The sequence below is a fragment of the Enterobacter cloacae complex sp. 397G4 genome, from assembly GCF_050031515.1.
GTDB classification, from domain to species: domain Bacteria; phylum Pseudomonadota; class Gammaproteobacteria; order Enterobacterales; family Enterobacteriaceae; genus Enterobacter; species Enterobacter hormaechei_C.
Map to the genome: position 1 here is coordinate 1 of NZ_JBLGWE010000003.1, position 54285 is coordinate 54285.

Annotated in this window: 61 protein-coding genes and 9 pseudogenes (1 of these 70 only partly in view); 34 read left to right on the forward strand and 36 right to left on the reverse strand. The window is 52.0% G+C overall.

Going from position 1 to position 54285, the window contains the following annotated elements:
* Nucleotides 1-1011 (forward strand): RepB family plasmid replication initiator protein, encoded by a 1011-nt coding sequence (locus ACQG1Y_RS25265; RefSeq protein WP_043523099.1) that lies wholly within the window; start codon nt 1-3, stop codon nt 1009-1011.
* 676 nt (nt 1012-1687) lie between these two features.
* Here ACQG1Y_RS25265 and ACQG1Y_RS25270 read toward each other — a convergent pair.
* Nucleotides 1688-2428, reverse strand: a complete 741-nt coding sequence (locus ACQG1Y_RS25270; RefSeq protein ID WP_043523101.1) for a tyrosine-type recombinase/integrase — start codon at nt 2426-2428, stop codon at nt 1688-1690.
* A gap of 926 nt (nt 2429-3354) precedes the next feature.
* Here ACQG1Y_RS25270 and ACQG1Y_RS25275 point away from each other — a divergent pair.
* On the forward strand, nt 3355-3576 hold the full coding sequence (locus ACQG1Y_RS25275) for a hypothetical protein (RefSeq protein ID WP_330166228.1): 222 nt from the start codon (nt 3355-3357) through the stop codon (nt 3574-3576).
* Between the two features lie 21 nt (nt 3577-3597).
* On the opposite strand, the gene ACQG1Y_RS25280 is transcribed toward ACQG1Y_RS25275, so the two are convergent.
* The 7 genes and pseudogenes from ACQG1Y_RS25280 to ACQG1Y_RS25310 all read right to left on the reverse strand — a co-directional run.
* Nucleotides 3598-4548: a Csu type fimbrial protein gene (locus tag ACQG1Y_RS25280; RefSeq protein WP_043519756.1), complete on the reverse strand. Its 951-nt coding sequence runs from the start codon at nt 4546-4548 to the stop codon at nt 3598-3600.
* Nucleotides 4539-6887: a fimbria/pilus outer membrane usher protein gene (locus ACQG1Y_RS25285; protein WP_414250536.1), complete on the reverse strand. Its 2349-nt coding sequence runs from the start codon at nt 6885-6887 to the stop codon at nt 4539-4541. Before ACQG1Y_RS25285 ends, ACQG1Y_RS25280 begins: the two co-directional genes overlap by 10 nt.
* Complete coding sequence (locus tag ACQG1Y_RS25290) at nt 6853-7566, reverse strand: fimbrial biogenesis chaperone (protein ID WP_072042520.1); 714 nt, start codon at nt 7564-7566, stop codon at nt 6853-6855. Before ACQG1Y_RS25290 ends, ACQG1Y_RS25285 begins: the two co-directional genes overlap by 35 nt.
* 16 nt (nt 7567-7582) lie before the next feature.
* Nucleotides 7583-8089 carry a Csu type fimbrial protein gene (locus ACQG1Y_RS25295; protein ID WP_072042519.1) on the reverse strand — a complete coding sequence of 169 codons (507 nt, stop codon included), beginning with the start codon at nt 8087-8089 and terminating at the stop codon, nt 7583-7585.
* Between the two features lie 290 nt (nt 8090-8379).
* Nucleotides 8380-9236: pseudogene (locus ACQG1Y_RS25300) on the reverse strand (IS3 family transposase); the annotation flags it as partial.
* Between the two features lie 55 nt (nt 9237-9291).
* Complete coding sequence (locus tag ACQG1Y_RS25305) at nt 9292-10260, reverse strand: IS5 family transposase (RefSeq protein ID WP_238901975.1); 969 nt, start codon at nt 10258-10260, stop codon at nt 9292-9294.
* 83 nt (nt 10261-10343) lie between these two features.
* Nucleotides 10344-10457 (reverse strand): annotated as a pseudogene (locus tag ACQG1Y_RS25310) (transposase); the annotation flags it as partial.
* Between the two features lie 190 nt (nt 10458-10647).
* Between ACQG1Y_RS25310 and ACQG1Y_RS25315 the strand changes: the two are divergent.
* Nucleotides 10648-11110, forward strand: a pseudogene (locus ACQG1Y_RS25315) (DDE-type integrase/transposase/recombinase); the annotation flags it as partial.
* Nucleotides 11111-11121: 11 nt separating this feature from the next.
* Here the strand turns inward: ACQG1Y_RS25315 and ACQG1Y_RS25320 are convergent.
* From ACQG1Y_RS25320 to ACQG1Y_RS25330, 3 genes and pseudogenes are all read right to left on the reverse strand, one after another.
* Entirely contained in the window at nt 11122-12537 is a 1416-nt protein-coding gene (locus ACQG1Y_RS25320) for an HNH endonuclease signature motif containing protein (protein WP_052469716.1), read from the reverse strand.
* Nucleotides 12538-12692: 155 nt separating this feature from the next.
* Nucleotides 12693-12854, reverse strand: a pseudogene (locus ACQG1Y_RS25325) (IS3 family transposase); the annotation flags it as partial.
* Between the two features lie 235 nt (nt 12855-13089).
* A complete protein-coding gene (locus tag ACQG1Y_RS25330) occupies nt 13090-13467 on the reverse strand; it encodes a hypothetical protein (protein ID WP_199033615.1) in 378 nt (125 codons plus the stop codon).
* A 674-nt stretch (nt 13468-14141) separates the two neighbouring features.
* Here ACQG1Y_RS25330 and ACQG1Y_RS25335 point away from each other — a divergent pair.
* The 21 genes and pseudogenes from ACQG1Y_RS25335 (at nt 14142) to ACQG1Y_RS25435 (ending at nt 25872) form a co-directional block, all read left to right on the forward strand.
* Nucleotides 14142-14519, forward strand: coding sequence for a hypothetical protein (locus ACQG1Y_RS25335; RefSeq protein WP_043519751.1), 378 nt, complete (start codon nt 14142-14144; stop codon nt 14517-14519).
* A 98-nt stretch (nt 14520-14617) separates the two neighbouring features.
* Nucleotides 14618-15037, forward strand: a complete 420-nt coding sequence (locus ACQG1Y_RS25340) for a hypothetical protein (protein WP_043519750.1) — start codon at nt 14618-14620, stop codon at nt 15035-15037.
* 55 nt (nt 15038-15092) lie between these two features.
* Entirely contained in the window at nt 15093-15452 is a 360-nt protein-coding gene (locus ACQG1Y_RS25345; protein ID WP_043519748.1) for a hypothetical protein, read from the forward strand.
* A 118-nt stretch (nt 15453-15570) separates the two neighbouring features.
* Complete coding sequence (locus ACQG1Y_RS25350) at nt 15571-15879, forward strand: hypothetical protein (RefSeq protein WP_043519747.1); 309 nt, start codon at nt 15571-15573, stop codon at nt 15877-15879.
* 159 nt (nt 15880-16038) lie between these two features.
* Entirely contained in the window at nt 16039-16212 is a 174-nt protein-coding gene (locus ACQG1Y_RS25355) for a hypothetical protein (RefSeq protein ID WP_165572498.1), read from the forward strand.
* Between the two features lie 169 nt (nt 16213-16381).
* Nucleotides 16382-16699 (forward strand): hypothetical protein, encoded by a 318-nt coding sequence (locus ACQG1Y_RS25360; protein ID WP_043519745.1) that lies wholly within the window; start codon nt 16382-16384, stop codon nt 16697-16699.
* 304 nt (nt 16700-17003) lie between these two features.
* Nucleotides 17004-17735, forward strand: a complete 732-nt coding sequence (locus ACQG1Y_RS25365) for a hypothetical protein (RefSeq protein ID WP_043519744.1) — start codon at nt 17004-17006, stop codon at nt 17733-17735.
* A gap of 28 nt (nt 17736-17763) precedes the next feature.
* Complete coding sequence (locus ACQG1Y_RS25370; protein WP_052469715.1) at nt 17764-18198, forward strand: hypothetical protein; 435 nt, start codon at nt 17764-17766, stop codon at nt 18196-18198.
* A gap of 110 nt (nt 18199-18308) precedes the next feature.
* Nucleotides 18309-18752 carry a type II RES/Xre toxin-antitoxin system antitoxin gene (gene parS / locus ACQG1Y_RS25375; protein WP_043519743.1) on the forward strand — a complete coding sequence of 148 codons (444 nt, stop codon included), beginning with the start codon at nt 18309-18311 and terminating at the stop codon, nt 18750-18752.
* A gap of 43 nt (nt 18753-18795) precedes the next feature.
* Nucleotides 18796-19032: an RES family NAD+ phosphorylase gene (locus ACQG1Y_RS25380; RefSeq protein WP_131672593.1), complete on the forward strand. Its 237-nt coding sequence runs from the start codon at nt 18796-18798 to the stop codon at nt 19030-19032.
* A gap of 18 nt (nt 19033-19050) precedes the next feature.
* A complete protein-coding gene (locus tag ACQG1Y_RS25385) occupies nt 19051-19722 on the forward strand; it encodes a hypothetical protein (RefSeq protein ID WP_199033616.1) in 672 nt (223 codons plus the stop codon).
* A 7-nt stretch (nt 19723-19729) separates the two neighbouring features.
* Nucleotides 19730-20068, forward strand: coding sequence for a hypothetical protein (locus ACQG1Y_RS25390; RefSeq protein WP_043519741.1), 339 nt, complete (start codon nt 19730-19732; stop codon nt 20066-20068).
* Nucleotides 20069-20193: 125 nt separating this feature from the next.
* Nucleotides 20194-20406, forward strand: coding sequence for a DUF1778 domain-containing protein (locus ACQG1Y_RS25395; protein ID WP_077257239.1), 213 nt, complete (start codon nt 20194-20196; stop codon nt 20404-20406).
* Nucleotides 20394-20828: a GCN5 family acetyltransferase gene (locus tag ACQG1Y_RS25400; RefSeq protein ID WP_043519740.1), complete on the forward strand. Its 435-nt coding sequence runs from the start codon at nt 20394-20396 to the stop codon at nt 20826-20828. The genes ACQG1Y_RS25395 and ACQG1Y_RS25400 overlap by 13 nt, the downstream gene beginning before the upstream one ends.
* 74 nt (nt 20829-20902) lie before the next feature.
* Nucleotides 20903-21328: pseudogene (locus ACQG1Y_RS25405) on the forward strand (ISNCY family transposase); the annotation flags it as partial.
* A 153-nt stretch (nt 21329-21481) separates the two neighbouring features.
* On the forward strand, nt 21482-21805 hold the full coding sequence (locus tag ACQG1Y_RS25410) for a hypothetical protein (protein WP_426737399.1): 324 nt from the start codon (nt 21482-21484) through the stop codon (nt 21803-21805).
* Nucleotides 21806-21895: 90 nt separating this feature from the next.
* The gene (locus ACQG1Y_RS25415; protein WP_230794138.1) at nt 21896-23428 is read left to right on the forward strand and encodes an HNH endonuclease; all 1533 of its coding nucleotides are present in this window, start codon (nt 21896-21898) and stop codon (nt 23426-23428) included.
* Nucleotides 23406-23789 carry a hypothetical protein gene (locus tag ACQG1Y_RS25420; RefSeq protein ID WP_199033617.1) on the forward strand — a complete coding sequence of 128 codons (384 nt, stop codon included), beginning with the start codon at nt 23406-23408 and terminating at the stop codon, nt 23787-23789. Before ACQG1Y_RS25415 ends, ACQG1Y_RS25420 begins: the two co-directional genes overlap by 23 nt.
* 400 nt (nt 23790-24189) lie before the next feature.
* The gene (locus ACQG1Y_RS25425; RefSeq protein WP_043519737.1) at nt 24190-24825 is read left to right on the forward strand and encodes a hypothetical protein; all 636 of its coding nucleotides are present in this window, start codon (nt 24190-24192) and stop codon (nt 24823-24825) included.
* Nucleotides 24825-25034 (forward strand): helix-turn-helix domain-containing protein, encoded by a 210-nt coding sequence (locus tag ACQG1Y_RS25430; protein WP_052469709.1) that lies wholly within the window; start codon nt 24825-24827, stop codon nt 25032-25034. The genes ACQG1Y_RS25425 and ACQG1Y_RS25430 overlap by 1 nt, the downstream gene beginning before the upstream one ends.
* Nucleotides 25035-25230: 196 nt before the next feature.
* Nucleotides 25231-25872: a hypothetical protein gene (locus ACQG1Y_RS25435; RefSeq protein WP_227502974.1), complete on the forward strand. Its 642-nt coding sequence runs from the start codon at nt 25231-25233 to the stop codon at nt 25870-25872.
* A gap of 474 nt (nt 25873-26346) precedes the next feature.
* On the opposite strand, the pseudogene ACQG1Y_RS25440 reads toward ACQG1Y_RS25435, so the two are convergent.
* Nucleotides 26347-27446 (reverse strand): annotated as a pseudogene (locus ACQG1Y_RS25440) (IS3 family transposase).
* A gap of 220 nt (nt 27447-27666) precedes the next feature.
* Between ACQG1Y_RS25440 and ACQG1Y_RS25445 the strand changes: the two are divergent.
* Nucleotides 27667-27924: a hypothetical protein gene (locus ACQG1Y_RS25445; RefSeq protein WP_043519733.1), complete on the forward strand. Its 258-nt coding sequence runs from the start codon at nt 27667-27669 to the stop codon at nt 27922-27924.
* Between the two features lie 57 nt (nt 27925-27981).
* Here the strand turns inward: ACQG1Y_RS25445 and ACQG1Y_RS25450 are convergent, their stop codons facing one another.
* Nucleotides 27982-28758, reverse strand: a complete 777-nt coding sequence (locus tag ACQG1Y_RS25450) for a site-specific integrase (protein ID WP_199033618.1) — start codon at nt 28756-28758, stop codon at nt 27982-27984.
* An 80-nt stretch (nt 28759-28838) separates the two neighbouring features.
* Between ACQG1Y_RS25450 and ACQG1Y_RS25455 the strand changes: the two genes are divergently transcribed.
* Nucleotides 28839-29959, forward strand: a protein-coding gene (locus tag ACQG1Y_RS25455) for an IS3-like element ISSen4 family transposase (protein ID WP_087451024.1) whose coding sequence is annotated in 2 segments (ribosomal slippage) — nt 28839-29097 and nt 29097-29959 — 1122 coding nt in all. Because the reading frame shifts where the segments join, the coding sequence is not laid out codon by codon here.
* On the opposite strand, the gene ACQG1Y_RS25460 is transcribed toward ACQG1Y_RS25455, so the two are convergent.
* Nucleotides 29952-30227, reverse strand: coding sequence for a hypothetical protein (locus tag ACQG1Y_RS25460; RefSeq protein ID WP_426737405.1), 276 nt, complete (start codon nt 30225-30227; stop codon nt 29952-29954). The two genes, ACQG1Y_RS25455 and ACQG1Y_RS25460, sit on opposite strands and share 8 nt — an antisense overlap.
* Nucleotides 30228-30300: 73 nt before the next feature.
* Nucleotides 30301-31305, reverse strand: coding sequence for a DUF4238 domain-containing protein (locus tag ACQG1Y_RS25465; RefSeq protein WP_088401879.1), 1005 nt, complete (start codon nt 31303-31305; stop codon nt 30301-30303).
* Between the two features lie 438 nt (nt 31306-31743).
* On the opposite strand from ACQG1Y_RS25465, the gene ACQG1Y_RS25470 reads away from it, so the two are divergent.
* Nucleotides 31744-31941, forward strand: coding sequence for a hypothetical protein (locus ACQG1Y_RS25470; protein WP_062913617.1), 198 nt, complete (start codon nt 31744-31746; stop codon nt 31939-31941).
* Nucleotides 31942-32141: 200 nt separating this feature from the next.
* Here the strand turns inward: ACQG1Y_RS25470 and ACQG1Y_RS25475 are convergent, their stop codons facing one another.
* The 7 genes from ACQG1Y_RS25475 to msrB form a co-directional block, all read right to left on the reverse strand.
* Nucleotides 32142-32465 (reverse strand): hypothetical protein, encoded by a 324-nt coding sequence (locus tag ACQG1Y_RS25475; protein WP_019725650.1) that lies wholly within the window; start codon nt 32463-32465, stop codon nt 32142-32144.
* A 72-nt stretch (nt 32466-32537) separates the two neighbouring features.
* Complete coding sequence (locus ACQG1Y_RS25480) at nt 32538-33533, reverse strand: hypothetical protein (RefSeq protein WP_064291672.1); 996 nt, start codon at nt 33531-33533, stop codon at nt 32538-32540.
* A 296-nt stretch (nt 33534-33829) separates the two neighbouring features.
* On the reverse strand, nt 33830-34504 hold the full coding sequence (locus ACQG1Y_RS25485; protein ID WP_199033626.1) for an SOS response-associated peptidase: 675 nt from the start codon (nt 34502-34504) through the stop codon (nt 33830-33832).
* 384 nt (nt 34505-34888) lie between these two features.
* Nucleotides 34889-35893 (reverse strand): IS110-like element IS4321 family transposase, encoded by a 1005-nt coding sequence (locus ACQG1Y_RS25490; protein WP_000427623.1) that lies wholly within the window; start codon nt 35891-35893, stop codon nt 34889-34891.
* A gap of 64 nt (nt 35894-35957) precedes the next feature.
* On the reverse strand, nt 35958-36650 hold the full coding sequence (locus tag ACQG1Y_RS25495) for a glutathione S-transferase family protein (RefSeq protein WP_426737411.1): 693 nt from the start codon (nt 36648-36650) through the stop codon (nt 35958-35960).
* 132 nt (nt 36651-36782) lie between these two features.
* The gene (gene msrA / locus ACQG1Y_RS25500) at nt 36783-37322 is read right to left on the reverse strand and encodes a peptide-methionine (S)-S-oxide reductase MsrA (protein ID WP_004099036.1); all 540 of its coding nucleotides are present in this window, start codon (nt 37320-37322) and stop codon (nt 36783-36785) included.
* Nucleotide 37323: 1 nt separating this feature from the next.
* Complete coding sequence (msrB, locus tag ACQG1Y_RS25505) at nt 37324-37767, reverse strand: peptide-methionine (R)-S-oxide reductase MsrB (protein WP_004099035.1); 444 nt, start codon at nt 37765-37767, stop codon at nt 37324-37326.
* A 124-nt stretch (nt 37768-37891) separates the two neighbouring features.
* On the opposite strand from msrB, the gene ACQG1Y_RS25510 reads away from it, so the two are divergent.
* Nucleotides 37892-38923, forward strand: a complete 1032-nt coding sequence (locus ACQG1Y_RS25510; RefSeq protein WP_032425611.1) for an IS630-like element ISEc33 family transposase — start codon at nt 37892-37894, stop codon at nt 38921-38923.
* Nucleotides 38924-39061: 138 nt separating this feature from the next.
* On the opposite strand, the gene ACQG1Y_RS25515 is transcribed toward ACQG1Y_RS25510, so the two are convergent.
* The 9 genes from ACQG1Y_RS25515 to ACQG1Y_RS25555 form a co-directional block, all read right to left on the reverse strand.
* Nucleotides 39062-40030: a magnesium and cobalt transport protein CorA gene (locus ACQG1Y_RS25515; RefSeq protein WP_032640602.1), complete on the reverse strand. Its 969-nt coding sequence runs from the start codon at nt 40028-40030 to the stop codon at nt 39062-39064.
* Between the two features lie 280 nt (nt 40031-40310).
* A complete protein-coding gene (locus ACQG1Y_RS25520) occupies nt 40311-41315 on the reverse strand; it encodes an IS110-like element IS4321 family transposase (protein ID WP_000427623.1) in 1005 nt (334 codons plus the stop codon).
* A 78-nt stretch (nt 41316-41393) separates the two neighbouring features.
* A complete protein-coding gene (locus ACQG1Y_RS25525) occupies nt 41394-41951 on the reverse strand; it encodes a recombinase family protein (RefSeq protein ID WP_003100847.1) in 558 nt (185 codons plus the stop codon).
* Nucleotides 41945-42316 (reverse strand): hypothetical protein, encoded by a 372-nt coding sequence (locus ACQG1Y_RS25530; protein WP_003100853.1) that lies wholly within the window; start codon nt 42314-42316, stop codon nt 41945-41947. The genes ACQG1Y_RS25525 and ACQG1Y_RS25530 overlap by 7 nt, the downstream gene beginning before the upstream one ends.
* Nucleotides 42313-42813 (reverse strand): hypothetical protein, encoded by a 501-nt coding sequence (locus tag ACQG1Y_RS25535; RefSeq protein WP_003100856.1) that lies wholly within the window; start codon nt 42811-42813, stop codon nt 42313-42315. Before ACQG1Y_RS25535 ends, ACQG1Y_RS25530 begins: the two co-directional genes overlap by 4 nt.
* Nucleotides 42810-43136: a hypothetical protein gene (locus tag ACQG1Y_RS25540; protein WP_003100858.1), complete on the reverse strand. Its 327-nt coding sequence runs from the start codon at nt 43134-43136 to the stop codon at nt 42810-42812. Before ACQG1Y_RS25540 ends, ACQG1Y_RS25535 begins: the two co-directional genes overlap by 4 nt.
* A gap of 254 nt (nt 43137-43390) precedes the next feature.
* Nucleotides 43391-43747 (reverse strand): cupin domain-containing protein, encoded by a 357-nt coding sequence (locus ACQG1Y_RS25545; protein WP_000215515.1) that lies wholly within the window; start codon nt 43745-43747, stop codon nt 43391-43393.
* A complete protein-coding gene (locus ACQG1Y_RS25550) occupies nt 43737-44138 on the reverse strand; it encodes a HepT-like ribonuclease domain-containing protein (protein WP_001293886.1) in 402 nt (133 codons plus the stop codon). Before ACQG1Y_RS25550 ends, ACQG1Y_RS25545 begins: the two co-directional genes overlap by 11 nt.
* Nucleotides 44135-44425, reverse strand: a complete 291-nt coding sequence (locus ACQG1Y_RS25555; RefSeq protein ID WP_001247892.1) for a nucleotidyltransferase family protein — start codon at nt 44423-44425, stop codon at nt 44135-44137. The genes ACQG1Y_RS25550 and ACQG1Y_RS25555 overlap by 4 nt, the downstream gene beginning before the upstream one ends.
* A gap of 158 nt (nt 44426-44583) precedes the next feature.
* On the opposite strand from ACQG1Y_RS25555, the pseudogene ACQG1Y_RS25560 reads away from it, so the two are divergent.
* Nucleotides 44584-45402, forward strand: a pseudogene (locus ACQG1Y_RS25560) (DUF4158 domain-containing protein); the annotation flags it as partial.
* A gap of 19 nt (nt 45403-45421) precedes the next feature.
* Here ACQG1Y_RS25560 and ACQG1Y_RS25565 read toward each other — a convergent pair.
* A complete protein-coding gene (locus ACQG1Y_RS25565; RefSeq protein ID WP_001067855.1) occupies nt 45422-46126 on the reverse strand; it encodes an IS6-like element IS26 family transposase in 705 nt (234 codons plus the stop codon).
* Between the two features lie 235 nt (nt 46127-46361).
* Here ACQG1Y_RS25565 and nhaA point away from each other — a divergent pair, with 235 nt between their 5' ends.
* On the forward strand, nt 46362-47513 hold the full coding sequence (gene nhaA, locus ACQG1Y_RS25570) for a Na+/H+ antiporter NhaA (RefSeq protein ID WP_001000602.1): 1152 nt from the start codon (nt 46362-46364) through the stop codon (nt 47511-47513).
* 192 nt (nt 47514-47705) lie between these two features.
* Nucleotides 47706-48410 carry an IS6-like element IS26 family transposase gene (locus ACQG1Y_RS25575; RefSeq protein ID WP_045347821.1) on the forward strand — a complete coding sequence of 235 codons (705 nt, stop codon included), beginning with the start codon at nt 47706-47708 and terminating at the stop codon, nt 48408-48410.
* A 58-nt stretch (nt 48411-48468) separates the two neighbouring features.
* On the opposite strand, the pseudogene ACQG1Y_RS25580 reads toward ACQG1Y_RS25575, so the two are convergent.
* Nucleotides 48469-48585: pseudogene (locus ACQG1Y_RS25580) on the reverse strand (DUF4158 domain-containing protein); the annotation flags it as partial.
* 94 nt (nt 48586-48679) lie between these two features.
* On the opposite strand from ACQG1Y_RS25580, the gene ACQG1Y_RS25585 reads away from it, so the two are divergent.
* The 3 genes and pseudogenes from ACQG1Y_RS25585 (at nt 48680) to mrkJ (ending at nt 50884) form a co-directional block, all read left to right on the forward strand.
* Nucleotides 48680-49285 carry a recombinase family protein gene (locus ACQG1Y_RS25585; RefSeq protein WP_000509966.1) on the forward strand — a complete coding sequence of 202 codons (606 nt, stop codon included), beginning with the start codon at nt 48680-48682 and terminating at the stop codon, nt 49283-49285.
* A 3-nt stretch (nt 49286-49288) separates the two neighbouring features.
* Nucleotides 49289-49834, forward strand: a pseudogene (locus ACQG1Y_RS25590) (IS5 family transposase); the annotation flags it as partial.
* A 333-nt stretch (nt 49835-50167) separates the two neighbouring features.
* A complete protein-coding gene (mrkJ, locus tag ACQG1Y_RS25595) occupies nt 50168-50884 on the forward strand; it encodes a cyclic-di-GMP phosphodiesterase MrkJ (protein WP_004149658.1) in 717 nt (238 codons plus the stop codon).
* Between the two features lie 34 nt (nt 50885-50918).
* Here the strand turns inward: mrkJ and mrkF are convergent, their stop codons facing one another.
* The 3 genes in view from mrkF to mrkC are tightly spaced (at most 13 nt apart) and all read right to left on the reverse strand, a layout consistent with a single transcriptional unit that may run on beyond the window.
* Nucleotides 50919-51554, reverse strand: coding sequence for a type 3 fimbria minor subunit MrkF (mrkF, locus tag ACQG1Y_RS25600; RefSeq protein WP_002916122.1), 636 nt, complete (start codon nt 51552-51554; stop codon nt 50919-50921).
* 13 nt (nt 51555-51567) lie between these two features.
* On the reverse strand, nt 51568-52563 hold the full coding sequence (mrkD, locus tag ACQG1Y_RS25605; protein ID WP_426737428.1) for a type 3 fimbria adhesin subunit MrkD: 996 nt from the start codon (nt 52561-52563) through the stop codon (nt 51568-51570).
* Nucleotides 52554-54285, reverse strand: the 3' portion of a protein-coding gene (mrkC, locus tag ACQG1Y_RS25610; RefSeq protein WP_000813718.1) for a type 3 fimbria usher protein MrkC. Its footprint extends 755 nt past the window's final position; the window shows 1732 of its 2487 coding nt (coding positions 756-2487); its start codon lies beyond the right edge, outside the window; it ends in the stop codon at nt 52554-52556. Before mrkC ends, mrkD begins: the two co-directional genes overlap by 10 nt.

Genomic DNA, 54285 nt, shown 5'->3' on the forward strand with positions numbered 1-54285 from the left:
ATGACGAGCGAAAATAACAGCTTACTTCTGAACCTTCAGGAAGTTGATAAGACAACCGGCGAAGTTGTTAAGCTGGATGTCAACAGTACCAGTACCGTGCAGCCAGTAGCGCTCATGAGACTCGGTCTCTTCGTCCCAACTCTGAAATCAACAGGGAAGAGCAAGGCGAACCGGAAAAACGTTACAGACGCGACTGAGGAGCTTGTACAGCTGTCCATTGCCAAAAGCGAAGGGTACACTGACGTTAAGATCACCGGTTCGCGTCTTGATATGGACACGGATTTTAAAGTCTGGCTGGGGATAATTCGCTCCATGTCGGAGTATGGGGTAAAAAGTGACACCCTGGAACTGTCGTTCGTCGAATTCGTTAAGATGTGCGGATTTGACTCCCGTCGTTCAAACAAAAAAATGCGCGATCGCATCAGTAATTCCCTGTTTAAACTCGCCTCGGTTACGCTGAAGTTCCAGAGCGAGACCAAAGGATGGACCACCCATCTGGTGCAGTCAGCCTATTATGACATCAACGAGGATATCGTTGAGATCAAGGCTGAACCTAAGCTGTTTGAGCTTTACCACATGGACAGAAGGGTACTGCTGCGGCTGAAAGCCATTGACGCCCTGCAGCGCAAGGAATCAGCCCAGGCGCTTTATACCTACATCGAAAGTCTTCCCCAGAATCCTGCGCCTATTTCCATGAAACGGATGCGTGACCGGCTGAATCTCACCTCAAATGTCTATACGCAGAACCACACGGTGCGTAAGGCGATGGAGCAGCTGCGGGATATTGGTTATCTGGATTACACCGAGTTTAAACGTGGCCGAGCCACCTATTTCAGCGTGCATTATCGCAACCCTAAACTCATCAGTGGTCCTGTGAAGGTTCCGCGCAAAGAGGAAGAAGAGAAGGCGCCAGAGCAAAACTATGACGAAGTCATTAAGGCGCTGAAGGCTGCTGGCATCGATCCTCTTAAACTGGCTGAAGCCCTCTCAGCGATGAAGTCAGAAAATTGACTGTGATATGCATAACATGACTGCCGTATGCCGTAAAGGACATTCCATTGACTGTGATATGCATCACGCATACCGCAGTCAATATTTATTCTCTATCATGTCTGCCCGGATCGAATAATATTGACTGTAATATGTGATTTCGGGTCGTGATACGCAGATATTGACTACGGTATGCGGGTTTAACGGTGGTATTCCCTGGTCTGTTCACTGCTCCCCGGGTGATAACATGTCACAGTCAATTTTTCAGTAAAGCTCTATACCCCTTACGAAAATCTCAATCGAATGCTGAGACAGTCATGTTACCTGACGGTATCCGTTCCCCTGTGTACTGCAGGTTTAGCCCGGCAGGATGAGACTTCAGCTATCTGTATAACCCGGCGCCAGCTTCATACTGCTAAATGCAATCAGGAAACGGGAGCCGGATGGCACAAAGGAGTGGGCCACAGATGGTGAATAGCTTTCGCTATTAATGGGATGATCCGCTGGGCATTCAAGAAAAACACACCGTGAGAAGAACGGCCAGAATGCCTGCATTGCGCCCTGTCTTTTATGCAGCATGCAGATGCCTGCAGGATTGCAGGTTAGAGGGCTGGAGCACGATAGTTCAGTCAGCCGGCGGATGCCCTGGTGTGGTGGTTCAGGGGAGGGGTACTTAATGTGGCCTGGCCTGTGAATCTCAGCCGGCCGGCGGCAGGGAGCGAAGGATCTCCGCGGCATCGCGACCGTCACCGGTAAAGGGAACGGCCAGGGTGGCAGCCATGTCCAGCGCAAATACCCGGGTATAGACTTCCATCGAGCGCGGATCCTTATGCCCTGCCAGTGCCTGGATGACCTTCCTGGGCTGCCGGTGATAAAGCATGTGCATAATATAGCTGTGGCGGAAAGTATGCGGCGTCACGGGGATCGAAAAATGCACGCCGTCAGCTTCGGCCCGCTTCACCGCCTGCTTCAGCCAGTTGCGCATTGTCTCATCCGTGACCGGCCATAACGGCTCACGCCGGCGGGGGCGGGTGGTCACCATCCAGCTTTCCATCTGACGCACAAAACTGGCATCCGTCAGCGGTACCAGACGCACTTCATCTTTTGGCGGCCGGCCACGACGTGCCCGCACTTTTTCCGACAGCACCCGAACAAAAGGCCGCAGGCCATCCAGATCGAATGACTCCGGGGTCAGCGTCCGGGCTTCTCCGATACGGATGCCGGTGTTCCACATGGTGGCGAACAGCATGTGATGCCGCTGGTCGGGCATATACCAGAGAAGGGCACTCACTTCCGGCGCCAGCAGATAGGCCGGAGTGGCACCGGTGGAGGTGGCCATGCGTCGTAATGCCACGGCGGTCGCAAAATCAACGCCCGGGGCGATCGGCAATAACGAAACGCGTTCTGGTGAATTCTGCAGGGGAATGATGTTGTTCATCGGCTATTTTTCACGTAGCGCATGCACTGGTTATGGATACAGTTATTCTGACCTGAAAGGCCCGATCCTGCCATCACAATAAATCGCAGCGCGCGGATCCTTTTGTTGTCTTATCCCGCATTATTGCGGGTAAAACCAAATACGTAAAGGATCCTTTTTGAGCACAGATCCACGCTGAAACCAGTCATGACGCGGGCTGAGGGCCGTTTTACGGTTTTTGGGAGAAATGGGGTAATGCCAAAACATGATCTCCTCCTGAAAAGAGTATCAGGCTAAACTGAAGTCTCCGGTCTTTCTTTCATCAAACAAGGAGGCCAGCTCATCATGAAAAAGACCCGCTATGCCGAAGAACAGATTGTGTTTGCGCTGAAACAGGCATAAACCGGCTCACAAATGGGGCAAACCTCCAGAAGCACAGGGATTTCTGAGGCTACTTTTTATATCTATGGACTACCTCCATTTTGCAGGTACTGAATGTGGTTGTGGGTTGTTGTTTGCATCTATCTGTCGTCAGCAATACTAACATCTGTAGCAGATTAATGAGAAATTCAACTGCCACATATGTTCTCGTCAGAATATTAGAACCAGGGATTACTATCTCTGCTATATTTTATGAATGCCAAATTAACTTAATAATTTAACTATAAATCAGAGAGCCGTTGTGAAATCAAGATACAATAAACCAACAAAAAAGTAACTATGTGAAATTAATTCATTTGTCATAAAAATATATGTCGGGTACGATTTAATAGTCTCTTAAGTTTCCTGTTTGTTAATTTATTGCCGTGTCTAATCATGATGTTTTATCATGTTAATGCCTTTTGGCAGGGCTGTTTTAAAACAGCCTTTTTTCTTTGGTTTATGCTGCATTCTTTAACCAGTATTTGTTATTTGAACGCATCAGTTCATGTTAAAAGGTTATAAAATTGAAAAGAATATTATTCGCTGCCATCATAGGTTGTTCACTGTCTGCCTGTTCTTCACCTGCTGAAAGAATGGCTCAATGCGAGGCACAAGGAGTATCTCACGATGCTTGTTATATCGCTGAACAAAATCGTAAATCTAATATCAACGCCGCTGCTGAAAAACAGGCATTAGAGAATGCTGCTAATGCAGTTCAACATGCACAAGCAGTTAACAGAGAGTAGAAGATACAATTCCCGTGATCTTTAATAGCTCAGGGTAACCACCACTGTGTCGGTATAGGTTCCTGCCGCAGGCCAGTTTTGCGCAGGAATATTACCGTAAACCGTGAGTAACTGATCGTTACCGGTGGTTGATGTCTGGTTCTGCACCCTGTCGCTGTCATTCCAGGGTGTCGTATGGCCCGCATCCTGATAAAGATTGTAGCTGACGCAACTGGAACCCTGGCACACCTGTCTGCTTGTGCCGTTATTATGCATACCTTCACCAAGCGCGACGGTAAAATTAGTATTCACCGGGCATCGGATGGCGATATTAGCGGTGGCATCACCACGTAACTGACTGCTGGTAGCCGGGCTTTTGCTCCCAAAATCAAGTGGATCCACACTGACCAGTTCACAGCCATTTTTGACGGTCGCCTGGGCCTCAATGCTTGATGACAGAATGGTACCGCTCATGGTTGAGCAGGATGGCAGAGCATTGTTATCGGCGTTATCGCTGTATTTCACCGTTGCAGGTGTGCCGGCGTCGTAATAGTCGCCGGCCTGAAGTCCGCTTTGTCCAGACGGTATTTTAGCAACGAGGTTGATGTAAAACGTGTAGTTGGTTTGCCCTCCATCCAGAAAGATGTTCCGTTCAGCAAACGCACCACTGTTTGCGCCAATATCGGTACTCAGATCGTCAGCTGAGTAGACGAGATAAGCCAGCGGGGCCCCTGATGGCACCGTATTCATCTGGGGGGGGGCGGTATTCGTCAGATTCATACACAGGCGTACATACCTCGGTGTTGAATCGTAATTATTACACTGGAATTCGAGCGCCTGGTTGGTCTGAGCCATCTCTCCCGCTGTTACCGTACCGAAACTAAATTTCGCCGGGCTTATGGACCGACACTCTGCGGCATAAGCGCGGGGAGAATAGTGAGATACCAGCAAGAATCCCGCACAGGCAAACAGAATGACACGCACTACTGGCATAGAACTTTCCTTTTGATAATAGTCTGACTGCCGACAGCCTCGGGTAAACGGATCTGGCACTGTCCGCTGTCCCAGCTCACAATGGCTTTCCCCTTTTGCGGTGGATCTTCCAGATAGATATTGCCGTCATAACCGACAATCGTCTCGGTTGTTCCCCGGCGCGGCGTATGGCTCTCGCTATCCTTGATCTGTACCTGGGCCGAGAAGGGCACCGGTTTGCCCTGGGCATCATGGGCCAGCAGCAGTATCGCCTTCGTCTGATATACCTCAAAGGTTGTCAACGCCCCCCCTTTTCTGCGGGGGATGGCAATCTGACTGGTGTAAGGAGCCCGGTAATCCGGCGGCAGATTTAAAGCATCTATATCAACATTGTTCTTTTGATACGCGAGCAGGTTGGTCAGGAACAACCGACCATTACTGTCTGTTTTACCCACCAGTCTGTGTTCCAGGCGGACAGGAATATCTGCCACCCCTTCGGTATCTACCATCAGGAAAGCCTCGCCAAGATCGCGGGTCGCATAAAGCCCACCCATAAACAGGCCTACCGCACCGGACATTGATGCGTAGTAGTCAGTCTCCTGACCGTAATTATTGATGCCAGCTTCCATATCGCTCCAGGTATTCCTGCGCTGAACGCTGGCATGCTGGTTATCATTTTGCCCATTACGCACAGAAGCATTCCATCCCCATCCCGGACGGTTTGACTCCAGGCTACGGCTGAGGCTGACCTGCTCGCTATTGCTGTGATTATCATGGTTATGCTGCAGCGTCAGATAATCCCGACTGGTAAACAAAGGAATGGTGAGATTGACGTAAAAGGTTTTATCACGCTCTTCTTCCAGTGACTGGGTAAAACTTGTGCCTAAGATCACGCGTTCTGAAAATGACTTTGACCATGAAACGCCCACATAGCGGGAGCGCTGATCGGTATATTGCTGGTTGATCCAGCTTGCGCCGAGCGTGCCAAGGGAAGGAAATGCCCAGCTGAGAAAGGCGCTGTCTTGTCGCGTGGCCAGTGTCGTATCCGCCAGAGCAGTAATATCGCGAAAAGTTCTCTCCCGCTGGGTATGATTGAGTGAAACATTGAAATAACGATCGTTCCATTGCCATCCTGCTCCCCACTGCAGCCCGTCATCATTCCGATAGCGTCCCCAGGAAAGGTCGAGATGAACCAGACCCAGCGTCGGGGATAACAAATAATTAGCGCCGGCGCCGAGATTATTCAGATTAGCGCCCTGTTCAGTATGTGATTCGAAGGTGAGCTGGTTCGTAGCGCCATAGCGCCAGTCGCCGACGCCAACAAATTCAGTGTCATAACTGAATGAACGGACGCTATAGTCTTTTCTTACCCAACCGGCGTTTAATCCCCACGTATGCAATCCCTGAGTCAGCAGGCGGTTGGTTCCGTAAAGCGCAAGGTCCACCACACGTTGCTGGCCGTTGATATCGGTAATAACCACCTGCGCGCTTCCATTGCCGGAGAGAACCGGCGCAGTATTCAACGTAAACTGACCGGGCGTAACCTGCTGAGAGGATGTTTTAATCCCCTGAATATACAGATCCACCGTTGACGGCATGGTAACGGAATCGGTTAAAATATCTCGAGTGGAAGTATTGATGCTGGGCTGCAGGGTATAGTTGCGAGTCAGGCTAATGCCACCGAACCGCACGCTGTTAGACCAGGTCTGGCTGGCCGTGTAATTATCCCCGACGGTCAGGCTGAGTAATTTATCAATATTTTCCCAGGTCCAGCTGGTCATTAATCGTGTTGTGCCGGTGTCCTCTCCGGAATAGCTTTGGCTGGCAAAGCGACTGTTGAATGAACTGGAAAAGTGGCCCGGACTCAGACCAAACGTACGAAATTCTGAATACGCCGTCAGGTATTGATTATCGCTATTATGGCTGGCGAAAAGATTATAATTAAGCGCCACACCGCTGACCTCTCTGGACAGCTGATCCTCATGGATAAACTGTGCATCCTGACGCGCGCTGAGGTGCTGAAAACCGGTCAGACGAGTGCTGTCGGCAGTGATGAGCAGGGTCTGGTTTAAATCATCATAGCGGTAGCGTAGCCCCTGTCTTTGCTGGAGTTCAATATATTCTCCCGAAACAGGCAGGTCGTCGGTCCGTATATGTAAGCCTTGCGCATCGGATGCCATGATGCTCAGACGTTCTCCCTGTTTTTTTACCGGGATCAGGCCAGTAGCAGGTGAACCATTCACACTGATCGTGAGGTACAGCAATCCCTCGTCTGTAGATGCTCCGCAGACAAGGGGGAAAAACAGCAGCGCGGAAAAGTAGAAGTTACCGTGTAAGGTTAATTGTTTTATTAGTCTCATTATCATTTATAGTCACGGATAAAGACGTCCCTTTATTCATCCCTTTGGGCAGGAACCACGACATTTCACTTCCGGGGAGAACATATCCCATCAGCCCTGGGTTAATGACAAGTTTTTTTCCTGCTGATATCAGGGAAACATTACTTAATTTGATATGCTGAGTATTGGTGTTTTTTATGAACAAACGCGGTGTCGCCCCACTGGTATCTAATGATGCACGAATTTTACTGATGTCAGTTTTTGTATCCGGGCATGACAAAAAGACCGGAATGGAGTAACGCAGCAAAAATTTTACCTGACTGGTTGAAGTATTTGATTTAGTGTCAGGTAATTCATCGACAATTAAACGATAAGCCTGTTCATGCCCCTTGCTGTTGCCAGGTATAATGAGTCTGACAAGTTGTTGCTTACCTGCAGGAATAGCGGCAATAGGGGGGCTGATGATTATGTCCTGGGTCGGGGTAAGTACATCATTATTGTTTTTTTGCTGCCAGAGATAGAGGCGCATCTGGGTACCAATTGGCTCAGGACCGGTATTTTTGATATATATCGGCCGCGCCGCTTGGCCCTGGCAGAAGTTCACGGTGACGGGGTACATCTGTAAACTGGCGGCATATGAAAATACACTCAACGAGCAACCAAAAAAAACGGAAAATGAAGATAAAAAACCAAATTTCATATGCGCAGCCTGAGTCTTAGTAAGTCACTTGCAAAGTAACGGTATCGGTATACGTGCCTGCAGCAACATTACTTAGCGCCGCGTTTCGTATTTTCCCGTAGATCGGAATGACCTGAGCGGCGCCCGTTCCGGTTGAGGCAGAGGCGCTGACTTCAGAATCTGAAGGGAGCTGTTGGGCCAGAGGTTGTGAACCGGCGTTATCCAGGTAGAGCACATACGCTGCAGTGTTGGTACCCGCAGTGCCAGAAGCATTAGTTAATTCATAGGTATGTGCGCTGTCAGAAGTCAAAATATAGGGGGTGCCAGCGGTACAGGTGACGGAGGCATTGGTCTGGCCTTCAATGTTGGTATCGCCGATAGCATGCGTACCAAAATCGAGGGGATCAACGGCAAGAATACAGGATGATTCTACTGTCAGGGTGACATCAAGGTTTGCCGTAGCGGTGGTGGCCGCATTAGCAAAAGCACTGCACAGGAATCCTGCCGAACCTAACGCAAAGACAACAAGACTTTTACGAATCATATCGACCTCATAGCATTAACGTGTGATGAAATAAATTTTTAATAAACTGGTGAAATATCCACATATAAAAAGCGTACAAATCAATACAGGGGCGCCAAACGTCTCCATGATAAACGTCGGGGGATGAAGCAAAGCGTCGTTGTCACTCAGAGGTCCCTGGATGTGGTATCTGAAAGTAGCTCGTGATGTATAATATTGCACAACTTCGTTACATTGCCACAACTTTTGAAAAAAATAGCATAACAATTAGATATTATAAGAAATGATATGATTTACATAACAAACTACCTGGGACGCTCACTGTTGTATTCATTCCGCCAGCGTTCCGTGATTTCCCGTACTTCATTCAGCGTTCTGAACAGGAAAATTCCAGGATTTCTTTCCGATACGTCCGGTTGAACCGCTCAATAAACGCATTTTGCGTCGTCTTACTTGGCTTGATAAATTCCAGTGCCACACCATGCTCTTCAGCCCACAGAGCAATTGTCAGCGAGATCAGTTCCGGGTCGTTGTCCATCCTCAGTTTCAGCGGATACTCCCGGTTCGCCACTATCCTGTCCAGCACTCTGACCACCCGCTGTGCCGGGATATTCAGATCAAATTCAATTGCCAGGGCTTCACGGTTAAAATCATCCACCACGTTGAAGGTCCGGAAACGCCTGCGGCAGACCAGCGCATCGTGCATAAAGTCTATTGACCAGCTCTGGTTAAGAGCCTCAGGCGTCACCAGTGGCCCAGGATTACGTACCGGCAGAAGCTGTTTCCCTTGCGGCGAAAATTCAGTTTCAGCAAGTAATAAATCCGGTGAACGCGTTTATGGTTCCAGGTGATACCCTGCCTGCGCAGCAACTGGAACAACTTCTTAAAACCGTATTGCGGATAGCGCTCTGCCAGCTCAGTCAGCAGATGGATCACCGGTTCATCGCGCCGGTAAACATAGACCGTCCTGCTCAGCGATAATGTCCTGCAGGCCTGGCGGACGCTCATGGCAAATTGTGCCTTCAGATGGCTGACGAGCTCCCGCTTTATCGCTGGTTTTAAAGCTTTTTTCGATAACGTTCTTCAGTGTCCGGCATTCAAGACTGAGATCAGCAAACATCTGTTTTAATCGCCGGTTTTCATCCTACAGGTTTTTCATCTTCTTGATGGCTTTGTTGAATAAATAAGATTTCGTGCGAACGACCCTGTAGCTGGCTGGATTTTCAGGCAATACGCACGCTTTCTGGCATCCCGGCCTTTGTCATCCTGTTCAACGCACGCACCATGGCCATAGCTTCCGCTACCTGACCATCGTAGTCACGCAGCGTCAGTGAATCTCCCAACAACTGCTTCATTCTGTACATTGCCGTTTCCGCTATCGAGCGACGGTTATATTCCGTTGTCCATTTCCACCGTGCATTGCTTCCGCTCAGCCGCTGATTAGCAACGGCACGGTTGCGGTCTGCGTACTCACCGGGCCAGTAACCTGCTCCTTTTCGGGGAGGAATAAGCGCGCTGATTTTTTTGCGGCGTAGTTCATCGTGACAGAGCCGGGTATCGTAAGCCCCGTCTGCCGCGGCTGCCCTGATTTTTCTGTGAGTCTGCCGGATAAGACCCGGGAAGGCTTCTGAGTCCGTCACATTGTTCAGCGACAGGTCTGCACAGATGATTTCATGTGTGTTGCTGTCAACTGCCAGATGCAACTTTCGCCATATACGACGGCGTTCCTGGCCATGCTTTTTGACTTTCCACTCGCCTTCACCAAAGACCTTCAGCCCGGTGGAATCAATCACCAGGTGTGCGATTTCACCCCGGGTGGACGTTTTGAAACTGACATTAACCGACTTTGCCCGCTTACTGACACTGGTGTAATCCGGGCAGCGCAACGGAACGTTCATCAGGGCAAAAATGGAATCAATAAAACCCTGCGCAGCCCGCAGGGTCAGCCGGAATACGCGTTTAATCACCAGAACGGTGGTGATGGCGAGATCAGAATAGCGCTGGGGCCTTCCTCGTGATGAAGGCGTTGCCGACTCATACCAGGCCTGAATCGCCTCATCATCCAGCCAGAAAGTGAGGGAGCCACGGTTGATGAGAGCTTTGTTGTAGGTGGACCAGTTGGTGATTCTGAACTTTTGCTTTGCCACGGAATGGTCTGTGTTGTCGGGAGGATGCGTGATCTGATCCTTCAACTCAGCAAAAGTTCGATTTATTCAACAAAGCCCTTCTTGATATCAGACACTTCCATACCGCCAAACTTCGCTTTCAAGTTCTAGTAGGTGGCTTCAGAAATCCCGGCCTCCCGGCAGACACCTTTAACGGTTCGTCCGGCTTTAACCAATATAATTACGGCAATGATCTGGTGTTCGGTGAATAGGGATTTACGCATAGCGAACTTCTCAGAGGACATAATGAGTATGTCGGAAGATCTCTAAAAGTGAATGGTACGTTTTGCAGAGATACGTACTTTCCGGTTCAGAAAACCGCTGCCATCTTTTTCGGATTATATTCTCAGGAATATCTGCTTCATAAAAAGTGATATATTGCTGACACAGACAAAACCATGTTTCAAATTCATTGCCGACCTCGCCGTTGTTCTCGCTCTGTTCGCAATAAAACCAGTGGGCTGGGTAATGTCGTTCTCGCCGGACAGTAGACTCACCATGAAAGCGCTGGAAATGTCATGGGAAACGCGCGGTAAGCCCGTCGGGTTGATGTTCCACAGTGACTAGGGCAGTCATTATACGAGCAGGTAGTTCCGACGTTTACTGTGGCGATACCGGATCAAGCAGAGTATGAGTCGGCGCAGAAACTGCTGGGATAACAGTCTTATGGAGCGCTTCTTTAGGGGTCTGAAGAATGAATGGGGGCCAGTGACAGGTTACGTAAGCTTCAGCGATGCTGCACATGAAATAACAGCTTATATCGTTAGGTATTTATTACAGCGCGATCAGGCCGCACGAATTTAACGGCGAATTACCACCCAACGAATCGGAAAATCGATATTGGATAAACTCTAAACTGGTGGCCAGTTTTGGTTGACCAGTACACCTTCAATTGGCACCTATCAGGTACTCATTCCAGCGAGCGGCCAGTTTGTCTTTGTCAAGGCGGTAATGTAGTGGGGTGATCACGCGGCCTTCATATTCCTCTAACTCAATGCCTGGTTTGAAATGAACGGTCATGGTCTCAGGATTAATTCCCATCTTGTTCGCGTCAAACAGGCGGTGCAAGGTTGGTGAGAGCAGAATGCCGTTACTTGCGCTGTAATCGCCTTTGGCCGCGCTTTCAATGTGAGCGGCCTCCAGTACACCGCCTAGGTGTTTACCGGACACGGCACATCGGTAGCCGAAGTTGTAGCAAAGCGCTGTCTTAAACTCAGCTTGGATTGCCGCATCGCGCTGACGCACTAGACGTTCTGAAGAACCGCCTTTCAGCTCGGGGCCATCGCGCAGCGGATTGACCGTAGTGATTTCCAGCTCGTCCAGGTCTCCCGGTGTTTCGACGCTGATTTCCAGTGTCTGGGGGGGTAAACGTTGTTCCAGTTTATCTACCAACTTCTCCTGCCGTATGCGCTCTTCTTTAAATGGAACGTGGGTCACGGATAATGGTGCGATCAACTCGACGGCGGCCGTTTCCTTGATAATATCCTGCACGCGGACAACTGAATCATTTGCTGCGGGTGCAGTAATCGCTGCAGCAAAGTACTGTGCGAGCAGATGTTCGGCAGTCAAGCCGCTTTCACGGTGTTTATGTACGAACATCGCAAACTCGCGACGGCTTGCAACGGGAACCTTCTTCATGGCCTTTTCAATACCCGTCAGTTTGCCGCTAATGGTGGCCCCTTTCGGCTTAGGCAGCGGCAGATCGTATGTTTTGATGATAGCAGCTGGCGTGTTAACCCCCATCAACGGCTTCTCGCTTCCACTAAAGCTGACCGCTTCAGGCTTAGCTAATGGGTTTTGATGTAATCCTGCTCCAAATGTCAGTTTCTTTTGAGGTGCGGATGACCGTGACGCGTCACGTGCAATCGTCCAAGCATCTACCTTATTGCTAGCGGGCTTTCTTTTCAGCAGATGAAGTGTTTTGGCTCTGAGTTTGCCTGGTTTCGGGCGCTTATCCACAGGAATTGGAGCGGCTGGCGGCGGAACGAGCGATGCTACAATCTTTTCCTCGCTGGCTCTGCTTTGCTGTTGGTGTTCTTTGGCTCGTAGGCGCTTAACCTCCATCGTACGGGACTGGCCTACCAACGTATCTCGTTCCATATCGTACGTTATTTCAGCAACGTTTTTTCCACGAGCCAACTGGATGGAGATATTCTTCCAGATAGAAACGCCCAAGTACTGGCCTTTCCCGATCTTGAGGTTGGCCATAACCTGGTCGGCTTGCTTATGACGCTGTTCTTCCAGCTTGCGTGCTGCAATCTGCTCAGGTGTTACGTTGTTTTTCGCCTTGCGTTTCTTCGCCATTGTTGCCTCTTGCGCGGTAGCCGCCGGGGGGAGTTAAGGTATGTACTTTCACCTCAACTTATAGAAAACACAGGCCTCATTTTGCAGCATCATAGGTGAACTGAACCCATGCCCGTAGACAAATTCTGTCCTCACGACGAGGCCTGTTCGAAGGCCTACGGCCTGACGCCGCCGAGATAACTGTGGCGCCGGGACCGGTTATAGAATACTTCAATGTAATCGAAGATATCCGCCCGGGCCAGATCCCGGGTTTTGTATATTCTCTTCCTGATGCGCCCTTTTTTCAGTGAACTGATGAACGATTCGGCCACCGCATTGACGCTCCTATGTCAATCGCAAAAACCACACTCTCGCAGGAGGGGGTGGTTCTTGCTTTAAATGTCATCCTTACACTGGCGTGGGGTAATGTGGTTAGCTTTGGCATAGTCGTTAGCCTATTTTCAATGATCGGCCGTAGCAGCGACCAGTCCGATGCAATCCAATCACTTATCACCGACCAATGATCGGTCGGATAGCCCACTTTCTGAGCGGTTTTCAGCACCACTGGATTCATCACACCAAAGGCACGCAGCACCACAAAATCCGGCTTGGCCCGGCGGATGGCCAACCTCTGGAATTGTTGCTCAACACCCGGGGGCGGCACTTCAATCTGTTGTAGGTCAAAGCCGTACTTTTCGCCAGCAGTTCAAAAATCGGGATGGTTTCTTTACCGTATGGCGAACCGTGGTACAACACAATGATCTTTTTGCCCTGCAGTTTTTCAAGCCCACCCACGCGGCTGCCGATAAACTTGATGATCCCAGAAGTTTCGCTGTATGGGTTCAGCAGCAACGGAAAGACATAGGGGAAAAACCTGCCGTCGGTGGAATCGGTTCTGCCGTGATCGATTGTGATAAGCGACGTTTTGTCGCGCGTCACATCGTCAATCATGGCATAGGCGATCCCAACAGAAAGCGAGTTCCATGCCGCAACGTTGATATGGTGCCTTTCGCATGGAAGATGAAGAACGCTGGTCTGGCCGTTAACGCCTGCAGAAATTGAAACATTGTTCCTGTGCTGGGTTATTATCCTGCAATCCGCACAAATTAAATAGGATTATTTCTTGAGGCTTATTTATTTTGCGGTTAAAAATAAGCATCAATAATCCATCAGAGATTTTTTCTTTCATTCGAAATTAAATGGTGAAGCAAACATGAAAAATGAAAGCAGCACGCAAATTCCTGGGGTGCAGTTGGCAGATCTCCCTGCGGCAACGCTCACAGAGATATTAGAGGATGTTAATAAAAAAAGGCAGTTGTTAAACAATATAATTATATTAAGATTCAAATTAACGAATTATCGGAAAAACTGGTAGGCATTAAATAATACCGCGCTTAATGATTTTTATGATGAACTGAATTTAATTTCAGAACGCTTTGAATTGCTGCGTACCAGATTATTTGAACGACTGGGCATGGCGAGCGTGGAATAATCATGACCTGGCAGGACGGACGACTTAAGAAGCACTCCGAGCATTTAGAGATTGTCACCCCAGCAAAGATGGGCGCAACCCGCGCCAACCTCCCGCGGTGGCTGAACGCCTAACGTTTATTTGAGCTGAAAATATGAAAACTAAGCTTGTATTTGCTGCGACTACAACAGCTTTACTGCTGTCTGGCTGCGCCCAGCAGCACTCGGCGCGGAATTGTGATCAGGCTGTCGAGGCCGCTTATCAATTCATCGAACGAGCACTTACCATACGCCCTGAGTTGGCTTATAGCCCGGTGCGTAATGATGCGGATGACGCTTTACTATGGCTGGCGTGCCGTGACGGCAAGGAAAAAGGCGCGGCACACGATAATACACGCCTGATTGCACTACAGGACTATATCAACGAGGCCTCCAGACAACAGGATATGACTGTCGAGGATGGCCGTTATTTGGTTAACGACATGGCGATATATTTATCTCATTTATATGGATATGAGTCGGCGGTTAGTTAATTTAGGCCGTTACCAATACCACATCAAACATCATTTTTTAACTGTTTATTAACGAAAGTATTTAATGCAATGTACATTATGGCAAACAGGAATTATTAATGAAAACGTACAAAAAAATCATTCTGGGTATCCTTCTGGTGCTTGCCGCCTTCTCTATCCTGTCGTCGCTGGCGGTTTATACTGCTGGCTATATGATGGCGATTCTCGTCTTGGCTTGTGTGAACATCTGGTTTAACTGGCAGTACGCGAGTGGAAAATGGCCGGAAATGTCATTCTTTAAGGCCTGGGGTATCAGCATGGCGCTTGCCGCCGTCGGCTTCTATATCACTGCTGCATGTTTTGCTGGGATCTACCAGCACCCTATCTGGGAAATGCTGGCTGAAATGTGGGCTCGTACCCCTGCTTTATTCATTAAGCCCGTAATAATCACCCCTATCAGTCTGCTTATCTGGCGCTGGTTGTTCAAAGAGCCGCGCGCCGCACGCCTAGCGATTGCTTCCGTTGATAGCCACCATTAACAAATAACCCGCCAGCCGAGCTGGTGGCGGGAAACCCAAATACAGGAAAAACACCATGAAACTGATTTGCACCCTGATCACCGTTTCCCTGGTTCTGTCAGCTGGCGCAGCGCAAGCCCAGACCACGATGAACACCATCGGCGGCACAACTTACGTCAACAATGGTAGCACCACTACTACGTACAACCAGATCGGCGGTACGACGTATGGTAGCAATGGCAGCACCATGAACACCATCGGCAGCAGTACCTACGTAAACCAGGGCGGAAATACCACGACTTATAACCAGATCGGTAGCACCACTTACGGATCTGATGGTTCGACGATGAACACCATCGGGAACTCTACCTACATTAACCAGGGCGGCCAGACGACGGTTTGCAACAACATCGGCAGCACAACGTACTGTAACTGATCAGCCTCTCCTGTCCGGGAGGTCTACGGCCGCCGCTAAAGGCAAAATAGAGTGTTGGTCATTGTGTGCGCCTTGCGCCTCTCCCCGGGTGGGGAGGGAATTTTTTGAAGAGGTTCGAATGTTTATTTCCGTTTGGCTCCTGATCGCAGCAGCGCTGCTGCTGTTGTACCGCGTTGGCGCGTTGCTGAAGAAAGTTGATGCCCTGAAATCAGAGCTGGCGGTCATTTCGAAGCATAGCGATTTGCAAGCCAAGGCTCTGGAAAAGTACCAGGAACACATCAAACAGGAGACTACCCGCGCGTGGAATGTCCGGTTTGGCCTGCGTAATACCTTGGGGAACGGCGCTAACCCTGAAGTGCTTAAGCGCTTGCATGACTACGTATTTGATGAGTCGGCTACCGACTATGAATTTGACTGGAGAGACTGAAAATGTGCGTAAACCTTTATGACAATGCCCGTCGCTACGGTGACGAAAAAAAATGAGAATATTGATCGTGGCCGTCCTGCTGCTGTCCGGCGGCGCTCAGGATAACGAATCCCCCAGTATGGGGGATATTCTGGCCTCCAGCGCGTCTGAAACGCTTTTATGGTCTATACCCGTGGTCTTTCAAGAGATAACGCAACAGACGAGCTTACAGACGGATTAAATCCAATTGCCCGTGAAGCCGTTCAACCGCTGGTTGCAGACGTGGATCGCAGGCTCAACGCGGCGCATGAAGCGTTCCAGAGCCGCCTGGAAGCAGCCCAACAGCGACCTTAATCCATGAATTTTCTGGCTGTTGATTTTGACAATCCGGCTCCACTAAACACCGACAGCAATGCACTTGGGGCTATCCCTGTGAATTCAAGGAGGCGCGGAGCGGTGTTTTACGATAAGCCACGTGCCGTTTTCCACAATCCGCTACAGCAAGTGAGGACAGTTCATCCGAATGCTGATGGTGAACGATGCCGGTGAGTTTCGGGCGATGTTCCTGGACCTGGAGTTTGTGGAAGAGCGTTTCCCGGCAATGCAGGCGCGTATCTTTGGCCGCACTCGCTTCATAGGCGCACGTTGCCCTGAGGGTGGAGGCCTTGAATGTTTTGCCCATCCGATTACGTACAACGTGAATAGCGGGGGCAGGAATTTTTGCGGCCAAAAATGCGTCGGTTGCGATCAACACCGCGCAAAGAAGGCAGAAGCCAGAGAGGCCGGGCTAAATGCCCGTTACGATGACTTGGTGGATAGCTGCAGGCGTCATGGCAGCTAGGATACAGGCTACCATGGACTCCAGGAAACCGTCGCGAGGCATTTGAGCAGATCCGCAAGAACTTCCGCGCATACGGCGCCAGGAGCGGCTGCGAGCTGGTGGATTGTGAATGCAGGATGATGGCCAGCGTCATACTCGATGAGGACAAATTGAAACATTTTAAGGCGGCGGTATGCGATACCAGCGTTTGACCGTTTCCTCGCCTGCCATGGCGTGACGTTTTGGATTTGCTGGCCATGGCTCGCAATTACGACCCGCGCCACTGGGCGCTTTATGAAGAATTGGACCAACTGGAAAACAAATTATGAAAAAGACCCTCTTGCTGGCACTGACTGTAGTGAGCAGCGTACATGCTGCCGATATCCCTATGCCTGCAGACATCATCGCCAAAGTGCGCAGCCAGCCTGGAGTGGCCAGCATCGGCTGCAATGAATTTAAGATCAGCGAATATGCCGAATACAACGGCCAGCCCCTCGCGCCGATAAAAGACCTGTTGCATGGCCGCCGTCTTCTGAGCGATGCCAAAATTGAGTGCAGTCTGGACAAAAGCTATAAGGGCGATGGTAAGTATGAGCTGACAGTGAAGGAATACGGCACGCTGAACGGCAAACCTATACATTTCTATCATACCGACGGATCCACTAGCATCGGCGGCGAAATCGGGGAGCCAAGCTCGTGGTCTATCGGCTGCAAAGTGGATGCGATGAACGATAGCAAGTCCTGCAATATGTCGAACGGGGATCTGTTTATTTTTCGTGATAAATCTGGCTGGAGCGTGTTTATCAGCGGCGATCACTATCCTGGCACCGATAGCTTGATTCGTATTAACGGCGGCAAGCCGATCACCACCAGAGATAACGACGGCATGTTTTCGCACACGGCCAGCGCTCGTATCGTTGGACAGCTTAAAAGCGGAACGGAGGTTGCTACCCGCTATACGAACTGGCCTTACAACACCTATACCGACGGCATAGTCAACACTGAATCGGTGGAGACTGCCCTCGCGTACTTAGACCTTATCTACAAAAGTTTCTGATGCCTAAATTTTCAAGAACTGGAATCACATGAAAAAAACAATCATCACCGCAATAGCGCTGGGCATCCTGGCCGCAGCACCGGCACACGCCATTAACGCCAAATATCGCGAACAGCTGGAGCGCTCCGGATGCACGGAGATGAACGCAGGCCAGGGCTGCGACATCCACAAAACCAAAGCGCAGAACGCCGCAGAAGCGAAGAAGAGCCAGAACTTTTCGAAGTTCGCCGGTACCTACTCCGTTTTCCTGGGGAATGGTCAGCGCATTGGCAACAAAATCATTGTGGTGAAAGCTCATGAGGTGCGCTACAACGGCCACCTGGCGGAGCGCCCGCGGGTCGTCAACGGCGTGCTGCTGTTTTCCGTGCAGGAGGCGCAATTCTCCATCACCGGTACGCACGGCAATGAGCTGGGAACCTGGTTCAACGATGCGAACGATACCGGCGGCACTATCGGTCGATAGGCTAACCGGAAAAAAAGACCCGCTCCGGCGGGTTTTTGTTTCCTGGGTGGCTGAAATTCACCCACTAAATCCCATTTGGTTATAATAAAATTACCAAATGAAGGTTATTCATGAAAACATTCAGCTTATCAACGACACCAGCCAGACCACCTCGTTTGTGGCAGGTAGCAGGGTTAAACAATTCTGACGGCGTGTCGCTTCTGGGTCAGATCCATGAAGGCCTTGATGGTAAAGTTGTGGCCCTAATTGTTGACTGGGCGAAGATAACGCAAAACGATCTGCGTAAAATGTCCGGCATCCCTTCGACGACATTCAACCGCAGCCTGAAATCACTATTCAACCCCGACCAAAGCGAACGTCTGGTACGAATCATCCGCATTATTGATCAGGCGGTTGAACTGTTTGAAGGTGATAAAAATGAAGCACAGAAGTGGTTGAATGAGCCTAATCGTTCGCTGGGGTGGAAAGTCCCCGCAGAATTAATGGCATCCGAAACGGGGGCTTATGGGCTTATGAAGCTGTTCACCCGTCTGGAACATGGGGTGTACTCTTGATTCTCTATCGGCTGATAAAGACAAAGTATCCCAAAAATCTGATATGGCTGAATTACCGGATAACTGGGCTGATGAAGAAGCACCACCAGAACTGGCCGCATACGGCGATGCCTGGTGCTTTGCTGGGGAATCGGTAGCGCTGCGTGTTCCCAGTGCATTATCACCCGTTGAGTTTAACTACCTGTTGAATGCTGAATACCCCGATTTCTTTGGGATAGCAAAAATTGCAGAAGAGATCCCTTTCAGGTTTTATACCCGGTTAAAGCCCAGCCGTACTTGATGTTTAAGGAATTACTCATTGACAGAAATCAACACGCAGAGCATCACGCTGTGCGTAGACCGTGATTTATACATTCGAGCTATGCGGGCGGGGAGCGATATTGACCTGGTAATGGTCACCGCGCTTGAGGCTGAGCTGGTGCGCATCGAAGCGGAACGGGAAAAGAGCATGAAAAAACTACGCAATAGCGCCTTCATGAAGGCGCTGGTACCGGAATTGGAGCCGTTTACCCTGCCTGGCTACTATGCCCCTGCGGGGTATGCGCCGCACCGCACGCCAGCGGGTCATCACTTCCTGCTTGTCCACAACGCCGAGCGTCGCACCACCAGCCCGATCACGGTGCCTGGCGTAGAAAACTGCATTGAGCTGGACGTGTGGCGAACCAGCCACTACCGGCACTATGCCGAGCTAAAAGGTTATGCAAACGCCCTGATTGCATGGCTTGCGACGTGCTACAGCATCGTTATCCGCGATAATCGAAAGACCCGCACGGCGAGCATCTTCTGGATTGAACGCCTGGGTGCCGCCATTGCCGAACTGGCGCTGAGGGTGCTGTTTTTCGACGCCCAGAACCCAATGGAGGTCGCGACGGATTTTGAGCTATCGAACGTGCACGCCCCGCGCGTGTGGCGTGACGAACCCGAAAGCGGCCCTGACTGTCTGTTTATCGTCACCCGCCGGAAGATCTAGATCTATTATGCATCAACTTAACAAGCTGTTAATGCTGGCCGCGGCACTGCTCGCAGTGTTGAACGGGTTGGTTATCGCCGGTAATGATCTGCTGTTTGGCCCCCGTTCGAGCCTACCGATGGTGAGCGGCGTTATTGCGGCGTTTTTCGTTGAGTTTGGGATATTCGTCTGGCGCACCGGTACGCAACTGCACCGGGTAGGAACTGAAACACCCGCAGGAAGCCAGGCATACGCCGCCCTGAGCCGTTTAATGGCGCTGGCCTTTGTGGTGGTCGCTCTGATGATGTTGAGTGTGCTGTATGCGCTGTATGACCGTGCAGTACATGGGACTTCGATTTTCGGATAAGTTGACTGGAGAACAGCAATACAAAGCTTTGATATTGTTTTGTATAGCAATTGCTATATAAGAGAGGCGTGTATGAAATCAGATGTCAACTCAACTTGAGAGCTTAAGAGTCTCAGAGGGTACCCATCGATGCCGCTGCAGAAATTCTTCATAAATCGCGAACCGACTTCATTCTGGAGATGGGCTGCAAGGCAGCGGAGAACGTGATCCTTGATCGCCGAGTTTTCAATTTTAACGACGAACAGTATGCAGAGTTCATCGATATGCTCGATGCACCAGTCGAGGATGAGCCCGTCATTATTAAACTCCTGACAAGGAAACCTCAGTGGGATGTATAGCTGCGCCCGAGCCGTTATCCAGCGCCCATCAACTGGCAGAGTTCGTCAGTGGAGAAACGGTACTCAATGAATGGCTAAAGCAGAGAGGTTCAAAAAATCAAGCTCGTGGCGCTGCCCGAACGTTCGTTGTTTGCAAGACGGGTACGAAGCAGGTAGCTGGATTTTACTCTTTGGCCACCGGTAGCGTTAACCACACGGAAGCGACAGGCAGTCTTCGGCGTAACATGCCAGATCCTATACCGGTGATTATACTCGCTCGCCTGGCGATAGACGTCTCATTGCACGGAAAAGGGGTTGGCGCCGATTTACTCCACAATGCAATTCTACGGTGTTATCGCGTAGCTGAGAACATTGGCGTTCGTGCGATAATGGTTTACGCGCTTACTGAAGAAGCCAAAGGTTTCTATGTTTATCTGGCATAAAGGATCCAATCCTCAGGCCATGGAGACATCAGGATGCTTGTGAGCATGTCAGAAAAAGAACTCAGTCGGATCATTTCAGGGTCAATAATGGTGGTTCCACCACAACCGGTGTCACCCAGTTTGGCGGTGTACTTTCTGAACTGGGGTTCGAGTTGATTTGTGCCAACAGTCCCCAGGCTAAAGGTCGCGTAGAGCGAACAAATCAGACACTCCAGGACCGGCTTATCAAGGAAATGCGTCTTGAATGAGTCAGCAGTATTGAAGCAGCCAACGCCTGGCTGGAAACCTTCATCGCTGACTTCAATCGTCGCTTTGCCCGAGCTGTAAAATACCCTAAAAATCTGCATCGACCCGTGGCTGAAAACAACGAAGAGCAGGATGATATCTTTGCCTGGCAGGAACAGCGTAAGCTTTCTAAAACGCTGACATTCCGCTATGACAAAATGATTTATCTGGTTGAACCTACAGAAGAAAATACTCGCATTGCTGGAGAAAAGCTTGCTTTTGAGTGGGGGGCCGACGATGGCGAGCTGGCTCGAAGTGTCGATCTGCCTGTCATCATTTCCATCACCGCTGTCCGTTTCATGCTCCGTATTACGTAAAACCGATTGATTGCGACCAGCCGGAAGCCCTCCAGGAAATGGACATCGTTTTTGGCTGAAGCGCTGATATCTTCAATGAAGTGTTTGCACCGAAGGCATATTTATGACCCCGCGCCAGACAGAAACCTCGTCAACCTTTGCCTCCGCGCCGGGTTGACCCAGGCGAACGCCAGCCGTTTACTGACTGTAACAACCGTTCGCACATACTGGATCGAACCAGAAACCCGTTTGCGTCAAAGCACGTTTGAGCGTCAGCGTGCAATGTGTGAACTTGTGCAAGCGCTACATGCTGCGGGCATCAAAGATATTCAGATCGGGAGCTTTTGCGGGCTGTCTGATCGCATTGTTCAATTGCTGTTAGCGAAAAAGCTGTAAGGGCTGAAAATGGGTAAGAAAAAGAAGGTCTTAATCAGCGCATACGAGAAAAGTCGTAAAGCCGAGCGCCGTGCCCAGTCTGGAGCCATTATGAAGGCTTTGGATCTGAAACTCTCGAAAGGTGCGATGGATCAGATTAAAGATTTTATTTCTCAACAGCTTTCACTCGGATATACCCCAGAAAAGGTATCGGCCAGTGTTTTAAAGCAGCTTGATGCTATTGTGAAAAAAGTGCGTGAGCGTGAAGAGAAATTGTCTCGCGCCCAGGCGGCTCGCGTGCTCAAGAAAAACCGCGAAACGGCTGCAAATAAAGCCTATTCGATGCTTTCCATTACGCATAAAGAGCATCGCGGCGCTGAAATCTGGGGCATGGTTTATAACCTAGCATTTAAAGACGTACCCGCCAGCGAAATCGTATCTCGACTGAAAGATCACCCAGTCGTCAAAGAGTCCTACGAACACGCGCAACGCGTGCGCGAAGAGCAGATCCGCCGCGCGGCAGAACGCCAGGAAGAACAGCTCCGCGTGCGTGTCGATATGCGCGAGGTTCTGAAATACCTGGCTGAGAAGAACGGGACAACCTACGTCCCACCAGCCGACCCCGCGCCGCGTCACCAAGTAGACAAAGCTGATGATATTCGCAACGTTAGTGCACCGCTAACCGTAAGGCCGCTGGGCGGTAAAGAGTCCGAGAGCAAGACGAACCCGCGCACCTATGATTTGCCGAACCTTCCGATTAATCCGGGTAAACTGAAAATTGAGAATCAGGCGGCGGTGCGCCAGGTTACTAAGGCACGGTATGCCGATTTCATCAAACACCTCATTCACAACAAGTTGAATGGCCGTGACGCGCTGACGCTCGCTAAAGTCTTCATGAAACAGTTTGAGCCAGCGGCTGTTGCGCCAGCTCCCGCAAATGATCCGGTTGTGCCACCTGCCGACCGTGCGCCGGTGACTGAGCCCCAGGAACAGAAAGCCCCTCAACACATCATCGATCCGGTTATTGTGGATGGCGTTGAATACCGTAGCACCTGGGAGGCAATGAAGACCCTGGGAATTGGTGCGGATGCAGACGCACGTCGTTTCCGTCGTGATGTTAAGGCCAAAGGGGAAGACCTTTGGGAGCATAACGGCGAGCTGTACCATTTTGAGCTGAAAAATAAGCTTCCAGAACAGATTGCCGCTATCCAGCAGGAAGAGCGCGAGCTGGTGGATATCGAATTTAATGCCTCTGGCCGCGTGGCCGAAGTATTCCAGCGCGATCCGCGTGCACAGGCCAAATTCCGCGAAATGGTGCTTAAAAACTTTGATGGCCGTTGCGCGGTGACGGGCAAACGTCTTAATGGCGTACTGGAAGCGGCACATATTGAAGGTGCAGCCGTGCGTGGCTGCTACAACGCCAGTAATGGCGTGCTGCTATCCCCAACGTTCCACCGCCTGTTTGATCGCCATATGATGGGAATCGACCCTGTAACGCTCAAAGTGAGCTTTGCGCCTGGTATTGAGTGGGAAGAGTACGAAGGGACGGAGATTAAGCCGCTTTTTTACAAACTGAACCGTGAATTTCTGGCCGAGCGCTGGGCTATTTTCCAGCAGCGTAATGCCGCCGATAAAACCGCATAATGGATTATCGATGTACATCAAAGAGAATCTGGACGGAACGTTTTTCCGCAAAACCATTGAGCGCGACGGCTACAGCTTGTATTGGTTTCGGCGTACTGATGGTGAAGTGTTCGCCGTTGAAGAGTCTGAACACGCCCTGGGCGACGCAGCGCCGGTGATTTACGCTGATGGCCGTCCGACGGGCAATAATGCGGGTGAATCGCTATTTGTCGTGACTGATGCCATGCGGGCGCTGCCGGACGGGGAGATCGCCCCATACCCACCTAGCGTGAAGTTTCACCCGATTGTTGACGAGAAATTCCGTGATAGCCGCTATGGTGTGCGCGTCTTGGTGCTTGGTGAATCATACTATGACGACTAGGAAGATACCGCGCCCGATTTCACTCAATGCGTGATCCGCGATCATGCCTACTCCCTCGGATTCCCGTTTTTCAGCAAACTAACCAACGTCCTGCGGGGATGTACTAACACGCCGACGGACGAAAAACACCGCGAAGCCTGGCAGCACGTCGCTGAGCGTGAAAACAGTCTATCTTGTTACGGATGGCTAAAGCGGCTCTATATACTCCTGAGCGCGTGGGTGCGCACGCGCTACGCTGGTGACGGGCTAGTGCCGGTGAATTGTTTAAAACGATTCTACGCGGATTTCAACGAAGTGCGTGATGCGATATCAGCCGCCGGATAGGCGGTTTTTTATGGGTTTGCGCATGTACATTGTACGTGATATTGTGATACTAAAGCCCCAAACAGGAGGCGTAACAATGAGATCACTACATACCGTGTCACCGTTATTGATTAATTCCGCTGATTTCAGCAAAAAATTGGGTATGTATTCCAAAAACGCAGAACATACAGAACAATTTCTTGCCCGTGGAGTGGAAGACTACAGAATTGATGGCTACGTTCCACCTGCTAACTATCGCCTGGTTAAAGCCCTCCAGCGAGACGAATATCGGATCGTGACCGTTGATAATGGCAAGCCATACACCGCCTATGCGGTGAAGCTGGTACACCACAAAGAAATCACATATCCGCATTACGCCGTTACTCAGGTGATGGTCTGGCGAACTCCGTCCAGCCGTCACTATTCCGCTATCCAGGGATTCGCGAAGCTGTTTTTCCGGCATTTACTGGATACCACCAATATCGTGGTATCAGACAGCGAACAAACAGGCGATGGACAGCGTTTCTGGCTTGATATGCTCGACTGGGCATATAACAGCGGTTACTCGCTTTATGTTGCTGATGGTACCGAAGGTGAAGAGTGGCCGAAGTATCACATTACCAGCCTGGACGAACTGGAAAGCCGCTGGCTTGAATACGCCTGGGGCAATGACCGCGACGTGCATATACACCGCCGCCTCATCATCAGCAAAAAGCCGCTGGAGGCTGCGTGATGGACGTCAAAGAGCTGCGCCTTTCTCTGGGCGTTTCCCGCGCTGAATTTGCCGATGCGGTTGGCGCGTCTCCCGCCCTGGTGCAGAGCTGGGAACTGGGGCGGCGTCAGCCTTCCGGCGTTGCCTCTAAAATTCTGATGCTCCTGCAGCGGAATCCGCATTTACTTAATGATCTGCGGGCGATTAAACCCAATAGCGCCGTGAATTAAATTCATAGCCATTGCTTTTTTGCGGGTACTGACAGGATCGGCCAAAGTGATATCCTGATTCCAGCACCCAGAGCTTCAAAGAGCGAACGGGACACATCGCGCAGCGTGCCTTTGCATGGCATTGGCACGTTGAGGCAGAGGTGTGGCAGGGCATGGGCCGTAATGGCTATGGGTGACTACCCCCGACTAAAAATTTATGAGCATGGTTAGAAATCAAGCCTCTGAATCTATTGATGAATTTTACACATCTGTTAATGAGCTAAAGGCATGTGCAAGCGACCAAAGGTTTGTAGACACAATCAATAGAATTAGCATTACTAAAAATGAAATTGATGACATTCTAGAAGATGTTGAAAAAAATACACTAGATTCTTCCATACCCTCTCTCTTCAAGCACTGTATAGAATGGGGTAAATTATATCCCAACGGTTTTTATATTAAGCATGGCGATTCCAAAGCGAATACAGAACAACAAGATATTTTTAATAAATCTATGGCTATTTCAAAAATTACGGAGGTATATGGATATGATAGAAGGAGTTTTGAGTTACCAATTAAATCTCGATTTTTGAGATTCCATTCATCGCAAGAATATCCTCAACTACAAATCGCAGATATAGTAACAAGTGCAGCAGTTTATTATGTAGATTGTTTAAATCGAAATCAATTAGATGATTATCTCTTTAAAGAGCTCAGAAGAATTAAAATAGATAACTATTTTAAAGTTATGGTTATATGGCCTACAATATATGTTACGCCTCAAGAACCAGGAACAGTCTATACCGGTGGACTAAATCCGGCGTTTGGAGTTGCAGAGTATCTTTCTCAATATCAATAGCTGATTCACTGTTCAATTTGGGGCGCATTAGCGGCCTTTTCTTCCCGCATTTCTCTTGGCCGTACGCTTGATTAACGCACCACAACATAGCAACATTCGCTCCTGGCACAAAGCAGACGTTAAAACCTCCAGTATCGGGAAGCTTCTGGATGCCACGTCAGCGGCATGGAAGCGACAGATGATGCTGCATGTGTCTGAGGAGTCAAATGGCGCCTAAAGCCCGGCGTAGTCTGTTACTGGTTCATAAATTCTGCCTGCCTACCCCCTGCCCTGGTTCGAAGTCTAGACTGCCGGCTCTCAAGCCAGCGGGTCTGTACCTCATGAGCTGTTCTGTTCATAACCCCTTTGTCTTTGCCTCGTTAGTGGATCACATCCCTGATTGAGCTGTCACTGTAAGCACACCCGTTTTAGTTCCACGCACTTTTTGAGATTTCCGGGGTTTTGACCCTGGCCCGAAATCAGTGCAGTGCTAAATCAGAGATCTTCGTCTTTCCGGAGACTTCGGATGAATTCAGCCGGAGTCATGTCATTTAATGATGAATGCGTTCTCTCATGATTATATTCCCTGCGCCAGTTGTCGAGTTTGTCCTGCGCATCTTCCAGCGAGAGAAACCAGTGAATGTTCAGGCATTCATCCCGCAGACTGCCGTTAAATGATTCAATAAACGGGTTATCCGTTGGTTTTCCGGGGCGGGAGAAGTCCATTGTGACCCCGTGCTCATACGCCCATTTATCCAGACTTTTCGAAAAAAACTCGCTGCCGTTATCTGTCTGAATACGTACCGGCAGGCGCTTGCCCAGCACCCGCAACCCTTCCATCACACCCACCACATCCTCACCTTTCAGCGACTTTCCGGCATGGATCGCCACACACTCCCGACTAAAATTATCCACTACAGTCAGCGCCCGGAAACGTCGTCCGTTAAACAGGTTATCCGACACGAAATCCATACTCCAGCACTGATCGACACCAGTCAGGACCGGACGTTGCTGACGATGTGCTGCACTGACATGCCTGCGGGGGCGCTTTCTGCGCAGGTTGAGGCCTTCCAGACAGTAAATCCGGTGTGTTTTCTTGTGGTTAACAGGCCAGCCTTCCCGCCGCAGCTGAATATGAATACGCGGGCAACCCTAGCGGATCCGGGTTTCCGCTATTTCCCGGATACGCAGGGTTATCGCCCGATCATCCCGCCGGCTCTGCCAGTGGTAAACGGTTCTGCTCTGCATCAGCAGTCCGCATCCCCGTCGGACACTGATACGGTAAGCCTCCCGCAGAAAATGCACCGCCTGACGCTTCTGAGCCGGCCTCAGAACTTTTGTTTCAGTACCTCCTGCAGCATCTCCTTGTCCAGACTTAAATCGGCCACCAGACGTTTCAGACGCTGATTCTCTTCCTCAAGCTGGCGCAGGCGGCGCAGCTCTGTCACGCCCATGCCGCCAAACTTTTTCTTCCAGTTGTAAAATGTGGCTTCAGAAATGCCCATCTTTCGGCAGACTTCCTCCACCCGAGTGCCGGTTTCGGCCTGTTTCAGCGCAAATGCTATCTGTTCTTCGGTATAGCGGGTCTTTTTCATGGCGATGTGCCTCTCTGTGAGAGGGAAGAAAGACCGGAGACTTCAGTTTAGCCTGGCACTGTTTTCAGGGAGGAGATCAGCAAAAGCGATAAATCCATGCGGGCTGGCCTTTGGCCAGCTTCGCTGTATAAGGGGAAAAATGCGGCATATCCAGACATTTCACTAGGCAATTTGAATTCAGGTATCTATGCTGGGGATCCTTACAACAGGAGGTATTAAGATGAAACTTGAAGCTATACAGATAGATAATACCGTAAGAAGAGGTCTTAAATCTTTCACTGATGGGGTGATTATTCGTGATACAAAGGTATTTATAACGCTCAATCTCCCGGATGCTTGGAAACCCACTATTGAGGGGGAATGGCGGCATATGTCGGACGCCGACACATTATCTGCTCGTATTAAAATGCTTCAGCATGCGATTTATGAGCGGTATGAGGGATACAGTGCAGATATTCCCGCCAGCTGGGCAAGATAACTTCTGACAAACCTCACCGGCGAGCAGGACGTTCGCCAGCATCATTCTCCAAAGTACTTAAATATTCCCTTTCAGCATGGCTACCGCATCCGCTTCGGGCATCTGAAACTGAACCCGATGCCGCGCAGCAACATCAAGCGCAAACACCTTCGTATAGACCTCTGTGGAGCTAATCGATTTGTGGCCCATCAGGCTCTGCAAAACCTTCAGTGGTATACCGGCGTACAGCATGTGCATCGCGTAGGAGTGACGGAACGTATGGGGGCTCACAGGTACTGAGAACGTCACCCCGTCGGCCGCTGCGGCCTCCACCGCTTCGCTAAGCCAGGTGCGAACGGTACGGTCTGTAATCTCCCAGATACGCGCCTTCTCCATTCTGCCGGTGCGCTTGTTTCGTCTTTCGAGAGGAATTTTCAGGGTGGCCACCATCATCTGCAGCTGACTGACATAGTGGTGATCGGAAAGGGGAACCAGACGATGGACCTGACTGCCTGCGGGGGCACGACCTGCCGTCCTGGCCGCTTTCTCGGTGCGCTGCTTGAGCGTGGCCAGCTGCACGAACGGATATGGCGGCGCCAGCGAAAAATCCCCCCGGGTCAGCGCGAGCGCTTCATTAATGCGCGCGCCGGTGTTCCACAGCGTCGCCAGCAGCATCTTGCGGTGAAGATCCGGCACGTAATGGAGCAGGGCGCTGACTTCCGGCGCCAGCAGGTATTTCGGGAGATCATCCTGGACAATCGCCATCTGGCGCAGGGCCAGTGCTGCGGGATAGTCGATGGTCACTGGCAGGGCGGCCATCGAGCCCTGAGTAGCTGAAGGTATGAGGCCTGTCATGATAGGTGTTGACCTGCTCCCCGTTGATTAGTACACCCCGATGTTAGTAATGTCTTCATAAGCCACATGAGGACATCCCCATGAAGAAGCGTTTTTCCGACGAACAGATCATCAGTATTCTCCGCGAAGCCGAAGCTGGGGTACCCGCCCGTGAACTCTGCCGCAAGCATGCCATTTCCGATGCCACGTTTTACACCTGGCGTAAGAAGTATGGCGGTATGGAGGTGCCTGAAGTTAAGCGCCTGAAGTCGCTTGAGGAAGAGAACGCCAGACTCAAGAAGCTGCTTGCCGAAGCCATGCTGGATAAAGAGGCGCTTCAGGTGGCTCTTGGGCGAAAGTACTGACGACAGACCAGAAGCGGGAAGCCGTGATGTTGATGTGTGATGCGACCGGTCTGTCGCAACGTCGTGCCTGCAGGCTTACAGGTTTATCCCTGTCGACCTGCCGCTATGAGGCTCACCGTCCGGCTGCTGATGCGCATTTATCAGGGCGCATCACTGAGCTGGCACTGGAGCGCAGGCGTTTTGGCTACCGTCGTATTTGGCAGTTGCTGCGCCGTGAAGGGCTTCATGTTAATCATAAGCGCGTGTACCGGCTTTATCACCTCAGTGGCCTGGGCGTAAAACGCAGAAGACGTCGTAAAGGGCTGGCAACAGAACGTCTGCCGCTGCTCCGTCCGGCGGCGCCCAATCTGACCTGGTCGATGGATTTCGTCATGGACGCACTTTCCACCGGTCGCAGGATCAAGTGTCTTACCTGCGTCGATGATTTCACAAAGGAATGCCTGACGGTCACTGTTGCCTTTGGGATTTCAGGCGTTCAGGTCACGCGTATTCTGGACAGCATTGCACTGTTTCGAGGCTATCCGGCGACGATAAGAACTGACCAGGGGCCGGAGTTCACTTGCCGTGCACTGGATCAATGGGCCTTTGAGCATGGTGTTGAGTTGCGCTTAATCCAGCCGGGCAAGCCAACGCAGAACGGATTTATTGAGAGCTTTAACGGACGATTTCGCGATGAATGTTTGAATGAGCACTGGTTCAGCGATATCGTTCATGCCAGGAAAATTATTAATGACTGGCGGCAGGATTATAACGAATGCCGCCCGCACTCCACGCTGAATTATCAGACACCGTCTGAATTTGCAGCGGGCTGGAGAAAGGGTCATTCTGAGAATGAAGATTCCGACGTTACTAACTGAGTGTTGTATCTAATCGTGGGGGCAGGTCACTATGTTGGATTATTCTACCTTGACCACCGGTACGAGATGTGGCATCAAATATTCCCCATAGTGTCTCTAAAGAATCAAGTTGTCTTCTGATTATCTCCGCTCGATGTGAAGCTGCAAGATTCTTAACAGATTGGTTAACTTGTGCTTTTACTGTTTTATAAGCGACAATCCAACCAATGCCAACTCCAACAAAAGATGCCCCGGCAGAAATTAATGCCGTTAATATTTCTTTTTCCATACCCTTAGTTCCTTAATCATAAATATAACTACATCATCTGACTGGTCAAACTTATATTCATCGATTCACAGGATCAGCCAGCCTTAAAACGTGGGCCGGTCCGGTATCGCTCGTCATCTGCCAGCATTTTCTCAACCAGAGTAAAGTCATTCCTTTCACAGAAAACATACTGCTCAGAAAACTGAACCTGCAGCGAATTGTAACGAGTGACATTCTCCTGGCTCAGCGGAAAAGACAGATAGTCAGTATAACGCCGGATATGCTCAAGCATCTCAAACGGGCGCATATGTGCCGGTATGCAATGCGGCGCGCATGCCAGTAAAAATTCAATGTCCTGCCGTTGCTGAAGCATTCCTTCCCGTATGGAAGGGCAGTACAGGGCGAGCATCAGCGTGGACGACAGCGGCAGATAAATTTCTATACCGCGAACCGCCAGTCCGAGGTTGCCGTATGGCCCGAAGTCATTACTGTTCTGCAGGACCACCGGGTTATCAGACACGTAGAACGGATGATCGGCCGTGGTCTCAAAGAGATACCAGTCTTTATTCAGGTAATGGTCAATATGAGGCGCCTGATCGGCCAGTAAACGCAGAAAAACGTGCCGGATATCGCGATCTGGCGATATACCCAGGACATCGGTCACCTGGTCAGCTGTCGCGCCGATACCAGCCAATTTATCCGCAAGCACAGAGACCATTCCGGCTATACGCTGCTGCTCGCCAAAGGTACGCGCACGCTGCACGGCCACAAACACGGCCAGTTTGTACCGCTCCTCCTCGGTCAGCCGGCGGATATCCCTGTGCTGCAGCAGTGCGGCGATCACCGGCGCGGCATGGTGTTCGTAAATCCCTAGCAGTGGCTCCAGGCTCAAGCGATCGGGGTGATCGTCAAGATTGTAAAAGGTGTTGCGCACGCTGGCGTCGTCGGGCGTGGTGGCGTAACTGCACCCGCGGGCCTTGTCAAAGGCGTGCAACCGCCGGCGCTTACTTTTTCCCGGCGCACTGAAGTGCTTCAGTAAAAAACGTGGCACCGTGTGCTGCCGGACGACGTCGGTCTGTAAGTTCAGGGGATCGGCCATAGAATCAGCTCCGTGATAAAGCGGGTATTGATACACCGCCAAAATGATTACTATCAAAATTCCTCAATTAATGAGTATAAAGCCGCAGTACCCGGTTCGCTAAACTCTACCGGCTAATGATGCGATCGGAGAAGTGATCATTGAAACTCCGCACCAGGCGACTGCGCCACAGGGTACATCCCTGTCATTGAGCCCCTGGCAGGCAGGTGTATATAAACTGCAGTAATCACCTGGCAGGTAACATGACCAGACACAGGGGCAGTAGCGTTCCCCAGGTCTTTAGCACAACCATAATCACTGTCGGTACGTCGGCCTACCGGGACGGCTATAACGGTAAACCATAAAATAATATCAGATGTGAGATTATAGATAATAAGCCGTTCATCACCTGCAGATGACCCTTCGAAAAATCATCATTAAATATGACAGGAGCGCAGTATGGCCAGCACAGAGAAGATATTTACCCTCTCCTATGACGAACTGCTTGAGCACACCAAAAAAGTTGTCACCGATTTCAGGAATCTCAGCACGCCGCCGGACATCCTGGATATCTGGAGCAACAATGGAGTCATCGTGCTCTGGCGCTCACTTGTCGAGGCAATGGGGGGCCCGGGAAGGACTATCTCAGTGACTTAAGGCAACTCAAAAGTCTGGGCGGTCTGAACTTCTGCGATCAGGACTCAACTCACGACACAGACTGATAAACGACGTCTCTCGGCGCCGCTGCAATGGCGGTGACTATGACCACATGATCACGCATTGAATCAAAACCATCTGCCGGGCATAGAGCAGGCTGACGCGTTCCGTGACGAGCTGCGCCACCGTAAAGGCTTCCGTTATCTAAATCCTGGTCCCTTAAGTCTCTCACACACAGCAGCAGACAGACTACCTGTATCATATTTATTCGTACAGTCGCTCTGATCTTTAACAAAAAGAACTAAAGTCGTCATAATCAGAGATACAATTAGGCCCGGTATTAATCCCTTAAAAGCATCCTTAACCTTCTTATCTTGCCTGTACCCCATAATACAAAAGAAAAATATGGGGAATGAATACAGCGCAAAATCCATTATATTAAACAAACCTAAGAACATTACCGGTAACGCCAGAATGGGACCGAAAATGAATGCGATAATGATTGTGACGATATACCCATTCATAAATCACTCCTTAATTAAATGCTGTCGAATTCATTATATGTTGTTCTTATTTAGAATGACAAACTGTATCGGTCAAAATTCCTCAATTAATGAATATAAAGCTGCAGGAGTATGTCGGTAGCTTACAAACATCACCTCCAGATTATGATGGCTGACCAGATATAAGGCACGCCTGAGAGCAGAAATTATCCAGCCAGGTTCATTACCAAATGCTCCGCCTCCGACCATAGTCACATATACTCTCGGATTGCCTGTAAGCCGGTAGTTCAGAACACCTGCCAGCAACGTTGCTTCGTAACTGGCTTCCAGTACCAGCGATGCAAAAGGAGCCCAGTCTTCCCGGGGAGATGAGTTATACGCGACAGGTAAGGCAGAGCAGAGAGCCTGAGACACAAACTGATCTTCAGGTACTCCTGGTATAGTGACTTCAGTATCTGAGTGCAATCCGATGCGTAACTCCTGTCTGAGCCTGTCCCGCATTTGCTCATCCAGCGATGCAATATAACGGCTAATAGCCTGCACCGTATTAGCCGACATCAGGGCATACCCGTTTTTCATTCGTATGCCATCAATGCCGATAGCCTTTTCCATATCAGCCAGCGTGTTAAGCTGGCTGGTAGTGGATTGTCCAGTCTGTGACCCCATCGGGACAAGATAATTACGAAATACTGTGGCAGCAGCACAGGCCATAGCGCAGGCAGGTCCTTGAGTATGATCAAACTGGTAATCGGTAATCCCCTTTTCTGGCGTTGTATATTCACATGGCATTTCGAGTAAGTTGAACTGACTGGCAACCTGGATCAGCGCGCCCTTCACTTCGGATTTTCGGTGGAGGTCATATGCATCAGCCTCAAGTATGTCAAATCTGCACCTTCCATACGGTTCTGTCACAAGATTGCTGACCGCTTTCCTTAATTCGGCCAGACTCGGCATGGTCAGAATACCAGAACGATAAGAAACAGATGGCTGGCTTCTGGTATGAAGAAAAGGGCCTTCCTGGAAAAAACGAGCCTGAGTCTCTGCATAGTCTGATTCTTCGAATCCAAATACGTCATTAAACCAGCTCATGATAAGTTCCTTTATTGAAAATGCAGACATTTTATTAATATCTTTATTTATAGGTAAATTCAACAATTAAATTTTACTGCCTAACAATAATAAATTGTAAAAATGAATTATATATTCAATATGATAATTACTTATTAGACTTGCGCTGCTTTTAATGCATAAGTCTGAAGCTTTTAAAATCTCCCTGTCGTGATAGCTGTCCATATTGATGATTGAAATTAGTTACGATGCACGGCTAATTTTAAAGCTAATGTATGCGTACATTAGCTTTAAAACACGGATCAGCCTCCGACATCTCATAAGCCAACAGCCTCGATGAGCTCTGGTCCCTGATTCTTAACATTACCAACAGCGCGCGTTACAGGATGCCATAAGAAATGATCAGCGGACACAGCTCCATCAGCAGCAATTTCTTCAGCCTCCTTACCCGAAACGTCCTGTTTCATCCACTCCCGGGCGGCGTCCGGTACCAGGACAAGCGGGCGCCGATCATGGATATCAACGAGACCTTTATCAGCCGCGGCCGTGACAATCAGAAACCCTTCCGCCTCATCACCACGCTCAAACGGAGTGCTTCCGATCGCGGCCATGAGGATTGGCTGGCCATCTTTACGGTGGATGAAATAGGGCTGCTTCTTGTCTCCTTCACGCTTCCATTCAAACCAGCCATCAGCAAAGCAGATCGCCCGACCGTGCTGCCAAAGAGGTTTAAACATCCTGCTGCTGGCTGCGGTCTCAACCCGGGCATTAATCAATGGCGGTTTATCCCACCACCCTGGCGCGTAACCCCAGTGAACCGGATCGAGCTGCAGCTGTTCGTCGCGTTCGCTCAGAAGTAACACCCTGGTACCCGGGGCGACGTTATAGCGACCGATGGGTTCCGGGTCGTAGGCAATATTTCGATCGGCTACATTGGCGAGGAGAGAAAGATACTCTTCCCGCGTCATTGACTGAGAAAAACGTCCGCACATGGTTACCTCCAGTGGCCAGACTGAAAGTATAGAAGATGTGATCGATGTGGATCCGGGTTCAGGATGCCGCGTCAGTGGCATGGAGGCGCCAGCTGAAGTTGAATGGAGGGGTCGTCTCAGAAAACGGAATCTATGGTCACTCCCGTTTTTGCAACACCGATTTTGACGACAAGTTGGCTTGCTTGAATCTATCCGGCGTCTGAATGGGATTTTATTCCCGCGCCTTGATGAGTTCCGCGCCTGATGAACCTCCAGAAAATATACGGCTTCAATGAGCCTTTCCGTTTTACAGGTTCCTCAACAGGCCGGTGGGCCGTTAGTATCATCAATATCAGTATTCGCAAAACCAGATCAGTAATTCTTTAAACCGGTGTATTTCTGCCGTTATGCTACATAAGTTTGCTGTCGTGCCGTTAGGGCCCAGGCTATTCTGGCCAGCTTGTTTGCCAGAGCACAAGTGACGACAAAGTTGCTTTTCCGGCACAGTAAATCCCTGACCCAATCGGCCAATTTGCCAGACTGGTGTTCCAGTTTTTGTATGAATACCCTGGCACATTGAACCAACAAAGTTCGGATCTTTTTATTACCTCGCTTACTAATTCCCAGCAATGTCGTCCTACCTCCCGTGCTGTACTGCCGAGGTACAAGCCCTGTTGCCGCCGCAAAGTCACGGCTGCTGGCGTACTGCTTCCCGTCGCCAATCTCAGTTGAAATAGTACTCGCTGTCAGTGTTCCGACGCAGGGAATGCTCAGCAAGCGCTGTCCAACCTCATCTTCGTCCAACTTTCGTTTCAACTGGGATTCCAAATCTTTAATCTGCTCAACAAGATAGTGATAATGCTGTTGTAATTTCAGCAATAACTGGCTGAGGTAAAGAGGCAAACTATTATCCTCAAGAATGGTACTCAGTCGGCTAATAACGGCAGCTCCTCGGGGAACGCTAATGCCAAATTCCAGCAGAAAAGCATGCATTTGATTGGTTGTTTTTACCTTATCCTGAACCAGGGATTCACGGACACGATGCAGAGCCCGCATTGCCTGCTGAGATTCCGTTCTGGGCTGCACAAAACGCATAGACGGACGCGATGCAGCTTCACAAATAGCTTCGGCGTCGACAAAGTCGTTTTTATTGCTTTTAACGAACGGGCGGACAAATTGTGGTGATATCAGCTTTGGGGAATGCCCCAACTCTTCCAACTTGCGTGCCATAAAGTGAGAACCGCCACAGGCTTCCATTGCGATGGTTGTAGCGGGGCATGTCGCCAAAAATTCGATCAACTTTGGCCGGGTAAATTTTTTACGGTAAACAGCCTTCCCGCGACGATCCTGGCAATGAATATGGAAAGAGTTTTTACCCAGATCGATACCAATGAGCGCAATGTTTTCCATGATAGTTCTCCGAATGAAAGCCTGTCCTCAGCATAGTACCGGGAAGGAGGGAGTGACCATCTCATTAAATAAAGCACGCTAAGCCGGTTGCAGCGGCCTGAACTTGCCCGCGTTCGAGCCATGCCTGCACGTTCGAATAGCTGCTTAGGCCGAGGATGTCGCCCGCTGCGTAGAATTCGACCAGCGCATTCACCCAGCCAAACGTCGCAATGTCCGCGATCGAGTAATCATCGACAATCCATTCGCGGCCCTCCAGCCGGTGATCCAGGACCCCGAGAAGACGCCTGGATTCATCAACAAAGCGCTGCCGAGGTCGCTTGTCCTCATAGTCCTTGCCGGCAAATCGCAGGAAAAAGCCTAGCTGTCCGAAGGTCGGCCCAACGCCCGACACCTGAAAGAACACCCAGGCCAGAGTCTCGTACCGCTGGGCGGGTGTTGTTGAGATGAGCTGCCCCGTCTTGTCGGCCAGATAGATGAGGATCGCACCGGTTTCCCATATGCCAATGGGCTGGCCGTCAGGGCCAGCCGGATCGATGATCGCGGGTATGCGGCCGTTGGGATTCAACGACACGAACGCTGGATCCTTCGACTCGTTGTTCGAGATGTCGACGAAGTGGGGCTCATACGGCAGGCCAGTCTCCTCCAGCATCATCGAGACCTTGACGCCGTTGGGCGTGGGGGCCGCGTATAGTTGCAAGCGATCCGGATAAGATGCTGGCCAGCGCTGCGTGATGGGAAAGGAGGAGAGGTCTGTCATATCTGGATCCTGGCACTGCGACGGCGGCTGAATGGAATGATCTGCTTCAAGGCCGGGTTCGACGACCGCGTCGATTGACGCGGTCGTCGGAGGTTGCGAACCGGATCGGCGCGGCACTAACGGCAGCGAAGCCTATTCCGCTGCAGCCCCGGCCGCAGGGCTCACATCGCCGGCCTCATGCCGCTTTGGAAGAACCCAGTCGGGACGGACGAAGTGGCAGGTGTAGCCGCCCGGCCGCTTCTCCAGATAATCCTGGTGATCGGGCTCGGCCTCCCAGAACTCGCCGACCGGCTGGACCTCGGTCACCACTTTGCCATCCCACAGCCCCGAGGCATCCACATCGGCGATCGTATCCTCGGCGACGCGCTTCTGCTCCTCGTCGACATAATAGATGCCCGACCGGTAGGAGAGCCCACGATCATTGCCCTGGCGGTTCAGCGTCGTCGGATCGTGGATCTGGAAGAAGAATTCCAGGATGTGCCGGTAGCTCGTCACTGTCGGGTCGAAGACAATCTCGATCCCCTCGGCATGCGTGCCGTGATTACGATACGTGGCGTTCGGAATATCGCCGCCCGTGTAACCCACACGGGTCGAGATGATGCCGGGCCGCTTGCGGATCAGATCCTGCATGCCCCAGAAACATCCTCCTGCGAGAACAGCGCGCTGATGCATGTTAAGCCTCCTCTACTTGATCGAGATATTCACCGTATCCCTCGGACTCCATCTCGTCGCGCGGGATGAAGCGAAGGGACGCAGAGTTGATGCAGTAGCGCAGACCGCCGCGGTCGGAAGGACCGTCCGGGAAAACGTGGCCCAGATGGCTGTCGGCGTGTACCGACCTGACCTCCGTCCGGACCATGCCGTGTGCACTGTCCCGCACCTCGTTCACGTTTGCCGGAACGATCGGCTTGGTGAAGCTGGGCCAGCCAGTACCCGAATCGAACTTGTCCGTTGAAGCGAACAGCGGCTCTCCCGACACTATGTCGACGTAGATGCCAGGCTCCTTGTTGTCGTTGTGCTCACCCGTGAAGGGCCTTTCGGTCCCCGAATCCTGGGTAATCCGGCGTTGCTCGGGGGTCAGGCGGTCAACTGCTGCCTGTGACTTCTCAAACTTCATGATAGTCTCCAATAATTAATCTAAATAGATGCGCGGAATAGTAGATCACTGAAAGGGAACTCAGCCCGGATTGTGCGATCTGATCAATCGCCAAACCAACCAAAACCACCAACCGGACTGAGCGATGCCGATCATAGCACCAATACCCCGTGGCGAACGACGCCTGATGCAGAAAGCTATTCATAAAACGCGCGATAAAAATCATGCCCGCAGACTCACGGCCATGCTGATGCTTCATCGGGGTGAACGGGTCAGCGATGTTGCCAGAACTCTCTGTTGTGCTCGTTCATCCGTTGGTCGCTGGATTAACTGGTTTACGCACTCAGGTATTGAAGGCCTGAAATCCTTACCCGCAGGGCGCTCCCGACGCTGGCCTTTTGAACATATCTGCACCCTGTTACGTGAGCTGATAAAGCATTCTCCCGGCGATTTTGGTTATCAACGTTCACGCTGGAGCACCGAATTACTGGCATTAAAAATCAATGAGATAACCGGTTGCCAGTTACATGCAGGAACCGTTCGCCGCTGGTTGCCATCTGCGGGGCTTGTATGGCGCAGGGCCGCGCCAACTCTGCGTATCCGTGACCCACATAAAGATGAAAAGATGGCGGTAATCCACAAAGCGCTGGATGAATGCAGCGCAGAGCATCCGGTATTTTATGAAGATGAAGTGGATATCCACCTTAATCCTAAAATCGGTGCGGACTGGCAGTTGCGCGGACAGCAGAAACGGGTAGTGACGCCGGGGCAGAACGAAAAATACTATCTGGCCGGCGCACTGCACAGTGGCACGGGTAAAGTCAGCTACGTGGGCGGCAACAGCAAAAGTTCAGCGCTGTTTATCGCTCTGCTGAAGCACCTGAAAGCCACTTACCGGCGGGCGAAAACAATCACGCTGATCGTTGATAACTACATTATCCATAAAAGCCGCGAAACACAGCGCTGGTTGAAAGCAAATCCCAAGTTCAGGGTAATTTACCAGCCGGTTTACTCGCCGTGGGTGAATCATGTGGAACGGCTATGGCAGGCACTTCATGACACGATAACCCGTAATCATCAGTGCCGCTCAATGTGGCAGTTACTGAAAAAGGTCCGCCATTTTATGGAAACCGCCAGCCCATTCCCCGGAGGAAAACATGGTCAGGCAAAAGTGTAGCGGTATTAGGCGCAGCTATTTAGAACGTCGGTCACCTGGGAGGTCATGGAAGCACCTTCATCTTGAACTGGATTGGACACGCTCGCGCACAAAGCGCGCTGTGACTCGGCGGACGGAGAAGCTCGCGAAGTGCGTTACTCATAGCCACTTGGCCTTCTTGAAGCGCATGAATAGGAGAAGGCAGAACACCGCTATCACTCCGAGCACGACGAAGTAGCCATATGGCGTGTCCAGTTCCGGCATGTGCTTGAAGTTCATGCCATATATTCCGGCGATCGCCGTCGGGACCGCCAAGATCGCCGCCCAGGCCGCGAGCTGGCGAGTGACCACACCGATCCTTTGCGCTTCCAGAAGGCTGCTGGCCTCGAAGACCGTGGACAGGACAAGCAGGAGGCCGTCGACCATGGACTGCACGCGGTGGACATGGTCCGCGACGTCGTGGAAATATGGTGTCATTTCGGCGCTGATGCAGGGAAAGTGGCCGCGAACGAGCTTTCGCACCAGCTCGGCCATAGCCCCGAGCGTGCGCTGGAACCGCGTGAGTTCGGACCTTAGTTCGAAGATTCGCGCCACCTCTTCTGGCTCGAGGAAATCGTGCAGCGACCGTCGCTCCATCGCCAGGACGTCGTCCTCGATCATTTCGAAGATGGGCAGATACTGGTCGACCACTCGGTGCAAGATCGCGTGCAGCACATAGTCGACACCCTTGCCGAACTGCGTCGGCGATGCCTCGAGTTGCTCCCGAAGTTTGCCCAGCGCTCCGGCATTGCCGTGCCGCACGGTGATAAGGTGATTGTGACCGGTGAAGATCGCCATCTTGCCGTAGCTGATCCGGTCGCCGACCAGCTCGGCGGTCTGGGCGACGACGTACAACTCATCGTTGTAGACCTCGAGCTTGGGCGGGCACAGCGGGTGCATGGCGTTGTCGATCGCCAAAGGATGGAGGTTATACGTCGTCTGGATCGCGCTGAGTTCGTCTGCGGTGGGCTCGCTAAGCGCGATCCAGCAGAAGCCCGAGCGATTCTCGTTTAGTTCGACGTGCTCATCGAGCCTGATTTCACGGACTCGCTTACCTTCGTTGTAATAATATGCGGCGATAATGGTCATGCAGGGGTCGTCTCAGAAAACGGAATCTATGGTCACTCCCGTTTTTGCAACACCGATTTTGACGACAAGTTGGCTTGCTTGAATCTATCCGGCGTCTGAATGGGATTTTATTCCCGCGCCTTGATGAGTTCCGCGCCTGATGAACCTCCAGAAAATATACGGCTTCAATGAGCCTTTCCGTTTTACAGGTTCCTCAACAGGCCGGTGGGCCGTTAGTATCATCAATATCAGTATTCGCAAAACCAGATCAGTAATTCTTTAAACCGGTGTATTTCTGCCGTTATGCTACATAAGTTTGCTGTCGTGCCGTTAGGGCCCAGGCTATTCTGGCCAGCTTGTTTGCCAGAGCACAAGTGACGACAAAGTTGCTTTTCCGGCACAGTAAATCCCTGACCCAATCGGCCAATTTGCCAGACTGGTGTTCCAGTTTTTGTATGAATACCCTGGCACATTGAACCAACAAAGTTCGGATCTTTTTATTACCTCGCTTACTAATTCCCAGCAATGTCGTCCTACCTCCCGTGCTGTACTGCCGAGGTACAAGCCCTGTTGCCGCCGCAAAGTCACGGCTGCTGGCGTACTGCTTCCCGTCGCCAATCTCAGTTGAAATAGTACTCGCTGTCAGTGTTCCGACGCAGGGAATGCTCAGCAAGCGCTGTCCAACCTCATCTTCGTCCAACTTTCGTTTCAACTGGGATTCCAAATCTTTAATCTGCTCAACAAGATAGTGATAATGCTGTTGTAATTTCAGCAATAACTGGCTGAGGTAAAGAGGCAAACTATTATCCTCAAGAATGGTACTCAGTCGGCTAATAACGGCAGCTCCTCGGGGAACGCTAATGCCAAATTCCAGCAGAAAAGCATGCATTTGATTGGTTGTTTTTACCTTATCCTGAACCAGGGATTCACGGACACGATGCAGAGCCCGCATTGCCTGCTGAGATTCCGTTCTGGGCTGCACAAAACGCATAGACGGACGCGATGCAGCTTCACAAATAGCTTCGGCGTCGACAAAGTCGTTTTTATTGCTTTTAACGAACGGGCGGACAAATTGTGGTGATATCAGCTTTGGGGAATGCCCCAACTCTTCCAACTTGCGTGCCATAAAGTGAGAACCGCCACAGGCTTCCATTGCGATGGTTGTAGCGGGGCATGTCGCCAAAAATTCGATCAACTTTGGCCGGGTAAATTTTTTACGGTAAACAGCCTTCCCGCGACGATCCTGGCAATGAATATGGAAAGAGTTTTTACCCAGATCGATACCAATGAGCGCAATGTTTTCCATGATAGTTCTCCGAATGAAAGCCTGTCCTCAGCATAGTACCGGGAAGGAGGGAGTGACCATCTCATTAAATAAAGCACGCTAAGCGTGCGTGGAGGCTGGCACCCAGCGGTACAGCGTCGGAATGGACACGCCGAGGTTCTTGGCCACGTCCTTGGGCGGCACCCCGCTGGCCAGCAGCTTCTTGGCCGACTCGATCTTGCTGTCGGTCATCTTCGGCTTGCGGCCGCCTTTGCGGCCGAGCTGCTTGGCGACTTCCAGCCCGGCGCGGGTGCGCTCGACGGTCAGCTCGCGCTCCATTTCGGCAAGGCTCGCCATGACGTGGAAGAAGAACCGCCCGGATGGTGTGCCGGTGTCGATGGAGTCGGTGAGGCTCCTGAACTGGACACCGTGCTTGTGCAGATCGCCGACCAGATCGACCAGTTGCTTGACCGACCGGCCCAGCCGGTCGAGCTTCCAGACGACCAAAGTATCGCCTTCGCGCAGCATTTCGAGCGTCTTGGCCAAGCCAGGCCGGTCTGCCCGCGTGCCACTCACCTTGTCCTCGAAGACCTTTTTACATCCGGCCTTGCTCAAGGCTTCGCGTTGCAGCTCCAGGTTCTGATCCTGCGTCGAGACGCGCGCATAGCCAATCAACATGGCTTGTCTCGCGCCCGGTCGATGCGTTCCTGCATCGCCTGCATCACTTCTTCGTGGGTGTACGATCTGGCGTTGGCGTCGGTGGCTTGCCGCAGGGCTTCCTCAACCTCGCGCGTCATCCGCTCGTAATCCTCCGGCCACAGCGCTTGCTCCATGCGCAGCGACGCCTGACCCAGCAGGTGCAGCAGGCTGAACAGCCGCATGTCGTTGGTGGCGACGATGCGCTCCCGAATCTGCTCCTGAATAGCTTCGCTAGCCCGATGCGCTTGTGGTGTGGCAGTCCCCTCGTAGTCAGCGGGGAATTCCGCTTCCTCGGCAATCCTTGCCCAGGCGCTGGCCAGCGCCTCGATGGTTGACGTGCTCATTTCCGCCGCTCCTGTGCTCTTTGGCGAATCAACCGGCCAAGGGGCCTCGACGCGAAAACCAGCAGCATCACGCCTATCGGATACCAGGTCGAGAAGACCACCAAGGCATCGAAGGCTGGCCGTCCGGTGTTGGTAGGCAGTACGGCGGTCACAGCCATCAACCCGCCGACCGTCCAGATGATGCGCCACACGTAGGGCATCACGCGGGGCACGTAGCCGTCATCGAAAGCGGTCTGGTAGTAGCGGCGCAGGCCGCGCTCGGCAAGCGCCTGGCGCTGCCGCTCCGACAGCGCATCCGTCCGGCCATACCAGCGCCGGAATGGTGGACAGCGCAGCAGCAAAGGGGTGAAGAGGATCATCACCGCCACGATCGCGACACCCCACGCCATGACGGCGCCGGCATCGGGCCGCTTGGCGTTCTCGATCACGGGCGCGAAGACGCCCGGAGCACCGATCATCCAGAACAGCGCAATGTGCTGATGGAAGGAGAGCTTCATTTGCTCATCCACTTGCGCAGCAGGCGCTTTTTCAGGGAGGCGCGTTCTTGCGGGTTGCGTCCCTTGTGATTGGCGATGCGATCCGCCGTGGCGGCCTGGCGCTTGACGGGCCAGTAGGAGCGGCCATCCTTGCCCATCGACCAGACGCTGCTGGCCTGGTTTTCCAGCAGGGGCAGATGGGCGCTCAGGGCTTCGGGCGACGCGCTGGTCAGCGCCGTGCGCTCACGGGTGCGCCAGCGCTGATGCCAGAGCTTCTTGTCCTCGCGCTCGCTGCCGCAGGTCGTGTGCCCGACGATGGGTGTTTTGCGGCGGCTGCGGCTCATAACGTAGTGGTCTCCAAGAACATTCAGGACTGATCCCAGGCGTCGATGGTCAAGACCTGATCGGCAGGACAGGCGGCTACGCGGTCGGGAACTGGATGGTGTTCAGTCTCATGCCGACCCCATTCGATTGATCGCGTCGCTTGCGGCACGCTGCGACGCAAGGAGGTTTGCGACCTGGTTTAGCAGCCGTGTCCGCTGCATGTCTGTTACCTATCTCCCCGACCGCTCATTGGACCAACTCCAGAGATTGGGCTCTATCGCTCAGCCAATACGAAACCGGCATTGGCTGATGCCACAACCGAGACTAACACAAATGGCTCGGTACCTGTATTTCGCGCCCCGTGCACTTGGCCCGGTCTTGCCACGGCTATCTCACCTTCCCTGAGGGCACGAACAATCCCATTGCCCTGAAAGTAATCAGCCATTCCCGACAAAACAGTCCACGTGTCTTGGCCGTGAGGATGAATGTGAGCCGCAATTTCCTGCCCGGGATGGACATGCCAAACCACGATAATTGAGTCTCGGGTTTCAAGCACAACGGAACGAATAGGCTCGCCTTCGGACGGCTGAACATACTCGGCTACAGAAAATATTCTCGATTCAACAGTCATCGGAGATCCCTCTTTCACAGTTGTCGTTACGGTCTTCATCGTCGGCATCCTGACGCACGGCGGGCAATTGCTGGAGCAACGCCGGCAGCCATTCCTGTACCGTCTCCCACACCACATCGAGGTTGATGTCGAAATAGCCGTGAGCCATGCGATTACGCATATTGCGCATGCTGCGCCACGGCACGTCGGCATGCGCCTGGGTGAACTCGACGTAGCCATCCATCACCTTTGTGGCCGCCTCGCCGATGACGATCAGGCTCATGATGACGGCCTGCTGGGTGCGCTTGTCGGCCAAGAAGTCGTCCTTGGCCATCCCTTCCACGAAGCTGCGCGCATCGGTTGCGGCCTGCTGAATGTGGTCGAGGTAATCGGGCAGGCGGTTCTCGCTCATATCGGTTGCGCCTCCGCGAGCACCTTGGCCCGGAACTTCGGCGGCAGGTCGCCGGGAGTCAGCAGATCGACGTCAACGCCGAGCAGCGATTTCAGTTCTTCTTCCAAATCGCCCAAGTCCAACAACGTGGCACCGGGCAGCGCATCGACCAACAGGTCGAGGTCGCTGCCATCCCGGTCGGTGCCATGCAGCACCGAGCCGAAGACGCGCGGGTTCGCGGCGCGAAAGCGGCCTACCGCTTCACGCACTGCGCTTCGCTTCATGTCAAGCACAACAGACGGTCGCATGCGCATCCTTTCTTATCGAAACTCGTTGAGATGATATGCAATCAAGAATAGAATTTCAAGAACTATTTTCGAGAATCGCAATGCCTTGATTCCCGTGCCGCGCCGGTTGCCTTGGCGGGCTTGTCACAAACCTACGTTTTCAAGAAGAAGGAAACCGCATGCCCCGCCGTTCGATCCTCTCCGCCGCCGAGCGCGAAAGCCTGCTGGCGTTGCCGGACACCAAGGATGAGTTGATCCGTCACTACACGTTCAGCGAAAGCGACCTCTCCATCATCCGGCAGCGGCGCGGCCCGGCCAATCGGCTGGGCTTCGCGGTGCAGCTCTGCTACCTGCGCTTTCCCGGCGTCATCCTTGGCGCTGATGAGCCACCGTTCCCGCCATTGCTGAGACTGGTCGCCAACCAGCTCAAGGTCGGCATCGAAAGCTGGGACGAGTACGGGCAGCGTGAGCAGACCCGACGCGAGCACCTGGTCGAGCTGCAAACGGTGTTCGGCTTCCAGCCGTTCACGATTGGCCACTACCGGCAGGCTGTCCAGTTGCTGACCGAGCTGGCCATGCAAACCGACAAGGGCATCGTGCTGGCCAGAGCCTTGATCGAGCACCTGCGGCGGCAGTCGGTCATTGTGCCCGCCCTCAACGCCGTCGAGCGGGCGAGCGCCGAAGCGATTACCCGCGCCAACCGGCGTCTCTACGACGCCTTGGCTGAGCCGCTGACGGACGTGCATCGCCGTCGCCTCGACGATCTGCTCAAGCGCCGCGACAACGGCAAGACGACGTGGCTGGCCTGGCTGCGGCAATCCCCGGTCAAACCGAACTCGCGGCACATGCTGGAACACATCGAACGCCTCAAGGCGTGGCAGGCGCTCGACCTGCCCTCCGGCATCGAGCGGCTGGTTCACCAGAACCGGCTGCTCAAGATCGCCCGCGAGGGCGGCCAGATGACGGGCACTGTTGCAAAGTTAGCGATGAGGCAGCCTTTTGTCTTATTCAAAGGCCTTACATTTCAAAAACTCTGCTTACCAGGCGCATTTCGCCCAGGGGATCACCATAATAAAATGCTGAGGCCTGGCCTTTGCGTAGTGCACGCATCACCTCAATACCTTTGATGGTGGCGTAAGCCGTCTTCATGGATTTAAATCCCAGCGTGGCGCCGATTATCCGTTTCAGTTTGCCATGATCGCATTCAATCACGTTGTTCCGGTACTTAATCTGTCGGTGTTCAACGTCAGACGGGCACCGGCCTTCGCGTTTGAGCAGAGCAAGCGCGCGACCATAGGCGGGCGCTTTATCCGTGTTGATGAATCGCGGGATCTGCCACTTCTTCACGTTGTTGAGGATTTTACCCAGAAACCGGTATGCAGCTTTGCTGTTACGACGGGAGGAGAGATAAAAATCGACAGTGCGGCCCCGGCTGTCGACGGCCCGGTACAGATACGCCCAGCGGCCATTGACCTTCACGTAGGTTTCATCCATGTGCCACGGGCAAAGATCGGAAGGGTTACGCCAGTACCAGCGCAGCCGTTTTTCCATTTCAGGCGCATAACGCTGAACCCAGCGGTAAATCGTGGAGTGATCGACATTCACTCCGCGTTCAGCCAGCATCTCCTGCAGCTCACGGTAACTGATGCCGTATTTGCAGTACCAGCGTACGGCCCACAGAATGATGTCACGCTGAAAATGCCGGCCTTTGAATGGGTTCATGTGCAGCTCCATCAGCAAAAGGGGATGATAAGTTTATCACCACCGACTATTTGCAACAGTGCCGCCTCGTCGTGAGGACAGAATTTGTCTACGGGCGTGGGGTCAGTCCAATCAACGGCTCGGAAGTGTCTAGATTATCCGTGGCGATTCAATTATTCTAAAGTTTTCGACCGCTATACACTCTTATCATTCTTTGTTAATCGTTTATTAAGATAATAAATATAAGGACGAAACCATGAACGATGTCATTCGTGACTTTTTCAAAATGGAATCAGCTGGTGGTATTCTTCTCGTGATTGCCGCGGCAATTGCGATGACCATTGCTAACTCACCGCTGGGCGAAACTTATCAATCTGTACTGCATACTTATGTATTTGGTATGTCAGTTTCTCACTGGATTAATGACGGCCTAATGGCTGTTTTCTTCTTACTCATTGGCCTTGAAGTTAAGCGAGAGCTGCTTGAAGGTGCGTTAAAATCAAAAGAAACCGCAATTTTCCCTGCGATTGCAGCGGTTGGCGGTATATTAACTCCTGCTCTTATTTACGTAGCCTTTAATGCCAACGATCCTGAGGCGATTTCTGGTTGGGCAATTCCAGCGGCGACAGATATCGCTTTTGCTTTAGGTATCATGGCGTTATTAGGTAAGCGTGTACCAGTAAGCCTAAAAGTGTTCTTGCTGGCGGTTGCTATCATCGATGATTTAGGTGTAGTTGTTATTATCGCGCTATTTTACACCGGTGACCTGTCGACCATGGCGTTGCTTGTTGGCTTCATCATGACTGGTGTCCTATTCATGTTGAATGCGAAGGAAGTAACAAAACTTACGCCATACATGATCGTCGGTGCGATCTTATGGTTCGCGGTGCTTAAATCTGGTGTTCACGCAACATTGGCAGGTGTAGTGATTGGTTTTGCTATCCCACTAAAGGGAAAGCAGGGCGAACATTCTCCACTTAAACATATGGAGCACGCGCTTCACCCATACGTGGCATTTGGTATTCTGCCTCTATTCGCATTTGCCAATGCGGGGATTTCGTTAGAAGGCGTATCGATGTCAGGTCTAACTTCAATGCTGCCACTCGGTATTGCTTTGGGTCTACTGGTTGGTAAGCCTCTAGGTATCTTTACCTTTAGCTGGGCAGCGGTAAAAATGGGCGTTGCTAAGTTACCTGAAGGCGTTAACTTCAAGCATATCTTTGCGGTATCTGTGTTGTGTGGTATTGGCTTTACAATGTCTATCTTCATTTCCTCTTTAGCGTTCGGAAATGTAAGTCCTGAATTTGATACCTATGCTCGACTCGGTATCTTAATGGGTTCTACGACAGCAGCATTACTTGGCTATGCCTTACTGCACTTTTCTTTGCCTAAGAAAGCGCAAGCGTAAGATAAAAATGAGCTATTTTGTAAAGCCTCCCAATCGGGATAACACCGATCAGTTAAGGCATTGATCAGTTGAACGATCCTACGGATGGTTAACAATACCCTCAGTACACTAATTGCTGAGGGTATTTTTGGCACTGTTGCAAATAGTCGGTGGTGATAAACTTATCATCCCCTTTTGCTGATGGAGCTGCACATGAACCCATTCAAAGGCCGGCATTTTCAGCGTGACATCATTCTGTGGGCCGTACGCTGGTACTGCAAATACGGCATCAGTTACCGTGAGCTGCAGGAGATGCTGGCTGAACGCGGAGTGAATGTCGATCACTCCACGATTTACCGCTGGGTTCAGCGTTATGCGCCTGAAATGGAAAAACGGCTGCGCTGGTACTGGCGTAACCCTTCCGATCTTTGCCCGTGGCACATGGATGAAACCTACGTGAAGGTCAATGGCCGCTGGGCGTATCTGTACCGGGCCGTCGACAGCCGGGGCCGCACTGTCGATTTTTATCTCTCCTCCCGTCGTAACAGCAAAGCTGCATACCGGTTTCTGGGTAAAATCCTCAACAACGTGAAGAAGTGGCAGATCCCGCGATTCATCAACACGGATAAAGCGCCCGCCTATGGTCGCGCGCTTGCTCTGCTCAAACGCGAAGGCCGGTGCCCGTCTGACGTTGAACACCGACAGATTAAGTACCGGAACAACGTGATTGAATGCGATCATGGCAAACTGAAACGGATAATCGGCGCCACGCTGGGATTTAAATCCATGAAGACGGCTTACGCCACCATCAAAGGTATTGAGGTGATGCGTGCACTACGCAAAGGCCAGGCCTCAGCATTTTATTATGGTGATCCCCTGGGCGAAAAGCGCCTGGTAAGCAGAGTTTTTGAAATGTAAGGCCTTTGAATAAGACAAAAGGCTGCCTCATCGCTAACTTTGCAACAGTGCCCTGCCTAATGTTTTCCAGGTCATCATCGCCCAGCGTGTAGAACTTCAGTAGCGACAGTTCGTCCGTGGGCAGATCGAACAGCGCTGCTCGCTGCCGTTCGGTGAAAATATGGCGTCGTGACATACAAATTCGTCCCTTTTGAAGTATAGTCTGTTTTGGACAACAGCCAGCCCATATAAATCAGGGCGTTCCGATACAAAAATCCAGGAGGGTTCAATTGGGACATCGTGCCGCCATTTACTGCCGGGTTTCAACAGCGGATCAGTCTTGTGAACGCCAGGAATTTGATCTGCGAGCCTTCGCCGGCCGTGCCGGCTACGACGTGGTGGGAATATTTAAGGAAACAGGTTCAGGAACTAAACTCGACCGGGCCGAGCGAAAGAAAGTCCTGGCGCTTGCCCAGTCCAGACAAATTGATGCAATCCTGGTCACTGAGCTTTCCCGGTGGGGGCGCTCGACGCTCGATCTGCTCAATACGCTACGTGAACTGGAGAACTGGAAGGTTTCCGTGATAGCCATGAATGGAATGGCGTTCGATCTTTCGTCGCCGTATGGACGAATGCTGGCGACGTTTCTTTCCGGCATTGCGGAGTTTGAGCGGGATCTCATCAGCGAGCGGGTCAAGTCAGGCCTTGCTGTTGCGAAGGCACGTGGTAAGAGGCTTGGTCGTCAGGCCGGAGTGCGACCAAAATCAGACCGACTTTTGCCTAAGGTGGTTGCGATGAGGGCCGAGGGACGCAGCTATCGCTGGATCGCACGCGAGCTCGGTATCAGCAAGAATACCGTCGCTGACATCGTGCAACGACACAGAGCTAACGCTTAGGGTGTCATTTCGCCCTCAGCCGGAACCGACCCCAAAGAGCAGCAACGCGATCCGGAGATGCATCAGACCAAGAAAGGCAATCAGTGGCACTTTGGCATGAAGGCCCACATTGGTGTCGATGCCAAGAGTGGCCTGACCCACAGCCTAGTCACCACCGCGGCCAACGAGCATGACCTCAATCAGCTGGGTAATCTGCTTCATGGAGAGGAGCAATTTGTCTCAGCCGATGCCGGCTACCAAGGAGCGCCACAGCGCGAGGAGCTGGCCGAGGTGGATGTGGACTGGCTGATCGCCGAGCGTCCCGGCAGGGTAAAAACCTTGAAGCAGCATCCGCGCAAGAACAAAACGGCCATCAACATCGAATACATGAAAGCCAGCATCCGTGCCAAGGTGGAGCACCCGTTTCGCATCATCAAGCGGCAGTTCGGCTTCGTGAAAGCCAGATACAGGGGGCTGCTGAAAAACGATAACCAACTGGCGATGTTATTCACCCTGGCCAACCTGTTTCGGGTGGACCAAATGATACGTCAGTGGGAGAGATCTCAGTAAAAACCGGAAATAACGCCAGAAATGGTGGAAAAAATAGCCTAAATAGGCTGATTCGATGTGTTTGCGGGAAAAAAATCGGCCCAGATCCGCGAAATTTTAATCAGCGAGTCAGCTTGGGAAGAAATGACCTGCTTATTCGCACCTTCCTTAACAAAGCCATCAGCGTATTGCCGCTCTCCATCAATGCTAAATGTTCTCCCGGTAAATCAGTAGCGGATAAAGCGTACTTATTCGCTGTTGATTTACATTTCCCGCCATTCCCATTAATCATCAGGTAGCCTATAATTAATGTATCCTCTGCCTATTGTCTGACTAACCTCGTGAAGAGGGATAATGAACACTAAAATATTCGAAGACAACATTTTATCTCGTAATGATATCGCTGTACGCTACGTCTTTCAGAAAATGTTTTCCCCACAAGGTACTCTGGTCGCGGTGGAATGCTTAAGCCGCTTTGATAATCTTTCTATTTCCCCCGAAGATTTTTTCCGCCATGCTACCGCCGCCGTTCGTGAACGTATTTTTCTCGAACAACTGGCACTGATTGAAAAGCATAAAGCCTGGTTTTTACGTAACCATATTTCCGCAACAATTAACGTTGATGACCATATCCTGAACCTGTTGCGCCAGAAGGATATAAAAGCCAAAATCGCCGCCCTGACCTGCGTCCATTTCGAGGTAACCGAAAACGCCGAGAATCTGCTGCATAATTCTCTTGCCGCCTGGCAGAGCCCACAGGATACCTCACTGTGGCTCGACGACTTCGGCTCCGGCTACGCGGGAATTAACGCTATTCGCGGTTATCACTTTGACTATGTGAAAATTGATAAGGATTTTTTCTGGCACCTGATGCGCAAAGAGTCCGGCCGCCAGCTGATGGATGCGCTGGTGACCTTTTTATCGCGCAACCATCATAATGTGATTATTGAAGGTGTCGAAAGCGAAGCCCATAAAGAATGGCTGCAGGGAATGGAGTGGTTTGCTATCCAGGGACATTACTGGCGGGAAGTCAGTATTGAACAACTGGTCGCCGATGATATTGCCATGTAAAAAAAGCCGGGAATTCCCGGCTTTTTAACGTCACTTAATTATAAACTAATTCCCACGTTGCCCAGCTGGTAATCGGCCCGCTGGTGGCGCTTTTCGGCGTTGGCGAAACATAGCCAACGTAATAGGTGAACAGGCCGCCGCTGACCGCGCTTTCCTGCAAACGCACCTGATTTTGCTGCGGGTCCGCCGGGACAATTTTATTACTCTTATCCAGAGTATTATTATCGTTAGTCGATAGGGCCAGATAAATATTCTGCGCTCCATCCGGCAAGGTATTGGCCAGATACCCGGCGTTTTCGTTACCGACCGCCGTCAGTAAAAAACCATCGACCCAGCGCACGCTGACCCGACGCACCTCATCCTGCGAAGCTGCTCCACCATCATGACGTAGCTGGCAGTTTGACAGCGCCAGGGTAAAAGGCTGCGGCTTCATAAACGCCCCGGCCCCGCGATCGTGGACTTCCGCCAGGCTGACCGGCGCCAGCCAGACATTACCGCTGCCGGCATGCTGGCCGCCGTTTAGCGCGACGCTACAGGAAATATCCGTCACCCGCCCGGCAAAATCGACCCGTCCGCGATCGTAATTGGTCTCAAAACCCCACGCCGAGGGGGCGGCGAGGCTGCCGCAAAATAGCAGCCACGCGATAGTGTTTTTCGGCAATCCCTTCATTCCCCCTCCCGTATTAATCGTACGTCAGGTTAAAGATCATATGCGACTCCACCTCGCCGGTGCTGGTCGTCGGGCCATACTGATAAAAACGCGCGTGCAGCGGTATGGTGATGTAGCGGGTCTCCTGATTATTCAAGCGGCCGACGGCGTATTTCTTATCAAACTGCAGCGGGGAGCCATCCTTCAGCACCTGGATGCCAATGCCTTTCGCCATCCCGCTGCCGGCTTTTTCATTCAGCAAGGCGCCCATGGTAGCGGTAGTGCTGGTGGCCAGGGTACCGGAGAACGAGGTGCTAATGTTGGCATATCCCGTTTCACTCAGGCCGCCGTTGCACTGCAGGTCGATATTAAAATCCTTCCCGCCGGCGGTGGTGCCGACCCCTTTCAGGTCGGTGCGCCGGATGGAACCCACATCGACATTCATATTTTTCCCGCTCAGCACTGAACAGGAGGGCGAGACCACGGTGATGGCGTTGGCGCTCAGATAGGTTTCGAGGATCGGGTTATTGCCGCTCTCCCAGTCGTAGGAGGTGTACTTACCCGCCACCAGGGTGCCGCTGCCGGTGGTTGCCGCGGTTTTGATAATCTCCAGCGTAAAGCGCGACCCTTCGAGGGAATAGTCGGTGGTGTTATATACCCGGGACGAATAGACGTCGGGATAGACGATATTCACCGTCGCGCCGCCGCGGCTGAAACGCATGCCGATTCCCGGCACGTTGGTGGAGTAGATTTTATTTCCAAGGTCCGTGGCCCCTGGCGACACGATCTTCGCCGCAAAGCGGTTGGTGCCGGAAGTACAGCGATAGCTTGCCCCGCCGGGAGCGCTCATCGTCCAGTCGCGGGTAAGGATCACCGAGCCCACCGGCAGATCCGGGGGCACCACCACCCTGCCCACCACCATGTCCAGCATCACCGTTGGCGATGAGAGACGCGTACAGGAGGCCCAGGACGAGGTGGTTCCCAGCGCCATTAAGACGATAAAAAGCGTTAGTAATTTCCTCAGCGACATACGCTATCCTTTGTTGTTTGCTGTCCCAGATCCACCGAACACTGCCCGCCGCTCCACTTCACAATCGCGCGTTTGGCGTTCGCATCGCTGATAAACATCATGCTGCCCTGGCCGACAACGCCGATCTCCTTGCCGTCGGGGGAGAAAATACTTGCCGCAAACGGCAACGGCTCGTGGTTCGCCTGGCGCGCCTGCAGGGTGAGGTTGTTCTGCACCTTAGTGCCGAACGCGACCTTAACCACGCTGCCTTCCCACGGCACAACCTGCGCCACGGTGCGATCGAAGGCCACGTCGTCATGGCTGCCTTTCGGGTCGATTTCCACGGCGTTAATCCGGTACGGGCGCAGATACGGCAGGATGGCGTAACCATTGCTGTCCACACGGGTGCCCGGCGATCCCGGAAGCATCGCCCCGGCCGCGTCTTTGGCTTCAATCAGGGCCATCGTCGAGCCGCTTTCCGGTGAGAGCACCACGCCGCCGCTGTGGGCGATCATCGTCCCGCTGGCGCCAATGCCGCTCTGACGATAGCCTTCGCCCTGGCTGTAGCTGCCGTTGAGGGTGGTCCATGGCGTACGGTAGCTGCCGTTGAGCGCCACATCATGCTGACCGCCGGTGGCGGTGGTGGTCGACACGCCGTAGTTAAGGTTGTTTTCACTGTCCAGCGAACCGTTGATACCAATCTGCGAGCTGGCAAAGCGCGAGTTATTGAACGAGGTGTTCGACGTCAGGTTGGCGGTGCGGTTATCGCCAAACCACAGCGGGTAGCTGAAGTTGAGTGAAATACGATCGTCGCGACGATGACCGGAGCTGTCTGGCGTATAGACGCGCTGCGCGCTCGCTGACCAGGAGAGACGACCAAATGAATTGTTGTAGCTGACCTGATACTGCTTCTCGGTCCCGGAGCGGTTCCAGTAATCGGAGATACGGCCGCTGAGATAAAACCCGCCCCAGCCGTCCGGCAGGTTCTGGTTCACCGTGAAGGTCATGCCGTTTTTTTGCCGCCACAGGGTGTAGTTGCTGCGACTATTTTTTTCCTGATCGACGGCGTACAGCGCGTCGTTGAGGTTGTAATAACCTTTCGTCGAGTAGCGATACGCCGCCAGCACGATGCTGGTCTGGGTATCGGTAAACATGCGGTTAAAGGTCGCGCGATAGCTCTGACCCGAGTCATCATGGGCATCGCTCTTCAACCGCGAATGGGTGACGTCAAAAGAGAGCGCGCCGATGCCGGTGTTCATCCCTGTCCCCACCAGGAAGGCCTGATAGTCGTCAAAACCGGTGACCCCGGTGTAGCCGGTCAACAGATTGTTGATCCCGTGCTGCCAGGTCGCCTGATAGAGCATCGGCTTGTTGCGCAGCGCGCTGTCGTCCACTTTACCGGCGGAGAGCGCGTAGCGGGTCATTCCCGGACGCAGCAGCTGGGCGACGGAAGCGTAAGGCACGCTAAACACTTCTACCGAGCCATCCGCTTCTTTCACCGAGACCTCAAGATCGCTGCCATAGCCGGAAGGATAGACATCCTGCAGGGTAAACGGTCCGGGCGGAACGGTGGTCTGATAGATAATATTGCTGCCCTGACGCACGGTGACGAGGGCGTTGCTCTGCGCCACGCCGCGAATTTCCGGAGCATACGAGCGCATGCCGTCCGGGAACATATTGTCATCGGTGGAAAGATTAACCCCGCGCAGACCGATGGTGTCGAAAAATTCACCATTGGTGAAA

What these genes read in the sequence shown, in the direction of transcription:
- ACQG1Y_RS25450 (WP_199033618.1), bottom strand. Translation starts at nt 28,758, where the DNA reads ATGACAGGCCTCATACCTTCAGCTACTCAGGGCTCGATGGCCGCCCTG.
- ACQG1Y_RS25420 (WP_199033617.1), top strand. Translation starts at nt 23,406, where the DNA reads ATGCCGCCGATAAAACCGCATAATGGATTATCGATGTACATCAAAGAG.
- msrB (WP_004099035.1), bottom strand. Translation starts at nt 37,767, where the DNA reads ATGAAGTTTGAGAAGTCACAGGCAGCAGTTGACCGCCTGACCCCCGAG.
- ACQG1Y_RS25370 (WP_052469715.1), top strand. Translation starts at nt 17,764, where the DNA reads ATGAAAAAAACAATCATCACCGCAATAGCGCTGGGCATCCTGGCCGCA.
- ACQG1Y_RS25545 (WP_000215515.1), bottom strand. Translation starts at nt 43,747, where the DNA reads ATGACTGTTGAATCGAGAATATTTTCTGTAGCCGAGTATGTTCAGCCG.
- ACQG1Y_RS25490 (WP_000427623.1), bottom strand. Translation starts at nt 35,893, where the DNA reads ATGGAAAACATTGCGCTCATTGGTATCGATCTGGGTAAAAACTCTTTC.
- parS (WP_043519743.1), top strand. Translation starts at nt 18,309, where the DNA reads ATGAAAACATTCAGCTTATCAACGACACCAGCCAGACCACCTCGTTTG.
- ACQG1Y_RS25530 (WP_003100853.1), bottom strand. Translation starts at nt 42,316, where the DNA reads ATGAGCACGTCAACCATCGAGGCGCTGGCCAGCGCCTGGGCAAGGATT.
- ACQG1Y_RS25445 (WP_043519733.1), top strand. Translation starts at nt 27,667, where the DNA reads ATGAAACTTGAAGCTATACAGATAGATAATACCGTAAGAAGAGGTCTT.
- ACQG1Y_RS25380 (WP_131672593.1), top strand. Translation starts at nt 18,796, where the DNA reads ATGGCTGAATTACCGGATAACTGGGCTGATGAAGAAGCACCACCAGAA.
- ACQG1Y_RS25540 (WP_003100858.1), bottom strand. Translation starts at nt 43,136, where the DNA reads ATGAGCCGCAGCCGCCGCAAAACACCCATCGTCGGGCACACGACCTGC.
- ACQG1Y_RS25475 (WP_019725650.1), bottom strand. Translation starts at nt 32,465, where the DNA reads ATGAATGGGTATATCGTCACAATCATTATCGCATTCATTTTCGGTCCC.
- msrA (WP_004099036.1), bottom strand. Translation starts at nt 37,322, where the DNA reads ATGCATCAGCGCGCTGTTCTCGCAGGAGGATGTTTCTGGGGCATGCAG.
- ACQG1Y_RS25335 (WP_043519751.1), top strand. Translation starts at nt 14,142, where the DNA reads ATGAAAACTAAGCTTGTATTTGCTGCGACTACAACAGCTTTACTGCTG.
- mrkJ (WP_004149658.1), top strand. Translation starts at nt 50,168, where the DNA reads ATGAACACTAAAATATTCGAAGACAACATTTTATCTCGTAATGATATC.
- ACQG1Y_RS25525 (WP_003100847.1), bottom strand. Translation starts at nt 41,951, where the DNA reads ATGTTGATTGGCTATGCGCGCGTCTCGACGCAGGATCAGAACCTGGAG.
- ACQG1Y_RS25480 (WP_064291672.1), bottom strand. Translation starts at nt 33,533, where the DNA reads ATGAGCTGGTTTAATGACGTATTTGGATTCGAAGAATCAGACTATGCA.
- ACQG1Y_RS25555 (WP_001247892.1), bottom strand. Translation starts at nt 44,425, where the DNA reads ATGCGACCGTCTGTTGTGCTTGACATGAAGCGAAGCGCAGTGCGTGAA.
- ACQG1Y_RS25485 (WP_199033626.1), bottom strand. Translation starts at nt 34,504, where the DNA reads ATGTGCGGACGTTTTTCTCAGTCAATGACGCGGGAAGAGTATCTTTCT.
- ACQG1Y_RS25280 (WP_043519756.1), bottom strand. Translation starts at nt 4,548, where the DNA reads ATGCCAGTAGTGCGTGTCATTCTGTTTGCCTGTGCGGGATTCTTGCTG.
- ACQG1Y_RS25470 (WP_062913617.1), top strand. Translation starts at nt 31,744, where the DNA reads ATGGCCAGCACAGAGAAGATATTTACCCTCTCCTATGACGAACTGCTT.
- ACQG1Y_RS25565 (WP_001067855.1), bottom strand. Translation starts at nt 46,126, where the DNA reads ATGAACCCATTCAAAGGCCGGCATTTTCAGCGTGACATCATTCTGTGG.
- ACQG1Y_RS25465 (WP_088401879.1), bottom strand. Translation starts at nt 31,305, where the DNA reads ATGGCCGATCCCCTGAACTTACAGACCGACGTCGTCCGGCAGCACACG.
- ACQG1Y_RS25430 (WP_052469709.1), top strand. Translation starts at nt 24,825, where the DNA reads ATGGACGTCAAAGAGCTGCGCCTTTCTCTGGGCGTTTCCCGCGCTGAA.
- ACQG1Y_RS25535 (WP_003100856.1), bottom strand. Translation starts at nt 42,813, where the DNA reads ATGAAGCTCTCCTTCCATCAGCACATTGCGCTGTTCTGGATGATCGGT.
- ACQG1Y_RS25515 (WP_032640602.1), bottom strand. Translation starts at nt 40,030, where the DNA reads ATGACCATTATCGCCGCATATTATTACAACGAAGGTAAGCGAGTCCGT.
- ACQG1Y_RS25415 (WP_230794138.1), top strand. Translation starts at nt 21,896, where the DNA reads ATGAAGGCTTTGGATCTGAAACTCTCGAAAGGTGCGATGGATCAGATT.
- ACQG1Y_RS25285 (WP_414250536.1), bottom strand. Translation starts at nt 6,887, where the DNA reads ATGAGACTAATAAAACAATTAACCTTACACGGTAACTTCTACTTTTCC.
- ACQG1Y_RS25575 (WP_045347821.1), top strand. Translation starts at nt 47,706, where the DNA reads ATGAACCCATTCAAAGGCCGGCATTTTCAGCGTGACATCATTCTGTGG.
- ACQG1Y_RS25460 (WP_426737405.1), bottom strand. Translation starts at nt 30,227, where the DNA reads ATGGAAAAAGAAATATTAACGGCATTAATTTCTGCCGGGGCATCTTTT.
- ACQG1Y_RS25360 (WP_043519745.1), top strand. Translation starts at nt 16,382, where the DNA reads ATGCTGATGGTGAACGATGCCGGTGAGTTTCGGGCGATGTTCCTGGAC.
- mrkD (WP_426737428.1), bottom strand. Translation starts at nt 52,563, where the DNA reads ATGTCGCTGAGGAAATTACTAACGCTTTTTATCGTCTTAATGGCGCTG.
- ACQG1Y_RS25355 (WP_165572498.1), top strand. Translation starts at nt 16,039, where the DNA reads ATGGTCTATACCCGTGGTCTTTCAAGAGATAACGCAACAGACGAGCTT.
- ACQG1Y_RS25295 (WP_072042519.1), bottom strand. Translation starts at nt 8,089, where the DNA reads ATGATTCGTAAAAGTCTTGTTGTCTTTGCGTTAGGTTCGGCAGGATTC.
- ACQG1Y_RS25550 (WP_001293886.1), bottom strand. Translation starts at nt 44,138, where the DNA reads ATGAGCGAGAACCGCCTGCCCGATTACCTCGACCACATTCAGCAGGCC.
- mrkF (WP_002916122.1), bottom strand. Translation starts at nt 51,554, where the DNA reads ATGAAGGGATTGCCGAAAAACACTATCGCGTGGCTGCTATTTTGCGGC.
- ACQG1Y_RS25290 (WP_072042520.1), bottom strand. Translation starts at nt 7,566, where the DNA reads ATGAAATTTGGTTTTTTATCTTCATTTTCCGTTTTTTTTGGTTGCTCG.
- ACQG1Y_RS25520 (WP_000427623.1), bottom strand. Translation starts at nt 41,315, where the DNA reads ATGGAAAACATTGCGCTCATTGGTATCGATCTGGGTAAAAACTCTTTC.
- nhaA (WP_001000602.1), top strand. Translation starts at nt 46,362, where the DNA reads ATGAACGATGTCATTCGTGACTTTTTCAAAATGGAATCAGCTGGTGGT.
- ACQG1Y_RS25345 (WP_043519748.1), top strand. Translation starts at nt 15,093, where the DNA reads ATGAAACTGATTTGCACCCTGATCACCGTTTCCCTGGTTCTGTCAGCT.
- ACQG1Y_RS25350 (WP_043519747.1), top strand. Translation starts at nt 15,571, where the DNA reads ATGTTTATTTCCGTTTGGCTCCTGATCGCAGCAGCGCTGCTGCTGTTG.
- ACQG1Y_RS25270 (WP_043523101.1), bottom strand. Translation starts at nt 2,428, where the DNA reads ATGAACAACATCATTCCCCTGCAGAATTCACCAGAACGCGTTTCGTTA.
- ACQG1Y_RS25340 (WP_043519750.1), top strand. Translation starts at nt 14,618, where the DNA reads ATGAAAACGTACAAAAAAATCATTCTGGGTATCCTTCTGGTGCTTGCC.
- ACQG1Y_RS25365 (WP_043519744.1), top strand. Translation starts at nt 17,004, where the DNA reads ATGAAAAAGACCCTCTTGCTGGCACTGACTGTAGTGAGCAGCGTACAT.
- ACQG1Y_RS25495 (WP_426737411.1), bottom strand. Translation starts at nt 36,650, where the DNA reads ATGACAGACCTCTCCTCCTTTCCCATCACGCAGCGCTGGCCAGCATCT.
- ACQG1Y_RS25320 (WP_052469716.1), bottom strand. Translation starts at nt 12,537, where the DNA reads ATGGCGAAGAAACGCAAGGCGAAAAACAACGTAACACCTGAGCAGATT.
- ACQG1Y_RS25330 (WP_199033615.1), bottom strand. Translation starts at nt 13,467, where the DNA reads ATGATTGACGATGTGACGCGCGACAAAACGTCGCTTATCACAATCGAT.
- ACQG1Y_RS25265 (WP_043523099.1), top strand. Translation starts at nt 1, where the DNA reads ATGACGAGCGAAAATAACAGCTTACTTCTGAACCTTCAGGAAGTTGAT.
- ACQG1Y_RS25510 (WP_032425611.1), top strand. Translation starts at nt 37,892, where the DNA reads ATGCCGATCATAGCACCAATACCCCGTGGCGAACGACGCCTGATGCAG.
- ACQG1Y_RS25390 (WP_043519741.1), top strand. Translation starts at nt 19,730, where the DNA reads ATGCATCAACTTAACAAGCTGTTAATGCTGGCCGCGGCACTGCTCGCA.
- ACQG1Y_RS25425 (WP_043519737.1), top strand. Translation starts at nt 24,190, where the DNA reads ATGAGATCACTACATACCGTGTCACCGTTATTGATTAATTCCGCTGAT.
- ACQG1Y_RS25435 (WP_227502974.1), top strand. Translation starts at nt 25,231, where the DNA reads ATGAGCATGGTTAGAAATCAAGCCTCTGAATCTATTGATGAATTTTAC.